The organism is Lactiplantibacillus sp. 3062, assembly GCF_055413545.1.
Genome location: NZ_JBVAYE010000001.1, coordinates 288,046 through 345,716, shown reverse-complemented (window position 1 = coordinate 345,716; position 57,671 = coordinate 288,046). Strand labels below are relative to the sequence as shown.

Annotated in this window: 45 protein-coding genes (2 of these 45 only partly in view); 29 read left to right on the top strand and 16 right to left on the bottom strand. The window is 45.3% G+C overall.

The genetic code is table 11. The annotated features are described in order from the left end of the window. The 6 genes from ACWQAU_RS01555 to ACWQAU_RS01530 form a co-directional block, all read left to right on the top strand. Window positions 1–89: the end of a hypothetical protein gene (locus ACWQAU_RS01555; protein WP_003641754.1), read on the top strand. Its footprint begins 403 nt before the window's first position; 89 of the gene's 492 nt are visible here — the last part of the coding sequence; the start codon falls outside the window, past its left edge; its stop codon occupies window positions 87–89. A gap of 168 nt (window positions 90–257) precedes the next feature. Continuing rightward, window positions 258–1,052, top strand: a complete 795-nt coding sequence (locus tag ACWQAU_RS01550) for an SDR family NAD(P)-dependent oxidoreductase (RefSeq protein ID WP_003643674.1) — start codon at window positions 258–260, stop codon at window positions 1,050–1,052. Between the two features lie 262 nt (window positions 1,053–1,314). Next, window positions 1,315–2,232 carry an ABC transporter ATP-binding protein gene (locus ACWQAU_RS01545; RefSeq protein ID WP_027821574.1) on the top strand — a complete coding sequence of 306 codons (918 nt, stop codon included), beginning with the start codon at window positions 1,315–1,317 and terminating at the stop codon, window positions 2,230–2,232. Window positions 2,233–2,237: 5 nt separating this feature from the next. Continuing rightward, complete coding sequence (locus ACWQAU_RS01540) at window positions 2,238–3,854, top strand: ABC transporter permease (RefSeq protein ID WP_015825038.1); 1,617 nt, start codon at window positions 2,238–2,240, stop codon at window positions 3,852–3,854. An 18-nt stretch (window positions 3,855–3,872) separates the two neighbouring features. Continuing rightward, complete coding sequence (locus ACWQAU_RS01535) at window positions 3,873–4,535, top strand: TetR/AcrR family transcriptional regulator (protein ID WP_003641758.1); 663 nt, start codon at window positions 3,873–3,875, stop codon at window positions 4,533–4,535. A gap of 167 nt (window positions 4,536–4,702) precedes the next feature. Beyond that, window positions 4,703–6,244 carry an FAD-binding protein gene (locus tag ACWQAU_RS01530; RefSeq protein WP_027821573.1) on the top strand — a complete coding sequence of 514 codons (1,542 nt, stop codon included), beginning with the start codon at window positions 4,703–4,705 and terminating at the stop codon, window positions 6,242–6,244. A 172-nt stretch (window positions 6,245–6,416) separates the two neighbouring features. Here the strand turns inward: ACWQAU_RS01530 and ACWQAU_RS01525 are convergent, their stop codons facing one another. Beyond that, window positions 6,417–6,929: a folate family ECF transporter S component gene (locus ACWQAU_RS01525; RefSeq protein WP_003641760.1), complete on the bottom strand. Its 513-nt coding sequence runs from the start codon at window positions 6,927–6,929 to the stop codon at window positions 6,417–6,419. A gap of 229 nt (window positions 6,930–7,158) precedes the next feature. On the opposite strand from ACWQAU_RS01525, the gene dhaS reads away from it, so the two are divergent. Beyond that, window positions 7,159–7,677, top strand: coding sequence for a dihydroxyacetone kinase transcriptional activator DhaS (dhaS, locus tag ACWQAU_RS01520; protein WP_003646343.1), 519 nt, complete (start codon window positions 7,159–7,161; stop codon window positions 7,675–7,677). Here dhaS and dhaQ read toward each other — a convergent pair. Further along, window positions 7,674–8,663 (bottom strand): DhaKLM operon coactivator DhaQ, encoded by a 990-nt coding sequence (gene dhaQ, locus ACWQAU_RS01515; protein WP_027821571.1) that lies wholly within the window; start codon window positions 8,661–8,663, stop codon window positions 7,674–7,676. The two genes, dhaS and dhaQ, sit on opposite strands and share 4 nt — an antisense overlap. 161 nt (window positions 8,664–8,824) lie before the next feature. Between dhaQ and dhaK the strand changes: the two genes are divergently transcribed. The 14 genes from dhaK (at window position 8,825) to ACWQAU_RS01445 (ending at window position 24,867) form a co-directional block, all read left to right on the top strand. Beyond that, window positions 8,825–9,823: a dihydroxyacetone kinase subunit DhaK gene (gene dhaK / locus ACWQAU_RS01510; protein WP_015379658.1), complete on the top strand. Its 999-nt coding sequence runs from the start codon at window positions 8,825–8,827 to the stop codon at window positions 9,821–9,823. Between the two features lie 13 nt (window positions 9,824–9,836). After that, the gene (gene dhaL, locus ACWQAU_RS01505) at window positions 9,837–10,418 is read left to right on the top strand and encodes a dihydroxyacetone kinase subunit DhaL (protein ID WP_027821570.1); all 582 of its coding nucleotides are present in this window, start codon (window positions 9,837–9,839) and stop codon (window positions 10,416–10,418) included. Continuing rightward, entirely contained in the window at window positions 10,415–10,783 is a 369-nt protein-coding gene (dhaM, locus tag ACWQAU_RS01500; RefSeq protein ID WP_003641765.1) for a dihydroxyacetone kinase phosphoryl donor subunit DhaM, read from the top strand. The genes dhaL and dhaM overlap by 4 nt, the downstream gene beginning before the upstream one ends. 14 nt (window positions 10,784–10,797) lie before the next feature. Continuing rightward, window positions 10,798–11,505: an MIP/aquaporin family protein gene (locus ACWQAU_RS01495; RefSeq protein ID WP_003641766.1), complete on the top strand. Its 708-nt coding sequence runs from the start codon at window positions 10,798–10,800 to the stop codon at window positions 11,503–11,505. Between the two features lie 150 nt (window positions 11,506–11,655). Next, the gene (locus tag ACWQAU_RS01490; protein ID WP_027821569.1) at window positions 11,656–12,675 is read left to right on the top strand and encodes a LacI family DNA-binding transcriptional regulator; all 1,020 of its coding nucleotides are present in this window, start codon (window positions 11,656–11,658) and stop codon (window positions 12,673–12,675) included. A 23-nt stretch (window positions 12,676–12,698) separates the two neighbouring features. Next, entirely contained in the window at window positions 12,699–13,661 is a 963-nt protein-coding gene (locus tag ACWQAU_RS01485; RefSeq protein ID WP_003641768.1) for a LacI family DNA-binding transcriptional regulator, read from the top strand. A gap of 16 nt (window positions 13,662–13,677) precedes the next feature. Beyond that, window positions 13,678–15,351, top strand: coding sequence for an alpha-glucosidase (locus ACWQAU_RS01480; RefSeq protein ID WP_027821568.1), 1,674 nt, complete (start codon window positions 13,678–13,680; stop codon window positions 15,349–15,351). Between the two features lie 255 nt (window positions 15,352–15,606). Then, window positions 15,607–16,860: an extracellular solute-binding protein gene (locus ACWQAU_RS01475; protein ID WP_003646348.1), complete on the top strand. Its 1,254-nt coding sequence runs from the start codon at window positions 15,607–15,609 to the stop codon at window positions 16,858–16,860. Window positions 16,861–16,969: 109 nt separating this feature from the next. Beyond that, window positions 16,970–18,259, top strand: a complete 1,290-nt coding sequence (locus ACWQAU_RS01470) for a carbohydrate ABC transporter permease (protein WP_003641771.1) — start codon at window positions 16,970–16,972, stop codon at window positions 18,257–18,259. A 4-nt stretch (window positions 18,260–18,263) separates the two neighbouring features. Continuing rightward, window positions 18,264–19,148 (top strand): sugar ABC transporter permease, encoded by an 885-nt coding sequence (locus ACWQAU_RS01465; RefSeq protein WP_003641772.1) that lies wholly within the window; start codon window positions 18,264–18,266, stop codon window positions 19,146–19,148. A 27-nt stretch (window positions 19,149–19,175) separates the two neighbouring features. After that, window positions 19,176–20,006 (top strand): DUF1189 domain-containing protein, encoded by an 831-nt coding sequence (locus ACWQAU_RS01460; protein ID WP_003643678.1) that lies wholly within the window; start codon window positions 19,176–19,178, stop codon window positions 20,004–20,006. A gap of 33 nt (window positions 20,007–20,039) precedes the next feature. Next, the gene (locus ACWQAU_RS01455; RefSeq protein WP_015825044.1) at window positions 20,040–21,362 is read left to right on the top strand and encodes an alpha-amylase family glycosyl hydrolase; all 1,323 of its coding nucleotides are present in this window, start codon (window positions 20,040–20,042) and stop codon (window positions 21,360–21,362) included. Between the two features lie 101 nt (window positions 21,363–21,463). Further along, window positions 21,464–22,570, top strand: coding sequence for an ABC transporter ATP-binding protein (locus ACWQAU_RS01450; RefSeq protein ID WP_003641775.1), 1,107 nt, complete (start codon window positions 21,464–21,466; stop codon window positions 22,568–22,570). Between the two features lie 26 nt (window positions 22,571–22,596). After that, window positions 22,597–24,867: a glycoside hydrolase family 65 protein gene (locus ACWQAU_RS01445; RefSeq protein ID WP_003641776.1), complete on the top strand. Its 2,271-nt coding sequence runs from the start codon at window positions 22,597–22,599 to the stop codon at window positions 24,865–24,867. 213 nt (window positions 24,868–25,080) lie between these two features. On the opposite strand, the gene ACWQAU_RS01440 is transcribed toward ACWQAU_RS01445, so the two are convergent. Further along, entirely contained in the window at window positions 25,081–27,927 is a 2,847-nt protein-coding gene (locus tag ACWQAU_RS01440; protein ID WP_027821567.1) for an endo-beta-N-acetylglucosaminidase, read from the bottom strand. A 586-nt stretch (window positions 27,928–28,513) separates the two neighbouring features. On the opposite strand from ACWQAU_RS01440, the gene ACWQAU_RS01435 reads away from it, so the two are divergent. Next, window positions 28,514–28,786: a SemiSWEET family transporter gene (locus ACWQAU_RS01435; protein WP_003641779.1), complete on the top strand. Its 273-nt coding sequence runs from the start codon at window positions 28,514–28,516 to the stop codon at window positions 28,784–28,786. 77 nt (window positions 28,787–28,863) lie between these two features. Here ACWQAU_RS01435 and ACWQAU_RS01430 read toward each other — a convergent pair whose 3' ends face one another. The 3 genes from ACWQAU_RS01430 to ACWQAU_RS01420 form a co-directional block, all read right to left on the bottom strand. Then, window positions 28,864–29,730, bottom strand: a complete 867-nt coding sequence (locus ACWQAU_RS01430; RefSeq protein ID WP_003641780.1) for a fructokinase — start codon at window positions 29,728–29,730, stop codon at window positions 28,864–28,866. 79 nt (window positions 29,731–29,809) lie between these two features. Continuing rightward, window positions 29,810–31,969, bottom strand: coding sequence for an alpha-galactosidase (locus ACWQAU_RS01425; RefSeq protein WP_027821565.1), 2,160 nt, complete (start codon window positions 31,967–31,969; stop codon window positions 29,810–29,812). Between the two features lie 19 nt (window positions 31,970–31,988). Next, window positions 31,989–33,944 carry a sucrose-specific PTS transporter subunit IIBC gene (locus tag ACWQAU_RS01420; protein WP_027821564.1) on the bottom strand — a complete coding sequence of 652 codons (1,956 nt, stop codon included), beginning with the start codon at window positions 33,942–33,944 and terminating at the stop codon, window positions 31,989–31,991. Between the two features lie 255 nt (window positions 33,945–34,199). On the opposite strand from ACWQAU_RS01420, the gene ACWQAU_RS01415 reads away from it, so the two are divergent. The 3 genes from ACWQAU_RS01415 to ACWQAU_RS01405 are packed head-to-tail and all read left to right on the top strand — an operon-like array spanning window position 34,200 to window position 38,363. Beyond that, window positions 34,200–35,705 (top strand): sucrose-6-phosphate hydrolase, encoded by a 1,506-nt coding sequence (locus ACWQAU_RS01415; RefSeq protein WP_003643684.1) that lies wholly within the window; start codon window positions 34,200–34,202, stop codon window positions 35,703–35,705. Further along, complete coding sequence (locus ACWQAU_RS01410) at window positions 35,686–36,666, top strand: LacI family DNA-binding transcriptional regulator (protein WP_003641783.1); 981 nt, start codon at window positions 35,686–35,688, stop codon at window positions 36,664–36,666. The genes ACWQAU_RS01415 and ACWQAU_RS01410 overlap by 20 nt, the downstream gene beginning before the upstream one ends. Before the next feature lie 20 nt (window positions 36,667–36,686). Next, a complete protein-coding gene (locus tag ACWQAU_RS01405) occupies window positions 36,687–38,363 on the top strand; it encodes a glycoside hydrolase family 13 protein (protein ID WP_027821563.1) in 1,677 nt (558 codons plus the stop codon). Window positions 38,364–38,519: 156 nt separating this feature from the next. Here the strand turns inward: ACWQAU_RS01405 and ACWQAU_RS01400 are convergent, their stop codons facing one another. Continuing rightward, the gene (locus ACWQAU_RS01400; protein WP_003643686.1) at window positions 38,520–39,434 is read right to left on the bottom strand and encodes an NADP-dependent oxidoreductase; all 915 of its coding nucleotides are present in this window, start codon (window positions 39,432–39,434) and stop codon (window positions 38,520–38,522) included. Between the two features lie 220 nt (window positions 39,435–39,654). Continuing rightward, entirely contained in the window at window positions 39,655–41,055 is a 1,401-nt protein-coding gene (gene nhaC, locus ACWQAU_RS01395) for a Na+/H+ antiporter NhaC (protein ID WP_003643687.1), read from the bottom strand. Between the two features lie 545 nt (window positions 41,056–41,600). Here nhaC and ACWQAU_RS01390 point away from each other — a divergent pair. Then, window positions 41,601–43,274, top strand: coding sequence for a glycoside hydrolase family 13 protein (locus ACWQAU_RS01390; protein ID WP_027821562.1), 1,674 nt, complete (start codon window positions 41,601–41,603; stop codon window positions 43,272–43,274). Window positions 43,275–43,694: 420 nt separating this feature from the next. On the opposite strand, the gene ACWQAU_RS01385 is transcribed toward ACWQAU_RS01390, so the two are convergent. Then, window positions 43,695–44,396 (bottom strand): LysR family transcriptional regulator, encoded by a 702-nt coding sequence (locus ACWQAU_RS01385; RefSeq protein WP_228402962.1) that lies wholly within the window; start codon window positions 44,394–44,396, stop codon window positions 43,695–43,697. 986 nt (window positions 44,397–45,382) lie between these two features. Between ACWQAU_RS01385 and ACWQAU_RS01380 the strand changes: the two genes are divergently transcribed. Further along, on the top strand, window positions 45,383–48,463 hold the full coding sequence (locus ACWQAU_RS01380) for a SpaA isopeptide-forming pilin-related protein (RefSeq protein ID WP_079111762.1): 3,081 nt from the start codon (window positions 45,383–45,385) through the stop codon (window positions 48,461–48,463). A gap of 66 nt (window positions 48,464–48,529) precedes the next feature. Here the strand turns inward: ACWQAU_RS01380 and ACWQAU_RS01375 are convergent, their stop codons facing one another. The 7 genes from ACWQAU_RS01375 to serC all read right to left on the bottom strand — a co-directional run bounded on the left by ACWQAU_RS01375 (window position 48,530) and on the right by serC (window position 56,172). Beyond that, the gene (locus tag ACWQAU_RS01375) at window positions 48,530–48,661 is read right to left on the bottom strand and encodes a hypothetical protein (RefSeq protein ID WP_003641790.1); all 132 of its coding nucleotides are present in this window, start codon (window positions 48,659–48,661) and stop codon (window positions 48,530–48,532) included. 92 nt (window positions 48,662–48,753) lie between these two features. Continuing rightward, window positions 48,754–49,596, bottom strand: coding sequence for a helix-turn-helix transcriptional regulator (locus tag ACWQAU_RS01370; RefSeq protein ID WP_003641791.1), 843 nt, complete (start codon window positions 49,594–49,596; stop codon window positions 48,754–48,756). 187 nt (window positions 49,597–49,783) lie between these two features. Next, window positions 49,784–51,445, bottom strand: a complete 1,662-nt coding sequence (locus ACWQAU_RS01365; RefSeq protein ID WP_027821560.1) for a peptide ABC transporter substrate-binding protein — start codon at window positions 51,443–51,445, stop codon at window positions 49,784–49,786. A gap of 205 nt (window positions 51,446–51,650) precedes the next feature. Next, window positions 51,651–53,312 carry a peptide ABC transporter substrate-binding protein gene (locus tag ACWQAU_RS01360; protein ID WP_011100915.1) on the bottom strand — a complete coding sequence of 554 codons (1,662 nt, stop codon included), beginning with the start codon at window positions 53,310–53,312 and terminating at the stop codon, window positions 51,651–51,653. Window positions 53,313–53,464: 152 nt separating this feature from the next. Then, complete coding sequence (locus ACWQAU_RS01355; protein ID WP_003641794.1) at window positions 53,465–53,908, bottom strand: GNAT family N-acetyltransferase; 444 nt, start codon at window positions 53,906–53,908, stop codon at window positions 53,465–53,467. Continuing rightward, complete coding sequence (locus ACWQAU_RS01350) at window positions 53,905–55,083, bottom strand: phosphoglycerate dehydrogenase (RefSeq protein ID WP_027821559.1); 1,179 nt, start codon at window positions 55,081–55,083, stop codon at window positions 53,905–53,907. The genes ACWQAU_RS01355 and ACWQAU_RS01350 overlap by 4 nt, the downstream gene beginning before the upstream one ends. A gap of 15 nt (window positions 55,084–55,098) precedes the next feature. Further along, on the bottom strand, window positions 55,099–56,172 hold the full coding sequence (serC, locus tag ACWQAU_RS01345) for a 3-phosphoserine/phosphohydroxythreonine transaminase (protein ID WP_003641796.1): 1,074 nt from the start codon (window positions 56,170–56,172) through the stop codon (window positions 55,099–55,101). 383 nt (window positions 56,173–56,555) lie between these two features. On the opposite strand from serC, the gene ACWQAU_RS01340 reads away from it, so the two are divergent. Both ACWQAU_RS01340 and ACWQAU_RS01335 read left to right on the top strand, forming a co-directional pair. Continuing rightward, window positions 56,556–57,179: a histidine phosphatase family protein gene (locus tag ACWQAU_RS01340; RefSeq protein WP_003646364.1), complete on the top strand. Its 624-nt coding sequence runs from the start codon at window positions 56,556–56,558 to the stop codon at window positions 57,177–57,179. A gap of 260 nt (window positions 57,180–57,439) precedes the next feature. Then, window positions 57,440–57,671: the 5' portion of an aldo/keto reductase gene (locus ACWQAU_RS01335; RefSeq protein ID WP_003643690.1), read on the top strand. The gene runs 758 nt beyond the window's last position; the window shows 232 of its 990 coding nt (coding positions 1–232); its start codon is at window positions 57,440–57,442; its stop codon lies off the right edge, out of view.

Here is a 57,671-nt window from a genome sequence, read left to right as displayed (position 1 = left end):
TGGATGATGCCATCATGGCACGTAAGCAAGCAGAGCAACGCTACGTTATGCCAGTGTTAGAAGAATATGCGAAATCAAGCGCGGATTAAGATGCGTACATAATTAGCATGCCAGGAGACTGGTGTGCTTTTTTTGCGATTATTACCCGGGAAATAAACGAGTTAGATTAATACCCGTGAGGACCGATTATTTGTGTTTATTGATCAAACTAGTTAGACTTAACGAGCAATTTAAATTAGAACGGAGGAACTTTGAGCATGGAAATGGGATTAGCAGGGAAACGGGTCTTGGTCACTGGTTCGACTAAGGGAATCGGACGGGCAATTGCGGTAGCATTTGCCAAGGAAGGCGCGGATGTGGTCATTAATGGTCGCCGCACAGATACGGTGGCAGCGGTTGTGGATGAACTCGCAGCGGCATACCCAACAACTCATCCAGTGGCGGCACCGTATGATATTAGTGATCCGCAGCAAGCTGACAAAATGTTTCAACAAATTCCAACGGTTGACGTATTGGTCAACAATATGGGAATCTTTGGGCCAATGGCTTACGATGAGATTGACGATGCAACTTGGGAACGCTTCTTTAAAGTGAACGTGTTGTCTGGCAATCGGTTGGCAAAACATTATTTACCTGCAATGTTAGCCCAAGATTTTGGACGCATTATCTTTATTGCGAGTGAAGAAGCAGTTATGCCTTCGGGGGAAATGCCCCAATATTCGATGACTAAATCGATGAACCTTTCTTTAGCGAAGAGTCTGTCGAAGTTAACAGTTGGTAGCCACGTAACGGTTAACACGGTTATGCCCGGCTCGACATTAACAGAAGGTGTTCAGAAAATGTTAGATGATATGTATGCTGATTCAGATTTGCCAAAGGATCAGTGGGAGCATGACTTTATGATTAATCATCGACCACTATCACAAATTCAGCGTTTGATTCGGCCGGAAGAAATTGGTCGGTTAGCAGTGTTTGTCGCTAGTCCGTTTGCTAGCAGTTTTTCGGGTGAAGCATTGCGGGCGGATGGTGGGTTAGTCCCAACTATCTTCTAGTGGCTAATGAAGACGATATATCTTTCTGGTTCTGCCATCGAAATTCAGATGTCACAAAACTGTTTTAGCGAGTAAAGTTTATCGCCAAAACAGTTTTTTTGTTGACTTGACTAGCCTAAGAAGCCAGTTTCAAGCGGAGTAGATGTTTAAAATGAAATTTTTAACTGATTGACTGGCTAGTCATTGACTTATTAGTCAACGGCGCCTATGATTGCAGCATCAACAATAAGATGCTCGAATTTGAAGGATGGGAGTGAGTCATATGGATAAAGAACCGTTATTAAGGATTAGTCACTTGCAAGAGCATTTCGGGAAGTTTCAGGCTCTCAAGGATATTAATTTTGAAATCAACGCGGGGGAAGTTTTTGGCTTTATCGGTCCGAATGGTGCTGGTAAATCAACCACTATTCGGGTACTACTTGGAATTTTAAAAGCTAGTGGTGGGCAGGCGACGATTTTTGGTCGCGATGTCTGGCAGGATAGTGTGGCGATTCATAAGCGAATTGCTTATGTGCCAGGCGATGTTTATTTATGGCCTAATCTAAGTGGTGGGGAAATTATTGACTTGTTTCTTAAACTAAACGGTGGTCAGCATACGGCTAAGACGGACGCGCTAATTAAACAATTCGAACTGGATCCGCGTAAAAAAGCGCGCACTTATTCTAAAGGTAATCGGCAAAAGGTGGCCTTGATTGCGGCACTCTCAACGGATGCTGATCTATATATTTTTGACGAACCAACGTCCGGACTGGATCCGCTAAATGAGCAGACGTTTCAAAATGAAGTATTGGCTTTAAAACGGCGAGAGAAGAGCGTCCTGTTATCTAGCCATATTCTGTCAGAAGTGGAAAAAATGTGTGATCGCATCGGTATTATCCGTGAGGGACAGATTGTTGAAACGGGGTCGTTAGCTGAGATGCGGCACTTAACCCGAACCACGGTCGATGTGCAAACACGACTGCCTTTGACTGACTTGACCACCCTAGCTGGTGTTCACGGGGTCACAGCGCGCCACGGAGATAACCACGTCAGTCTAGCCGTCGATGCTGACCAGTTGACGCCGGTAGTGCAGTACTTGGTGAGTCGGAAACTGATCAGCTTAACAACGACCCCACCAACGTTAGAAGATTTATTCATGCGCTATTACACGACCGAACAACAACCGGTGAAGGGGGAGTGATGCTGATGGCAACACAACTATTTGCTCGTACCGGATTACTGATACGGTTCAACTTACGACGAGATTGGAAAAAGTTGCTCATTTGGGTCGTCGTGTTGACGGGGCTATTCACGGCCATCGCCGCGAAGTTTGATGGTATTTATGGCACTCAGATGGCACTGAATGAAATTGTCAAAACGCTTAAAACGCCCGCGATGATTTCCTTATTTGGTGCGTTTTCGGCCAAATCGCCATATACGACGGCCAAGGTGTTTGCAACTGAAATGGTGGTTTTTATGGCCATCGTCATGATTGTGATGAATATCATGGTGGCCGTGGTTACGACGCGCGGGGATGAAGATGATGGCCTGCTAGAGCTAGTGCGTGCCCACGCGGTCGGTCGGTTAGCACCACTATTCGCCGGGGCAGCTGAGTTAACGGCGCTAAATGGTTTGATTGGTTTTCTTTTTGCCCTCGGGCTGACCGTCGCCAAGCTTCCGGGAGCGACGACGCCAGGTAATTGGTTAATTGGTCTGGGCTTAGGGGGCTTAGGCTGGGCTTTTGGAATGTTGACGCTGTTACTTGCACAGGTAATGACTAGTGCGAGTGGTACGACGATGCTGAGCTATTTGCTACTGGGCGTCATGTACGTTGCACGAATGGGCACGGATGTTAACCGTCCAGACCTGACTTGGTGGATCCCCTTTGGTTGGATTGAAAAATTAGATGCGTATCAAACCAATGATTGGTTACCAATCGGTCTGTATGTATTACTGGGTCTTGGTTGTTTAAGTTTGGCTGCAGCTCTTAATGCTTATCGGGACTTGGGCGCGGGCTTAGTCGAACCACGGCGCGGTCGGCGACAGGCTAGCGGTTTATTGCGGGGTCCCGTGACCCTATTATGGCGGCAGGCACATGGTCTGATTATTGCATGGCTACTAGGGAACTTTATCTTAGGTGCCGCGTATGCGTCCGTCTTTAATACGATTGGCGATCTGGCAAAGAGCAATCCAATGATCAAACAACTGCTAGGTGCGTCAGCTTTAGCAGCAGCGAATCGCTTGATCGTCAAAAATTTCATTGCTGTGTTGGCTATCGTCATGGTGATCGTTGCACTGGTTCCAGCAGTACAGTTAATGCTCAAACTGGTCAATGATGAACAAAAAGGCTATCTACATCAAGTTTATGCGACGGCCACATCACGGTGGCACGTGTGGGCAAGCTATACCGGCTGGGCAATCGTAACGGGACTGCTCGTTTTACTTGCCGGTCTAAGTGGTATGTATTTGATGGGCCTGACGAGTATGGTCAAGCCCATCAGTTGGGTGACCTATTGGCACGTGTTTGCGGCCTATGCACCGGCGATGTTAGTGATGGTAGCGGTGACGAGTGCCTTAGCGGGCTGGCGACCTAAATGGCGGTATGCTGCGTGGATCTGGGTATTTTACGCCTTCTTCTCATTGTATCTTGGTAATTTGATTGATTTGCCAAAATGGGCACGCCGTTTAACGCCCCTTGGCTTTGTTAACAAGGTACCAATCAAGCCCTTAGATGGAACGACAAGTAGCTGGTGCCTATTATTAACTGTGCTAATATTAGTAGTAGCAGCACTAAGTTATCGGCGGCGTGATCTAGCTCAGTAAACGAAAGGAGTGCGTGACATGGCAGTAAAACAACCTGTTCCTAAAGACCCGGCGAAGGTCGAGCGTATTATGCACGCGGCCATGCACACCTTTGCCGTCAGTGGCTATCGAGATGCTAAAACGGATGTGATTGCGTCCGCGGCAACGGTGTCTAAGGGCCTATTATTTCATTATTACGGTAGCAAACAGCGCTTGTATTTGGCCACTGTTCAGCTTGCTACTGACACGATTATTGCCACCATTAATCAACAAGTTTTTGATGTTCCAGATGACCTAGTCACGTTGATGGTGCGGAGTGCGCGTTACAAGGCGGCGTTTGGTAAAGACCACCCGGATGAAATGAAGGTCTTGATTGACGCCTATGGCGCGCTGGAGCGCTTGCCGGTAAAGATACAGGCACAAATGAAGATCCTGTATACTAAGTCGATGACTATTTCCCGGGAAATGATCAGTCAGGTGCTGGATAAAATGACGCTGCGTGCGGATGTTGATCGTGATGCAACGATTGCTTTGATTATGGGTGTTTACAATCAGATTTTTATGGAATTTCAGACCTATATGCGTGAGAATCATCAAGTTGAATCGATGGCCGATATCGAATGGGTGGTCAGTCGCGCAAAAACCTACATGGGGATTTTAGAACATGGGTTTATGGCGGCGGATTTAGATGACCAGCAGTAATAATACGTATCTTAGACAGTCGACGGATGTTTAATCCGGACGACTGTTTTTCGACCGGTGGATTCGGCAGCGTTTAATAGTGATAATGTTTATTCGCTTTTTTCGTTAGCAGGCTAAAAATGTGGTAAGTTAGACTTAATAGATGACGGATGAAGTGAGGGATCGGAATGGAATTACATTTAACGGCACGACAGACGGGATTGTGGCAACGGTTGATGGCACTGGCACGTGAGCAATTGATGGGACTCGCCATGCAGATGGAGTCGACTGGGAAAGTCGATCGACCGACACTGACAACGCTTGCCCAGCAATTGGCTTTGGACGATCCACTACCAGATGACCGCCTGAGCCAACGGGTTTTGAGTACATTAGCGCTGGCGCAAAGTTCAGCTGGGCTCGCTATGAGTTTTGCCAGTAGTTGGCAAGTTGAGGATGCAATATTAACGTTTGGAACCCCGCAACAACGCCAACGGTATTGTGCACAATCAGGTGTTTTTGGACTCGCGGCATTACCGGAACAAGTCATGGCTAGTAGTACCGTCAAAGCAACGCCGGTAACAGCTGGCTGGCAACTGTCCGGTGCGGTTAAAACGGTATTGAATGTTACACAGGCAACTGAGTATTTAGTTCTCGCACAGACACCACCGAATGCTACAGGGGCCTTTGTTATTAGTGCTGATCAGCCAGGCGTCACGGTCAGCCAACCAATAACCCCTTTAGGGTTACACGGATTGACCATCGCGGATGTTCAACTCACCGATGTCCCGGTTACGGCCGCTGATCAAATCGGTCAATTGGGACAAGGACAACGAGTGATGCAACGGGCGCAAAGCTTGGGGCAATTATTTGCCGGGGCGATTACAGCGGGAATATGGCAACATGCCACAGACCAGGCACGACAGTTAGCGCTGACAGAACAGCCGCCGTTAACTGCCTTGGCGCCAGCAATGGCGATTACGGCCGCCTTACAGACTAGTGTCTACAATGCGGCCCAACAGGCCGATGATGAGCGCCCATTTACAGACGCAGCGCAATTGGCGGCAATGTTTGCCAGCCAAAATGCCTTGGCGCCGTTTAAAATTTTGATGCCATTGATCGGTGATCTAGCCTATACGCAACACTCGCCGTTAAGTGCCTTGCAAAATGACGTGGCGACACTACCGTTGATTGTTGGCACGGATACGCAATTGGCGTTGACTTTTGCCACGACGAGCCTGAATGACGAAGTGGCCGATGTCCCGACAACGGGACCCCACACAGCTCCTGAGCACCTAGTCGTGGCCGACCTACATCGGGTCGTAAAACGCTTGAATTTGACTAGGGATGTGCCAGTCAATGTCGGCAGTATTGCTACGGCGAAACGCGTCGTGGCATTAGGTCGAGGCGCGATGGAACCGGCAGTATTGCTTCAAGCCCAACAATTGGCCAAGTGGATTGGTGCAGCATTGGCTGTTACCCAGCCGCTAACGGCTATGGAACAATTTAGCATTGAGCAACAAATTGGTGCCTCAGCAGTGACGGTTGCACCAGAAGTCTTGATCAACATTGGCGTCGCTGGTGATGATGATTACTTGGCTGGCATGGCTGGTGCGCAACACGTTCTTTCTGTGAATACGGATGAACAAGCGCCAATCTTCAAGCATTCACAACAAATTTTCGTGGGCGATGCCGCTGAATTTTTGGCCGGAATGGTGGCAGCATTAAATTAATACGAAGTCGAGTTCGGCACTGTTGGTAGGTCTGACGGGGTCGTATGACAATCAATTGTTTGCACAAAAACTAAGGGTCACAGCAATGTACTGTGGCCCTTGGTTTTTTACTTAGCTTTAAATTAAGTACCACCAGTCATTACTTAATTAACGAAATAATTAATGACCACCGTCACTTAAAGCGTGCGGTGAGCTGGTTCAGAATCGGAATCTTAAATAGGGCGATCAAGATAACTGAGTAGCAGACGTAGGTTATGACTTCTTGTATCATGCGCGTTGTTAGCAAAACGGACCATGGTGTTAAGTACATGAGATGAAGCCAGAGGCTGTTTAGAAACAAATTGAGAATAAAGACGACGATAAAGTTAGCGACGAGAACGCGTGTCAGTGAAGTTTGATGTTGAAAGGCGTATCCAAAGACTAACCCGGTCAGAAAAGCGGTTAGGATAAAACCAGGAAAAAAGGTGAACTTTGGGAAGAGCAGCATTCCGAGTAGGGAGGAAATCGCGCTACTGCCGGCTGTAACTAGTGGTGAAAATAAACGGGCCGTTAAACCAATAATAATAAACGCGAAGGATATCTTGGTTAGCAATAGTTGAATTGACAGTAAACTTCCTAAGATAAGTTGCATGGCAATTAAAGCACCGAGTAACGGGATACGCCGAACCGTGAGTGATGATGTCATAATAATTGAAGCCCCCCTAAGTGTGTGAATGTATTTTAGGGGAATTTGTTGAGAATTACTAGACCTGAAATTATTGGTTATAAGTAATATAAAAATATCACTAGGAGAAACGCTATGACGTTATGTAGCGTTTCTCCTAGTGGTCAATTAATCCGGAATATGGCTTCCGTTGGACATGGGTTGCAGTTATCGCTACAATGTTGATAAAAGGCAGTATGGAGGCGTTTGAATGGCATACATTACAAAAAAGAAAATTGCACAAGCCTTTCATGACGTCGTCCTAGTGAGGGGCTTTAGCCGAACTTCCGTGACGGCAATTATGAGCACCGCCGATTTTAGACGGCAAACATTTTATGATTATTTTCAAGATAAATATGAATTATTAACCTGGTTTATTGATGACACCCTGACTGAAACGGTTGAACATAATCTGAATTATTTGCCTTGGATCGACATTATTAAACTAGTTTGTTACGAGTTAGATGCGAATCGTCAATTTTATGCAGAATGTATTAACACGCAGCATGAAATTGACGTGACGGCACTTGTCGGTAACCACTTAGCCACGTTATTGACTGAACTAACGCACGCCAATACAACAGAAACGTCGGCCCTAATTTGGTTGCTGTGCTTGGGAATCGCACAATCGTTAACGCATAATATCGTTGCGAATCATCCTGAAGATTATGAGGTGCTTTCTCAGCACGCTATTGCGGCCATCGAAATGACACTCGAAATTTTGAACTAGTTAGGCCAAGCAGCAGTTTTGACGGGTCGGTTTAGAGCAGTTAACCAGTCAGGGTCGGCTAGGCTGAGTAAGGTTAATGACAACCCATGCATCCCGTTAGCAGTTAAAAAAGTTCCCACTTTGTTGAAGTCGATTGTTAGTGCGGCTAAGGTGAGTAATTCGTGAACATCATTATTGAACACCATGAGTTCCATGGGCGTTGTCCCACCGAGGGAGTTAACGAAAACGGCGTAATGGTCGTCAGCATGCCACTTAAAGTTGAGACGTAATTTACTAATTAATTCCTGTGCGAGTCGTTCTGACGATTGAAAAGGTTCACGCCGATAACCGGGTTCCCCGTGAATACCGATACCGTAATAAATTTCACCAGGATTCAAGTTAAACGATGCCGTTGACTGTCCTGGAATGCGGGCACCGCTAGCAGCAACCCCAATCGTGTGAATGTTTGGCACTAGGGCGGCAGCGATGTGGGTCAATTCAGCGATAGAGGCCCCCTGAGCTGCAGCGGCACCAAGAATTTTATGCACTAAAATCGTGCCAGCAACTCCTCGTCGGCGCTGTTTTAAAGATTCATGATCCACGGAAATATCGTCTGCCACAATACATAGACCAGTTTGCCAATGTTCCTTTTGCAGTTGTTGTTGAGCAGCCGTAAACGCACTAACATCTGCTGGAAAATTTTTAACAATGAAAAAAACGCGACGCTGGCATGTCACCTGTTTTGTGACTTTAACGATTTCTTGAGATGTAGGGGGTTGAAAAACCGTTCCCATGATTGCGGCAGTTAACATACCAGGCCCAACATAACCCCAGTGTGCCGGATCGTGACCGCTGCCCCCACCAGCAATTAACGGAATCTGATCATCTTGAAAGTTGCTGTCGTAACATCCGAATGTATTTGGTACCCATGTTAAATTTGGATAGGCCCATTGAATGCCCTGAGTTGCTTGACTCAGGGCATTTTGAGGTTCATTAATGATTTGCATGGGAACACCTTCTTATATTGTTAGTTTGATTTTATTATAACGCATTCGAATGACTATGCTTGTCGGAAGCTGGCGGACAAAATAACAAAACTGTCCATTATTTTTGAAAGCGGATTCATTTACAATTAACTTGTTAATTCGAGAAAGGAAGGACAACAAAAATGAAAAAAATAATTAATGATCCCAAGAATGTCGTCGACGAAATGGTTGATGGGTTAGTACGTGCCTATCCTCAATATTTAACTAAATTACCGGATACCGAAGCAATGGTTCGTAGTGATCAAGATTCAATGCGGGGAAAAGTTGGAATTGTTAGTGGTGGCGGGAGTGGTCATGAGCCCGCCCACGCCGGCTTTGTTGGTCCTGGCATGCTCAGCGCTGCCGTGGCAGGACAGGTTTTCACCTCACCGACGCCAGACCAAATTTATGCGGCAATTAAGGCTGTCGATCAAGGTAAGGGCGTTTTCTTAGTCGTGAAGAATTATTCTGGTGATGTCATGAATTTCGATATGGCGAAAGATATGGCTGAATTAGATGATATTCAAGTTAAATCGATTGTCGTTGATGATGACATTGCTGTTAAGGATAGTTTATATACTCAGGGTCGTCGCGGGGTTGCCGGCACTATCTTTATGCATAAGATACTTGGGGCGGCCGCGGATCAAGGCGCTGATTTGGATGATTTAGAAAGTTTAGCAACGCATGTTTTACCACGGATTAAAACGATTGCGGTCGCATTATCCGCAGCGACGGTGCCGGAAGTCGGCAAACCTGGCTTTGAATTGGCAGATGATGAAATCGAGTTTGGCGTCGGAATCCATAGCGAACCAGGTTATCGGCGCGAAAAAATCAAGCCATCCAAACAACTTGTTCAGGAATTGCTAGGTAAATTAGATGATGAATTACACCTACAGTCAGATCATCAGTATGCGTTCTTGGTTAATGGTATGGGAGCGACGCCATTGATGGATCAGTATGTCTTTTGCCATGACTTGTTGGATGAACTGGCAACACGGCACATTCAACCGGCCTTTATGAAGGTTGGTAATTATATGACTTCGATTGATATGGCCGGTATTTCACTGACGATATTCGATGTTGCTGAATCTCAATGGCTAGATTACTTACAGTACCCGGTCAAAACAATCGCGTGGTCATAAGGAGGAATTGAGAATGTTAACAATTGAGAACACAACAGTATGGCTGAATAAGTTTGCTGACCAGATTGAACAACACCAAAGTTACCTAAGTGAATTAGATACGCCGATTGGCGATGGTGACCATGGGGGTAATATGGCTCGGGGCCTAGCAGCAGTTAAGGCAGCACTTGCCACGCAACCAGCAGACATAACTAAACTATTTCAAGCAACGGCGATGGCATTGATTAGCAAAGTCGGTGGTGCTTCTGGACCATTGTACGGAACAGCTTTCTTAGAAATGGCAAAGCAAAGTAAGATTGATAGCGATTTAGGTGGATTGTTGGCCGCTGCATTAGCTGGGATTGAAAAGCGGGGTGGCGCGACAACCGGCGATAAGACGCTGATTGATGTGTGGGCGCCGGTTGTTCAGGCGGTCCAAGCGGGCGAATTGACGCAGGATGTTATCGATGATGCAGTTGCTAGCACCGAACCGATGGTGGCTAAAAAAGGGCGAGCATCCTATCTAGGTGAACGTTCAGTGGGACACCTTGATCCAGGTGCTGTCTCGAGTGGTTATTTATTTACAACGTTACTGGATACGGAGGGAATCTTATGAGTTTAGGAATTGTAGTTGTTTCACACGTCCCAGAAATTGCCGCAGGTATTCAGCGTTTGTTAGGGCAAGTTGCCCAGGACGTTTCGATTACGATTGCTGGTGGTACGGATGACAATCAAGTCGGAACCAGCCTGACCAAAATTACACAAGCGTTTGATGCAAATCATGCGGATGAACTCTTGGCCTTTTATGATCTTGGTAGTGCCAAAATGAATCTGGAAATGGCCATTGAAATGAGTGATAAAACGGTCCATTTATATGATACGGCACTCATTGAGAGTGCCTACACGGCCGCATCGCTATTACAGGCGGCTGTGCCACTTGCGGATGTCGAAGCTCAATTAGCGCCATTAAAAATCAAGTAGGATGGTGACGAAACATGCACGGTTTTTTAGGTGAATTTTTAGGTACCATGGTGTTAATTGTATTTGGGGTTGGTAGTGGTGCCGCCATGAATTTAAAGGGTAATTATGCACGCCATCAGAATTGGACGTTTATTTGCTTGGCGTGGGGCCTAGCCGTTACGTTTGGGGTCTATGTTGCCGGACAATTTGGTTCGGATGGTCATCTAAATCCAGCGGTGACAGTTGGTTTTGCGTTATTCGGTTATTTGCCAATGGCTAACGTTTGGCCGTACTTATTAGGCCAGTTCTTAGGGGCCTTTATCGGCGCGGTAATCGTTATTATTCAGTACTACCCACACTTTCAAGCTGCCAAAACGGCGGCAGATGGCAATCAAGTTGGCATTTTTGCAACTGGTCCAGCCATCAGTAACCCGGTATTTAATTTTCTAAGCGAAACGATTGCGACCTTCTTCTTTATCTTCGTGTTGTTGAATCTCGGTAACTTTACCCAGGGATTAAAGCCATTGATGGTGGGGCTGCTCATTGTTGTCGTTGGTCAGACCTTGGGTGGAACCACAGGCTTTGCGATTAATCCGGCGCGTGATTGGGCACCACGATTAGCCTACACGATTCTCCCGGTTCCTAATAAAGGGTTGGCTAATTGGGGTTATGCCTGGGTTCCAATGTTTGGTCCATTGCTTGGTGGTATTTTGGCAGCTGGTCTGGAAACAATTATTAGTTAAATACTCACAACTGTGCCGATTTTGTTGGGCACAGTTTTTTGTTATAAAGTATAATTAAATAAATAATGCAAGTTTATGCAATCGCTTGCAATAACGATGAAAACGTTTTATATTTAATGAGATGGATTCAAATAGATCGGGGGGATCATGATGGCAACGATCAAAGATGTTGCCCAGCGCGCAGGTGTTTCGCCTTCAACAGCGTCACGTGCAATGCATGGTAGCAAGATTATCAGTAAGCCAACACGTGACAAGGTCATTAAAGCGGCGCGGGAGTTAAATTACGCGCCGGATTTTAATGCGCAGAATTTAGCAACTAAGGCTAGTAATACAATCGGGGTGGTACTACCAGTAGATCATCACGAAATCTTTTCTAACCCATTTTTCTTAGAGATGATTCGGGGTATCAATGAAGTTTGTAGTAAGAATGGCGCAATGACAACGCTAGCAACGGGGATTTCAAGTGATGAACTGGTGCATGATATTGATGTCATGATTGCACAAGGCCATATCAAAACTTTTATTTTACTGTATTCTGAAAAAAATGACCCAGTTGTTGAGCGCTTGAAGCAATTTGATGTCCAATACGTTGTGATTGGTAAACCTTACCAAGACGTCAATAAAACATCGTATGTTGATAATGATAATATCCAAGCCGGAACGGATGCAGCCCAATATCTAATTGATCATGGACACCGGCGCATTGGGTTTTTGTATTCGGATTTATCACGGATGGTGCAAAGTGATCGGATGCTTGGCTATCAACGTGTAATGATGCAAAATCAGTTACCAAATATTATGTTGGAAGAACGGTTTGAGACTCATGCGGCGGGTGTTAAAACACTACATAAGTTTTTTGAACAGTATCCAGATGTTACCGGGTTTGTGGCCGTAGATGATATGTTGGCGTTGAAATTACAACAGGTTCTCCATAATGATCCGAACTGGAAAGTTAAACAATTCTCACTGATTGGTTTTAATAACTCCATTTTTTCTGATTTAGCGCACCCGATGCTGACATCGATTGCGGTCTTTCCACAGCGTTTAGGTGAAGAAGCGGCCAAGATTGCGATGGCTGACCATCCTGCTGATGAATTATCAACGGCAGTAATTGTGCCTCATCAAATTGTTAAACGCCATTCCGTCCACCAAATCAAGTCCTTACAGTAGTAAGTTAGGGGGGTATTTTGATTATGATAACGCTAAACGATGTCGCGAAAAAAGCTAATGTCTCAAAAATGACAGTTTCACGAGTCATTAATCATCCGGAACAGGTTCGTCCTGAGCTTCGAGAGATGATTTTAAATGTGATGACACAGCTAGACTATCATCCGAATGCGGCAGCGCGAGCGCTAGTAGGGCGGAGAACCCGGGTTGTAAAATTAACGATTTTTGAAGACATGGACACGACGGAACCCTATTACATGATGTTGCTCGCGGGGATTGCGAATGAATTGAATCAACATCAATACGCCTTGCAGATTGCGACGCGCAATAGCTATGAGGTTGGCGAATGTGATGGCTATATTTTGACTGGTATTCGGCAAGCCGATTACGCATGGGTCGAACGTCTTAATCAGCCAGTCGTCTTTGTTGGTAGCAATCGTCAGGGATACGACTACGTTGATACTAATAATTATCAGGCGGTCTGGGAAAGTACACGTTATGCCGCGGAACAGGGCTATACGCATCTTGTCTTTATTGGTATCGCTATTGCCGAACCGTTTGAGCTAGATCGTGAACGAGGTTTTCGAGAGTACGTCACGACACATCATATTAGCGCTCAGATTATTCGATTAGCCAATCATTCACACGTTGCAACTGCGTATGTGAAGAGCCATTGGTCTGGTTTTCCACGTAATACGGCGTTTATTTGTGCAAGTGATCGGTTGGCGATCGGCGTTGAAACGGCAATTATTAATCAAGGTGGTCGCGTTCCCATAGAATATGGCATTATCGGTTTTGATGGCGTGTTATTAAATCAGATTGCAGCCAAACGGTTGACAACGATGAAGCAACCGCTTGAAGCAATGGGACGAGCTGCTGCACGGCTATTATTGGCTAATATCAACCATACTGATCGTTCTCGCGGGCGGCATGATCAAGAAAAAATCATCATTAATTCACGGTTGTCGGTGGCTGAATCGACCCGTTAAAGAGGAGTCTGGATAGATGAGCAAGCATTGGTATGATCAACAAACGATTTATCAAATATATCCTAAGAGTTTTAACGATAGTAATCACGATGGCATTGGTGATATTCCGGGAATTACCGCGAAGATTCCCTATTTGAAGCAACTTGGGATTACCACGATATGGTTAAACCCAATTTATCAGTCACCCCAGGTTGATAATGGCTACGATGTTTCGGATTACTACCAAGTTGATTCGAGCTTAGGGACCATGATGGACGTTGAGACGCTCATTAAAACAGTTCATGAGCACGGCATGTATCTTATCTTTGACTTTGTCTTGAATCATACTTCAGATCAGCATCCATGGTTCAAGCAAGCTCTCGCTGATCCACAGAGTAAGTATCGGGACTACTACTTATGGCAAGATCCCGCAGCCGATGGTGGGCGCCCAAACAACTGGGGTTCGTTTTTCGGTGGCAGTGTTTGGGCGAAGGATCCGGCAGGCGGCTCACAGTATTATTTCCACTTGTTTGATAAACGGATGCCGGACCTCAATTGGAAGAATCCGGCAGTGCAACAGGCGATGCGTGATGTTGCTGAGTTTTGGGTTGAAAAGGGGATTGATGGTCTCCGGTTAGATGCGTTTATTCATCTGGCTAAAGCAGATTTTCGCCAAACTTATCCAAATCGGACTGGTGATTCGACACCCATCATTAGCGATATGTTTTATGCCCACTTACCGAAAGTGCATCAGTACTTACACGACTTTGTCGCCGCAATCAAAGCTAAGCACCCGGATACGTACGTCGTCGGTGAAGCGTCATCCGCTGACCCCCATTTGATGGTCGACTATACGACACCAGGTACGGATGAGTGTAATCAAGTGATTACGTTCAGAACTTTTGCGGACGACAATACCCAGGATGATCCGAGCTTCTCCGACACATTTCAGCCCCGACCGATGGATGTGACGGCCTATAAGCAAAATACGGTCGGTATTCAAGCGGCTTTAGCAGACACCAGTCTACCAACACTTTACTGGAATAATCATGATATGGCTCGGGTCGCCACGCGTTACGGTGATCCTGATTATCCGCAAGCAAGTGCCAAGGCGTTAGCGACGGCCCTGTATTTGCAGCGTGGCATTCCCATTATTTATTATGGGGAAGAATTAGGATTAACAAATATCCGTTATCATGATATTGCGGACTTTGAAGACCAGACGGTACCCACCTTTGTTGCGAGCGCTCAAGCCGCTGGTAAGTCTAAGGTGGAAATCATGCGGATGTTGAATCAAACTCATAAAATGGCGGGGCGCGGCCCCATGCAATGGGACAATACGGTTTATCATGGTTTCTCTGACCACTTACCATGGAAACATGGTGATACTGATGACATGAATGCGCAAGCAGAAATCGCTGACCCCGACAGTATTTATCACTATTATCAACAGTTGCTGCAGCTAAAGCAGTGCGCACCCTTTACTAATGGTCAGTTCATTATGCTCGGAAGTGCTGAACAACTCTTTACCTACCTCATTGATGATGGTCAAAAACAAGCAGCGATAGTTTGTAATTTAAGTGCGCAAGCGCAAACGTATCTGTTGCCGTTTGTTGGTGGTAAAGTGTTGCTTGTACAGGGTGGTGCAACATATAGGGGACGCCAAGTGACGTTACCAGCTTGGAGTAGCTTAGTCGTTAAATCGGCATAAGCAATGTGAGTGCATGATTATCCTAAAATTGGTATATATAAATCATGTGATGTATTTTAATTAACTTATCAATCTTTATATAAATTGGTATAAAGGTTGATGGACCAATAAATCCTAACGTTTTTAAGCGTTAGGATTTATTTTTGGTATGATTCTGTTAACGTTAACATTACGAAAACGCTTGCGAAAGCGTTTGCACAGTTGCATAATAAATTATGGTAAATGAATTAAGATACTTCGCAAGGAGGAAGCACTATGAGTACTTGGAAAAAGTTGGGGATGGGTGTCCTAGCCACTGGTTTAGCACTCACGCTCGTAGGTTGTGGTAATAGTAAATCTTCATCTAGTAGTTCAAAGATGGACAAGACGTTAAAGGTTTCAGCGGATCCTTCATATAAGTCATACATGAAATCGGTGATTCCAAAGTTTGAAAAGAAGTACAACGTTAAGGTTAAGGTTTCATACAAGGCCATGCTTGATGAAGACGATGCTTTGAAGCTGGATGGTCCTTCCGGCAAGGGTCCTGATGTTTTAATGGCACCATACGACCGGGTTGGTCAAATGGCGTCACAAGGTCAACTATCAACAGTCAAGTTGACCAGTGGTCGTTACAACGCAACGGGGAAGAAATCTGTTACTTATAAGAATAAGGTTTATGCAGCGCCTGTAACGATCGAATCTGACGTTCTGTACTACAACAAGAAGCTAATCAAGACTGCACCTAAGAACTTCAAGGAACTTGAAAAGTTAGCTTCTGACAAGAAGTATGCTTACGCTAATGATAAGACTAAGTCAGTTGCCTTCTTGACTCAATGGACAAACTTCTACAATGCCTTTGGTGTCATCAAAGGTTATGGTGGTTACGTCTTTGCTGATGGCAATACGAACGCCAAGAAGATGGGCTTGAACAATTCTGGCGCCGTTGAAGGTTTAACTTACATGACGAAGTGGTTTACGAAGTACTGGCCAAGTGGGATGCAAAATGTCACTTCTAACGAAAACTTTGTGACCTCACAATTTACGTCTAATAAGACTGCTGCTGTTATTGATGGCCCTTGGATGGCTGCAACTTACAAGAAGTCTAATATCGATTATGGTGTTGCTGTTTTACCTAAGTTGAATAACGGCAAAGATTATCAAGCGTTTGCCGGTGGTAAAGCTTGGGCAATCTCAAACTACTCTAAGCATAAGACTGCTGCACAAGCTTGGTTAGACTTCATCTCTAACAAGACTAACCAAAACAAGCTTTACAAGTCTGCTAGTGAAATTCCAGCAAACACAGCTGCTCGTAAGGAAGCTGTAAGTACTGGCGATGACATGGCTACGGCCGTTTCAAAGCAATACGACAAGGATGTTCCTTTGATCAACTTACCACAAATGTCAGAAGTTTGGACACCAGCACAAACGATGGTTACCAATGCTGCTAGCGGCAAGATGACACCAAAGCAAGCTGCTAATAAAGCGCAAAAGACGATCTTAACTAATATCTCACAAAAGTATGATAAGTAATTAAAATTGTAATTTAAGGGGGCTGAAACAAAATTCGTTTTGTCTCAGCCTTTTTAAAAGGAAAAATGCACGATATTTAGAATTTATTTAGGAAAGGGGTGCGGGCGACATGCAAGTCAAGGATGTAAAGAAAGCGCAACGCCTGTCAATTATTCCCGGGCTCGGTCAGCTGTATAACGGTCAGACCATAAAAGGTGTTGGCTTCATTATTATTCTATTGGCATTTATTGCTGAGTTCATCTTCGGGGGCTTTAGCGCATTTGCCAATTTAGTCACATTGGGTTCAGTCTCAATGGAAGACAACTCTTTGTTCATGATGATCTATGGGACGTTGCAGATTCTATTGACAATTGTGTTTATCGTATTTTATATTGCAAACCTTTACGATGCGAAACACGTTGCACAGTTAATTAATAATGGTAAAAAGGTCTCCCATACGTTTAAAGAGTTAGGTGCGAGTTTAGTAGATGGTGGCTTTGCTTATTTATTAACCACACCGGCCTATATTTTAATGGTTTTTACGATTGTGTTCCCAGTATTGGTTACACTACTGATGGCTTTTACGAACTATGATTTTGCGCATATTCCACCAGCTATGTTATTGGATTGGATTGGGTTCAAAAACTTCACATCAATGTTCTTCTTGAGTAGTTACCGGGCAACCTTCAACGCTGTTTTTGGTTGGACCGTTATTTGGACCGTATGTGCAACCACGTTACAAATTATTATTGGGATTGCCACCGCAGTAATTGCTAATCAAAACTTCATCAAAGGTAAGCGCTTCTTCGGAGTGATTTTCTTGCTTCCTTGGGCGATTCCAGCGTTTGTATCAATTATGAGTTTTTCAAACATTTTTAATGATTCAGCTGGTGCGATCAATGTGCAGGTCATCGGCTTATGGAATACGTTAGTTCCATTTGCTCACATTGCGCCGATCCACTGGATGACGGATACGTTCTGGACTAAAGTTGCTATTATTATGATTCAAGGTTGGTTAGGATTCCCGTACATTTACGTTATGATTACTGGTATACTGCAAGCGATTCCAGAAGATCTCTACGAAGCCGCAACGCTAGATGGTGCGACAGTAATGCAAAAGTTCAACAAGATTACGTTGCCAACGATTTTTGCTATTGCAGCGCCAATCTTTGTGACGCAGTATACGTTTAACTTCAATAACTTCTCGATGATCTATCTGTTTAACCAAGGTGGCCCTGGTGATGTCGGTGCTAACGCCGGTGGGACGGATATCCTGATCTCATGGATCTACAAGTTAACAACGGGGACGTCACCACAGTATTCATTGGCCGCGGCCGTTACGTTGATTATTTCCGTCTTAGTTATCGGGATCTCATTGATTGTCTTCAAGAAGACCCACGCGTTTGAAATGGGGGACTAGTGTTATGGATAATGCACAAGCAGTGGCACCTAAGAATGCCAATTCAAAGCAAAATAGCGCGCGTCGGCACCGTTTCTGGAAAGAATTCTTTACGTATCTGTATATGGTCATTCTCGGAATTATTATTATTTATCCCGTTTTGATCACATTCATCACGGCGTTTAAGGATGCTAACGTGCAAGCCTTCGTCCTTGATTTTGGTGGTAAGTGGACGTTGGTTAACTTTAAGAACTTATTTACGCAAACCCTGTATGGTAGCTGGTATTTGAATACCATGATTATTTCAGTCTCATGTATGGTCATTCAAGTCATCGTTGTGACGTTAGCCGGCTATGTTTATAGTCGTTACCGTTTTGCTGGTAAAAAGTTCAGTCTAACGTTTTTCATCGTAATTCAAATGGTACCAACCATGGCCGCTTTGACTGCTTACTACGTCTTAGCTAACATGTTGAACGCTTTGGACCATTACTGGTTCTTGACCGCAATTTACATTGGTGGTGGGATCCCACAGAACACTTGGCTGATGAAAGGTTACTTTGACAATGTTCCGTATGATTTGGATGAATCAGCTAAGTTGGATGGTGCTGGTAATTTCAAGATTTTCTGGTCAATTGTCTTACCATTAGTTAAACCAATGATTGCGGTTCAAGCGTTATGGGCCTTCATGTCACCAGTTCAAGATTACCTGATGGCGAAGTTCTTATTGACGTCTGAATCACATTATACGGTTGCCGTAGGGCTCCAGACATTCATTAATAACGCTCAAAATCAACAAGTTGTGCTCTTCTCAGCGGGGGCAATCTTAGTCGCGTTACCAATTGCTGCCTTGTTCTTCTACTTACAGCGGTTCTTCGTTTCAGGATTGCTCGCTGGTGGCAGCAAGGGTTAACTCAAATATTAGTAGGGGTGAAATTAGATGCAGAGTACGAAAAACAAAACAACCGCCTTTCCGGTCCGGTTTTTTGGCAGCCTTTTCTCACCTCGAAGAATGTTTGCCAACCGTGATCAGTTTAATTGGTTACAGATTATTGTTTTATTTATCTTTTTGACCGCGGTAATGGTCATGCCGATTCCGTTTTACTATAATCACCAAACGAATTTTAATCTGTCACCATTTTTACCACACATTGATAAAATGATGGCCAGTGATCAGATGCAAACGGCAATGAAAACTGCGAACTACCGTGATCAGCGGTTCAAGGATGTCAAACATCAAATCATTATTAAAACTAAGGATAATGTTGCAGGCTTCGATCTCACGAACGATGATATGGCAGGACGCAAGAATGTCATTAATTTACATGCTAGTACGTTTCAAGTGAAATCGGTCGGTAGTGAATTTAAAGCCAAGTATGTGCCAGGCCATAACTTAAAGACAAACGCTCATGCGTTTCTGGTTAATTCTTGGTATCAAAGCAATAAAGTGATGATTGGTCTATTTATGCTCATGGCACTTGGATTAATTATTGTGGGGGTCAACCTGATCCTCGTAAATGGGGCGGCGTTCTTCTTATTCTTGTCACGACATAATAAGATCACGCATATTCGGAATTTCCGCGAAGGCGTTAACTTAACGTTGATGATGATGGGGATTGGGAGTCTGTTAGCGATGGTGATTGGCTTAATTCATTTTGATGTCACTATCGAATTGACCGTGCAGTCCCTCAGCTTGGCCTTCGTTGTGTTGTGGGTATATCTGAAAACAAAATTCAAAGATCCGGAAGTTGACCAAACCATGTTGCTTTAGGTCAATTAGTAAGCATAGAAATGAGGAAGATTAATGGCACGCGATACGCAAACGCAATTACGCAATGAGATGATTTACTCAGTCTTTGTTAGAAACTACTCAGAAGCTGGTAATTTTGCTGGCGTAACTGCTGACTTACAACGAATTAAGGATTTAGGAACCGATATTTTGTGGCTACTGCCAATCAATCCGATCGGTGAGGTCAACCGTAAGGGGACACTTGGTTCGCCATATGCAATCAAGGACTACCGTGGGATCAATCCGGAATACGGGACTTTAGCTGACTTTAAAGCACTCACGGATAGGGCGCATGAATTAGGAATGAAAGTGATGTTAGACATTGTCTATAATCACACTTCGCCTGATTCAGTCTTAGCAACCGAACATCCAGAGTGGTTTTATCACGACGCGGATGGTCAGTTGACGAATAAGGTCGGCGACTGGAGTGACGTTAAAGACTTAGACTATGGTCACCATGAGTTGTGGCAGTATCAAATCGACACACTCTTGTATTGGAGCCAGTTTGTGGACGGTTACCGTTGTGATGTTGCGCCATTAGTGCCACTTGATTTCTGGCTTGAAGCGCGGAAACAGGTTAATGCGAAGTACCCGGAAACGTTATGGTTAGCGGAGTCAGCCGGCAGTGGTTTTATTGAGGAACTGCGGTCACAAGGCTACACGGGTCTGTCTGACAGTGAACTTTATCAAGCTTTTGATATGACATACGATTACGACGTCTTCGGTGATTTTAAAGATTACTGGCAAGGACGCAGTACGGTCGAACGGTATGTTGACTTGTTACAACGCCAAGATGCCACTTTCCCTAGTAATTATGTCAAGATGCGCTTCTTGGAAAATCATGATAATGCACGCATGATGAGCTTGATGCACAGCAAAGCTGAAGCCGTTAATAACTTGACCTGGATCTTCATGCAACGTGGTATTCCGTTAATCTATAACGGGCAAGAATTTTTGGCCGAACACCAACCATCATTGTTCGATCGGGACACCATGGTTGCAGATCGTCATGGGGACGTGACATCACTGATTCAAAAGCTAGTGACTATTAAGCAACTACCATTACTGCGTGCTGCGGACTACCAATTGGCAGTCGTAGAAGAAGGTATCGTTAAGATTACTTACCGTGCGGCTGGCGAAGCGTTAACAGCCTGGATTCCGTTAAAAGGTCAGGTCACAGCAGTTGCGACTAAGCTAGCAGCTGGTAGCTATCAAAATCTGTTAACAGATGGTCCTACTGAAGTTGTGGATGGCAAGCTGACAGTTGATGGTCAACCAGTATTAATTAAATATGCCACTAATACGGCGGTAACTAAAGTTGCTGACCAGTCCAATTAGCTGATTAATAGCTTTGAGTAATCGATCAAAAAGCAACCGTTTGCGGGCGATTGCACGTGTAATAGTAGTTTAGAAGTGAGAAAACAAGGGAGTGGATTTCGATGGTTGAAATGAATCTCGATCACATTTACAAAAAATATGAGGGTAACGATAAATATTCAGTTACCGATATGAATCTTGATATTAAAGATGGGGAGTTCATCTTCTTCATTGGCCCATCTGGCTGTGGTAAGTCAACGACATTACGGATGATTGCTGGCTTGGAAGACATCACTAAGGGTGACTTCAAGATGAACGGTCAAGTCATGAATGACGTGGAACCAAAAAATCGTGATATCGCGATGGTTTTCCAAACTTATGCACTATACCCGAACATGTCAGTCTTTGACAATATGGCCTTTGGATTGAAGATTCGGAAAACTTACAGTAATACTGAAATCAAAAAGCGAGTGGATAACGCTGCTGAGCAATTGGGCTTAACCGATTATCTACAACGGAAACCAGCCAATTTATCTGGTGGTCAACGGCAACGGGTTGCTTTAGGACGGGCCATCGTCCGGGACGCGGGGACGTTCCTATTGGACGAACCGTTATCTAACTTGGATGCTAAGCTACGGGTCGATATGCGGACTACGATTGCTCAAATGCATCAACGCTTGAAGACCAACATGATCTATGTCACCCATGATCAAATTGAAGCGATGACGATGGCTGATCGGATCGTCATTATGAATGACGGTAAGATCATGCAAGTTGGGACACCGCACGAATTGTATAACGAACCGGTTAATCAATTTGTGGCTGGCTTCATGGGATCACCTTCAATGAACTTCTTCAATGCCACCTTACATGATGGTCGGGTAACTGATGGTGAGGGACTCGACGTAGCTGTCCCGGAAGGTCAATTGAAAGTTTTAAAGGCTCAAGGCTATGACCAGAAAAAGATGATTGTGGGTATCCGACCAGAGGACATTCATGCTGAGCAAATTGCGCTTGAAGCGATGTCAGATTCAATTGTTAAGACGAAGGTCGTCGTTTCTGAATTCTTAGGTGCCGAAAGCATGTTATATTGTACAGCTGGCAAATCTAAATTTACTGCCCAAGTGGATGCACGTGATTATCATAACCCGGGTGAGAATGTGGAAGTTGCTTTTGAAATGTCGAAGGCCCACTTCTTTGATTCTGAAACTAAAGATGTTATTCGGTAATTTCGAACGACGGAGGAGCAACAACAATGAAACGTATTTTTGAAGTAGATCCGTGGCACGTCATTAGTCATGAACTCGTACCGACGGATAAGCGATTGCAGGAAAGCATGACCAGTATTGGTAACGGCTACATGGGTATGCGGGGAATGTTTGAAGAGCACTATTCTAACGATACCCTCAAAGGGATTTATATCGGTGGGGTCTGGTATCCCGATAAAACCCGGGTCGGCTGGTGGAAGAACGGTTATCCCGATTATTTCGGTAAGGTGATCAATTCGGTCAATTTCATCAAAGTCAATATCACGATTGATGGTGATCAAGTTGATTTGGCGAAGGACACAGTCAGTGACTTTACGTTGGATCTTGATATGCATACGGGAATTTTACGGCGTTCATTTATTATTACCAAGGGTGAAAAGCGCGTCCAATTCATGATTGATCGGTTCGTCAGCGTTGCACAAAAAGAGTTATTTGATGTGCACTATAGTGTTCACAATTTGGGTGCGGAACCGGTCCAAATTGGATTTATTTCGCAAATTGATGCGGACGTCTTCAATGAAGATGCGAACTATGATGAGCAGTTCTGGCAAGTGCTAGACAAGAGTCATGCGATTACTGGTGGCAGCATGTTTGCAGAAACGAAGCCGAATAACTTCGGAACACCGCGCTTTACGCTCGGCATGCAGATGCTTCATGAAACGGCTTTTCGAGGTATTAACGCCCCAGAAACCGAAAAGGCAGTTACAAATATCTTCCGGGGAACGTTAGCACCGGATGAAACCAAGAATTTTGAAAAACGAGTCCTCGTGGTGACTTCACGGGATTACGCGGATATGGCGGCGATGCGGACTGGCTTAGCCGAATTAAGTGAAACGGTCAGCACACAGTCATATGAGGACTTACGGCAGGCCCATGTTGATGGTTGGGCTAAACGCTGGCAGTTATCTGACGTGTTGATTGACGGTGACGATGCGGCACAACAAGGCATTCGCTTCAACTTATTCCAGTTATTCTCGACCTACTATGGCGAAGATAAGCGCCTGAACCTGGGGCCAAAAGGCTTTACTGGTGAAAAGTATGGTGGTGCGACGTATTGGGATACCGAAGCGTTCGGAGTACCGTTCTACCTTTCATTGGCGAAACCAGAAGTAACGGAGAACTTACTGGAATACCGGTATAATCAGCTTGCTGGAGCTTTCCATAATGCTAAAATGCAGGGCTTGGCTGGTGCCTTGTACCCGATGGTGACCTTCAACGGAATTGAGTGCCATAACGAATGGGAGATTACGTTCGAAGAGATTCATCGAAATGGGTCTATTGCGTATGCCATCTTCAATTACACACGTTATACCGGTGATGAGATCTACTTGAAGACTAAAGGAATCGACGTTTTGACGGGGATTTCACGTTTTTGGGCTGATCGGGTCCACTTCTCAGAACGGAAACAACAGTATATGATTCACGGTGTCACTGGTCCTAATGAGTATGAAAACAACGTGAATAACAATTGGTATACGAACTTTATGGCGCGCTGGACGTTAGAATACACGTTAGCGAGTTTGAAGAAAGTGGATGCCGCTAAGCGTGCAGCACTTCAAATCACGGATGCTGAGCTTGCAAAGTGGCAAGATATTGTTGACCGGATGTACTTCCCGTATGATGAAAAATTGGGAATCTTCGTTCAACAAGATGGCTTCCTTGATAAGGACGTCAAGCCAGTTTCAAGTATTCCTGCTGATCAACGGCCAATCAATCAACACTGGTCATGGGATCATATTCTACGGTCACCGTATATCAAGCAGGCGGATGTCTTGCAAGGAATCTATTACTTCATGGATAAATTCACGGCGGAACAGAAGAAACGTAACTTTGATTTCTATGAACCGTTGACCGTCCATGAATCCAGTCTTTCACCAGCCGTCCATGCCATTCTAGCAGCGGACTTGCATTATGAGGATAAGGCCGTGGAAATGTATGAACGGACAGCCCGTCTTGATCTTGATAATTATAATAATGATACGGTCGACGGCTTGCATATTACGTCGATGACCGGTTCATGGCTCGCAATCGTTCAAGGCTTTGCTGGTATGCGAGTTAAGGATGATACCTTAGCCTTTGCACCGTTTGTGCCTAAAGCGTGGACCCATTATCAATTCCACGTTAACTTCCGCGGTCGCTTGATTAAAGTGGATGTCGATCAACAGGGTACGACCGTTGAACTGGTTAGTGGGGAACCACTGACTATCGAACTTAATGGGCAAGCTATCGAGGTCGCTAGCACCGTAACAACTAAGTAAATATGAACGCTTGATTGTGGTCTGACCGTACCTGGCCACAATCAAGTTTCCAACCTAAGAATGAGCTCAATTCATTCCAACCTAACTTCTAAATCGGTCCGTATCAGCTGATACGGGCCTTTTTAGTGTCTGGACATAAAAGAGTCCCTCACTTGGAAATATCGATTTCCAAGTGAGGGGCTCGGCTGTTCTATTCAAATAGCATCGGTAGGGTTATTTGAGTGTTTGCGTCAATCCTAGCACGTCCATTTCGTAAATCCGAACGGCGGTGTCAGCAACTTGGGTTGGTTTATCGACGACTAACCGGACGTAGCGCGCCGAAGTAGCCGCGAAAGTATTGAGACTAGTGGCTTGCGTGTTATTGTAGGTCCGGGCAACGTCCGTGTAGCGTTTGCCATCAGTGCTGACCTGAATGGTCCAAGCGCGGGTGTTCATATCAGCACCTTCGCCACCAGCTTTGGCATGCGCTAATTTAACCGCACTCACAGTCGTTTGACGGCCTAAATCCAGCGTCAAGGTATGCGGTGCCTTACCGGTTGCACACCATTTAGTATCGAGTTTCCCATCCACCGCCATTTTAGGTGCTTCACTACTATTCGTGTATCCGGAGGCACTGGTCTTGGCGTTCTTGGATAGTAAGGTTAAAGCGCCTTGAGCTTTCGGTGTAATCGTAATGAGCTTTTTCATTGTAACGTGCCGTTGGCCATCCTTATTTTTAGCGGTTAATGTGACGTTATAAGTGCCAGCCTTACGGTAAGTGACCGTGGGGTTTTTGGCGGTGCTGGTCGTCTTTGTGGCACCGTCAAATTCCCATTTATAGCTGGTTGCGTTTTTGGATGAGGCATTTGTAAACTTGATCGTGTTACCGGGAGCTGCCAGGGTGCGGTTAACCGTAAATGCCGCTTTAGGTTTACGATTATCCGGCCATTTTAAGGTAACTTGGTCAGAAGCATCGCCACGTTGGTTCCAAATATCAACTGGAACGACCATCAGATTGGTCTCGTTGTGCTGCCCATTCCGTTTCAACGCGTTTAAATAGAAATTAGTCGTGTTAGTAGCCCCCAGAAATGAGCGAGAACCGTCATTGTTAACCTGATAAATTTCGTAATGATCCAGCTTATTTTTAGTGGTGGCTTGCCAACTCAGGTTGACACCGGCGTACTTGCCTTCTTCGTCGAAGGTCCGATTATCAATGGTGACCTGGTTGACCTTTTTCGGCGCGGCCTGCTGCTTGCCGATAATTGCGAGGCGACCTAATTGAACGCTGTAGCTAGCATCAGTCTCGACGGCACTGATTTTGAGGCTAAGGCCTTTGATTGTTTTTTTTGTTAACTGACTAACGTCATAGCTAACGGTCGTCCAGTGCTTGCTGAGTGTCCGGTCACCCGCGATGGTCTTAGTGCGGCCGTCCTTTAAGGTCACCACTAGTTTAGCTGTAGATTTACCAGATGCCTTAGCGGTTAAACTAACCTGGGTATCGGCAGTGACGTCTAGGTCCGTGGTGTAGAGTTTGATTGTGCTAGCGGTGTCCTTACGCATTTTGCCGGCTAACTTGATATCATTGCCACCTTCGTAGGCGTCAGTGTAGTCAAAGCTGGCCTTTAACGCATTACCATTGCCATTATTGATTAACCAGCGGTAAGTCGGATTGACTGCTTGCAGTGAGCGATTGTTCCAATCACGTAGCGAAACATTTTTCCCCTTAATGAAGTAGTTATAGCCATTGCCTAAGCTGAAATTAGTGACAAAGGGCTGTTTCGTAATGGCACTTTGTTCAACCGCGTATGTTGAAACACCCGGCCAATGTGTTGAAGTAGTTGACGGAATGCTACGGGACGGATCATTTTGATCATTGACCCACAGAGCACCTTCTTTGGCTTGAAATTCGTCAACCGTATCGGAAGAAGCGTGTGTCCAGTCCGGTGCGTACAATCCTAGCGACGTGTATGGCACATGTTGTTTATTAGCGAATAGATTCCAACGAACGGGGGTAGCGGTTCCGTCAGCTTGAACATCGATTCCTGCAAAGAGGTTGTAAGGACTAATCCCAAGCTTTTCGGCGCGTTCGTGTGACTTTTTGAGTAATTCTTGACTGGCGAGACGCTTCTTCGTCCACCAGAAGTTAAGAAACATCGAGTCAGCAACTGGTTTCATATTGGCATCGACTAGATAAGATTGGTTTTCTTTGGTCAATGCGTTTTGCCAATCCATTTTACCATCCTTCGTCATCGAGTCATACCACATCAGGTCTAGCTTGGAGCCGGCCTTTTGTTTGTATTCTTTGATTAACTGTTGCATTAGTTGGGCGTGCTTTTTGCTCAGCCCATTACTAGTTGAGCTGGTTGCGGTCTTTCCGGTGGAAGCCGAATCAAAACTTTTAACTTCGGGGTCGGTCTCTTGGTTGATGAACCAGCCGTCAAACCCGTAAGCTTTCGCAACCGCGACTAGTTTATCAGCCATCGGAAAATGTCCGTCAGCATCTTGTTTTAAGAAGTCATTGAGCCACTTTAACTTCCCACCACTAACCACTTGTGGAAAGAAAACGGTTCCAAGAACGGGCACGCCGTTTTTATGAGCAGAATCGATGACATCTGCGGTCGGTGGCACAATCAAACCTTCGCCTGCCGAACCGCCCCAGTAGACGAGTTGGTCAATATACTGCCAGTTGGAGAAGACATTCGCATCGAACGTATTAATCCCGCGAGGCGCGTTGCCACTAGTTGAACTATTCATAATGGATAACGCGACGACCTTCATCTTTGGGTCCTGGGTCTTGTTAACCGTCGGCAGTTGCCATTTATCGATCCGTTTGGCTAGTGGAACCGAGGCGGTGTTGTACTTGGCTGCTTTATCCTTGCTCAACTGCCATTTCAGCAGTTGTTTTGGAAACCAGTACGGTGCTTCGGGTTGATTATCCATCCCCTTATCAAGGGTGGCCTCAGCCGTTTGACGGTAACTGATCTGCTGATTAGCTGACTGTTTCGAACAAGCTACTAAACCTACAGCAGTCGTTATCAAAGCTAGTGTGCCAACAATGTAGCGATATTGTCCATGTCTCATAGCGATATCCTCCTGTGAACTAAGCAAAATTGACATATCCGCGTTATGTGAGCGCTGATTGCATGAATCGTAATTAAAACGTGGCCTCGACTTAGATTTTTGACCACCGCGCTCTGGCAATTGGCAGAAATGCCTGGAGGTCGGTGTAGGGTGAACTAAGCATATTTACGCTAACCTGAACTCTTTCCAGCGAGCCTAAGCCGACTGCTTTTGACGTTAATTATTTTGCCTACTTTAATCATGACTCATGACAAATTAGCTAGCACAACGCGTGAAATACAAATCTCTATATATTGCTGGTATGTATGATATCGGTTTCGGTGACAGATGAGTATAGCTAAATTAAGGGAATTCTTCCACAAATTAAACTAATTGATAGGGTCAATCAATTTTGATGTAAGGAGAATGCTGGGTTTCAACTTGCGCGCAACGTGCGAATAATTGAGGATTGTTGCGGTGCCGATACAATTTAATGAACGCGAATTTTTGCGTGATGAATGGTATGTAGTATAATAACTAGCTAGGAAGGTGATTATTTATTAAGTATAAAGTTGATAATGGTGAATATCCCAGTGGTAAGGACGCTGTGGATCCCAAGCGAGTTAAATATCTGAAATTGATTAGTAAGTTAGCGACATTTACGTGTATTGCGATGTACGTGTCATATATTCCGCAAATCATTTCGAATTTCTCAGGTGACCCAGTATCGCCGCTACAACCACTCGTGGCAATGATTAATGGGATACTATGGACTGGTTACGGCTGGTTCAAGACTTATAAGGATTGGCCCGTTATTATTTCAAATGTTCCCGGGGTGATTTTTGGATTTATCACTGTTTTAACCGTATATATTCATTAACCGAATGACAAATTGACTGTAAACTAAAAGTCCGCTGATACGTTTAAACGCGTATCGGCGGACTTTTTTGCAAGGTGTTAAGCGTTCTTTAAAGCAGCCTGAGCTAACAATAGGCCACCGGCAATGCCAGAATTGTTACCCAGTCCAGCGGGAACGATATAGTCATCCAGTGGTGGGACTTCTTCGTAGCCATTTAGATAGGCGGCAAACTTTTCACGAATCATGGGAAAGAGCTGCCGTTGATTCATAACACCACCATTAAGAATAATTTTATCAGGTGCGAAGGCGACGGTGAGGTTGACACATGCCTGTGCGATGTAGTCAGCGATGATTGGCCAGACCGGATCGTCGACGGGAATATCTTTCCCAGCTTTCCCCGTTCGTTTTCCCACTGCTGGCCCAGCAGCTAAACCTTCTAAACAGATGTCATGGTAGGGGCAGTTGGACTTGAAATCGTCCCCAGGTAACCGGTTGAGTCGCATGTGACCAAGTTCAGTATGAGTGCGACCATTAAAAATGTGGTTCTGACTAATGACGCCAGCGCCAACACCGGTACCAATCGTCATGTAGATGCTGTTAGGGACGTCCTTAGCGATTCCAATCATTGATTCGCCATAAGCGGCTTCGTTAACATCAGTGGTCCAGTAGAGTGGGATGTTGAAGCGACTTTTAAGATGGCCTAAAAAATCGAAGTCACCCCAGCCGGGTTTGGGAGTCGTGGTAATGTAACCATATTTCGGATCATCGGGATTAACGCCGATGGGGCCAAATGAACCGATACCAATCGCGTCAACGGGATGAGTCGTAAAATAGTCGTCTACCGCAGTCATGGTTTCAGCGGGGGTTGTCGTGGGGATCGAAATTCGGTCGCTAACTTGCCCGTTTTCAGCGCCCGTGGCACAAACAAATTTTGTACCACCAGCTTCAATTGCACCTAAAAGCATAGTGTGCCTCCTGTAGTTAAAAATGTAGTCTTATTTATTAATAGTATACTCTTAATCAGAAATTTTGTTAACGATTACATTAACTTTGACGTAAATAAATTAGCTGACTAGTGAAATCAGCGTTGGTGGGTTTAAGTGGAATTCCCATCGTGTTTAACTGATGCCCCGTATAGCTATTACCTGATGAATCGCTATAAGTTAATTCAGCATCGAGATAGTGTAATGGTAATGGGTGCTGAGTTTTGACAGCAGAATTAAGCCCATTTAAGTAACAGCAAATTGCCTGCTTTTTATCTGCCGTTACTAACAACCACGCAACAACGTGTCTTGTTGTCGGTAGACGATAAAAGTGGGCCTTGATAAAAGTAGATTTCAGTTGCTGATATTTAATCAAGGCTCCTCGAAGAAGTTGCTGTTCACTAGGAGCAAGTTGTTTAGGATTAAGTTCCAATCCTAGTTGCCCGATGCAGGCTAATTGTAATCGAGTTTCAAATGGTGTTATTCGGCCATTTTGCGCATTGGGTGATGCGGTTATATGGTTGCTGAATATCCGTGGTGGAAATAGATAACTAAATCCGTTCTCGATGGTTGCTCGGTCGACTGGATCAGTCAAATCGCTTATCCACGTCTGATTGGTGTATGGTAGCATACCAAAATCAAACCGGCCACCACCAGCTGAACAATTTTCGATAATCAGCTTGGGGCAGGCGCGCTTCAAGCGTGTGAGAATATCATAAAGTCCACAGACGTAGCGATAATACAGTTCCCCCTGTTGTGCAGCCGGTAAGCGTGTGCTGCCAACCTGTGTAAGATGGCGATTCATATCCCATTTAAAATAATCGAGTTGGTTATTTTGAACCAAGTTCGTCAGAGTAGTGACTAAGTGGTCACGGACAGCAGCCTGCGAAAGATCTAAGACTAGCTGGTGGCGAGCTGTGATGGGTGTCCGATCAACATATTGTAATACCCAGTCAGGATGTTGTTGGTAAAGCTGGCTGTTAGTGGTGATCATTTCTGGTTCCACCCAGAGACCGAATTTCATTCGATGATGATGGGCTTGTTGGGCAAGGGGTTTCAGACCATTAGGAAACTTAATGGGGTCAACATACCAGTCACCTAATTGCCCATTTTCACCGTTACGGTTGACAAACCAGCCGTCGTCTAAGACAAGCATTTGTAAGCCTAACTGGTGGGCGTGTTCGATTAAGTGTTGAACTTTAGACTCTGAAACGGCAAATGTCAGTGTTTCCCAAGTGTTAAGCACACTTGGAATGTTAGTCTGGGAGGGCATCAGCTGATGGCTAAAGTCGTGAAATACTTGTGACATGCCGTTAAAACCAGTATTTGTCCAAGTTAGCACGGCTTCAGGAGTCTGAAAACTGCTATTTGGTTTGAGCTGCCATTCGAATGTATCTGGTTCAAGACCGATTGTTAGGCGGCTATGTTGATATTGGTCAACTTCGACAGTACTGTCGAAGTTACCACTCCATGCTAGTGCACAACCAATAACAGTCCCAGCTAATTCTGTCGTGTTAGGTTCTGCTAGAGCCATGAACGGTTGGTGTTGTGGTCCACTAGTGCCGCGCAGACTGCGAACCGTTTGTAACCCTGGGTGTAAACGGTTAAACGATGGATTAGCTTCATGTGCATGGGTACCGCTTAATGTCAGCGCAGTATATTGGTCAGTTGGTAGATCTAGTTGAGCGCTGGATAGGGCTGTTACTTGCAAATTAGTAGTGCCGTGATGGCGCAGAGTTGTGCTTCGCAAGATAAGCGGCTGATTTTCAAAAATAGTGTAGTTAAGATCCATCTGTAACTTGGTCACTGAATCGGCCAAATGAATGACTAGGGTTGTTACAGGCGTGTGTTTGTTAACGGTGGGTGGCAATTGGCGCGAGTTGATTGGCTGATCATTCACAGAAAAACCGGTATATTCTAAAATTGGCAGTAATTGATTGTTAGCATCCTTAATAACGTAAGCTGGCTGGCGATAGTCACCACTGCCAATAGTGGAATATTCGAGTGGCAGTGAAGTCACGGAATATGGAAAGCGTTCTGTTGGGTCATTAGCAAAAGCATGGCTACCGGATGGCATCGGCTCAAAGTACGGTTGTTTTGAAAAGTAACGTCCAAAATATCGATGCACTGGGTAACGATGGGCTAAAATTTGAATAACATAGCTAATTTGGTCATTATGAAGATTGATTAAGCCGGTTTTGGGGTCATATTCAACAGGCATGACGTCCTCCTAATAAAGTTTAGACAGTTGTAGCAGCAACTGAGCTAGCTGCCGGTTCAGTCAACGCAACGAGCTGTTCACCAGCTTGGACATTCGTGACTTTGAGTCGTTCAACATTAGCGTAATTGGCCGTATTTGTGACGACTAGCATGACGGTTGGATCATAGTTAGCGGCTTTTAAGGCAGCGACGTCAAACGTTCCGAGTAGATCACCTTGATGAACGGTATCGCCCTTCTGAACGTTAGTAGTGAAGTGTTCACCATTTAAATTGACCGTATCTAATCCTAAGTGAATCAGAATTTCGGCACCAGCAGTTGTTTTGATGCCATAAGCATGATGGCTATCATAAGTGACAGTGATGACCCCGTCAGCTGGTGCGACGACCTGATCAGCGCTTGGCACGATTGCGGCGCCTTTACCCATGATTTCGGCTGAGAAAACTTGGTCGTTAACTTGTTTGAGACTTTCGCTAGTCCCCGTTACTGGTGCACTGATAATCTCATCATTAACATTGATGACGGTACTCGTTGGTGCTGGTGATTTTACTTGATCACGATCGTCACCGAGTGTTCGTTTGGCATAGATAAAAGTTGGAATAAATGCGACGACGAACGAGATGACAGCACTGAGCATGAATGCTGGAATCGACTTTGAAGCAATCGAAATGAACCCGATGACTGATGCGGGACCCATCGCCACGGACAGAACGTGGAATAGTCCTAAGAAAGCTGAAGCAATTCCTGAGGCAATCGCTGCAAAGACAAATGGAAATTTCATCTTGAGGTTGACCCCGAAAATAGCAGGTTCCGTAATTCCGAGTAACGCTGAGACCCCGGCTGAAGAAGTCAGGGCTTTTTGCTTTTGGCTCTTAGTGGCAAAGAAAATAGCTAAAGTGGCGGCACCTTGCCCAATGTTGGCCATCGAGGCGACTGGGAAGATAAAAGAACCTCCCGTTTTGGCGACGTTAGCCAATAACTGGGTTTCAATAGCCGGGAAGGTTTGGTGGAGCCCAGTAATGACAATGGCCGAGTAGAGAAGGCCAAAGATGCCCATGCCAATCCAACCAGTCGTGTTATATAAGCCTACTAAACCGTTAGTTAATGCGTCGCTCACCGTTCGTAAGACAGGACCGACGATTGTGAAAGTTAGAAAGCCAGTGATGACAATTGCAAACATTGGCGTGAACGTAAAGTCAAATGCACCCTTGATATGTTTGTGGAAGAACTTCTCCAAAGTAGCCAAAATATAAGCAACGGCCAAAACAGGGAGCACTTGGCCTTGATAGCCTGCTTGTGCAACGTGTAAACCAAAGACGTTCCAGTAAACCATCTTGCCGGCGGCCATGGTCGTTGCAACGCTATAGCCGTTAACAAGTGATGGTAAGACCATGATCATGCCCATCGTAGCACCCAGATAGGGGTTGCCGCCGAAGCGCTTCGTTGCTGAAAATCCTAAGAGAATTGGCAAGAAAGTGAACGGGGCACTAGCCATCGCGTTAATCATTTCGGCGATACCTTTGAGACCGGGGTAAACTTCAACAACTGACTTCGCCATAAAAAGATGCTCGGCAGTCAAAACGTTGTTTAGTGCCATTAATAGACCCCCAGCAACTAGTGCAGGGACGATTGGAATAAAAATATCAGATAAGACTTTGAGGAAGTCCATTAATGGATTTTTCTTTTGACCCGCAGCGGCAACTGCCTTGATGTCATCGGGGGTCGCTTCTTTAAGACCTGTTTTGGCGATTAAGGCGTCATAGACTTTATCGACATCGCCAGGGCCAATAATGATTTGGTATTGGCCGTTAGTTTCGAAGGTCCCCTTAACGTCCACGTCGTCATCTAAGGCTTGTTGATCAATCTTGGATTCATCCTTGATGACCAAACGGAGGCGTGTCGCACAGTGGGCGGCGGCTTGAATGTTGTTTTTACCAATTGCATTAAGTACGCGGTCGGCAACTTCTTGATGATTCATAATAATTCACTCCCTGAGTCTAAAATTATTTTTAATTTAATAATGCAAGCGCTTTACAGACCCAATAATAACAAGTTTGGAAAATATGTCAAGCGTTTGATACAAAATTGGATTGCTTGATAATCTTGTTAAAAAGCCGAATTTGAAACGCTAACATGAAAATATAATATAAAAATGTCAAACGATTGACATATCAGTGTAAGCGGTTTTATAATAGTGACAATTAAGTCGAACGTTAAAAAGGAGCTTATCGTCATGATATGGAATCGTAAAACCCGTTATACCCCTTATGAACAGTGGCCAGCAACTAAGCTACCACAGCTCGTTGCCCAGGCACGCCAGTCTAAGTGGCGGATGCAACATCATATTCAGCCTACATCAGGTTTGTTAAATGACCCCAATGGCTTTTCATACTTTGATGGTCAGTGGCACCTGTTCTACCAAGTCTTTCCGTTCGGTCCGGTACACGGACTGAAGTCATGGCAACACGTGACCTCTAAGAACTTGGTGGATTGGCATGATGAGGGCTTAGCGATTCGACCAGATACGCCGTACGACTCACACGGCGCGTACACGGGTACAGCACTACCAATTGATGATCAGTTATTTATTATGTATACGGGTAATGTCCGTACTGCCGACTGGCAACGTGAATCGTATCAATTAGGTGCCTGGATGGACACGGATAATCACATTAAAAAGCTGTCCCGGCCACTAATTGCGCATGCTCCGGCTGGGTACACGAGTTCGTTTCGTGATCCGGACTTGATCCGGACTGACCACGGCTACTACGCGCTAATCGGTGCGCAGACGACTACTGAGATCGGTGCTATCTTGGTTTATTTCTCAAAGGATCTGACCACCTGGACGTGTCAAGGCGAGTTGAACGTTCCCGCAAATGCGCGGGGTTATATGATTGAGTGTCCAAATCTGGTCTGGATCGATCAACAGCCCGTCTTATTGTTCTGTCCCCAAGGGTTATCACAAACAACGACCCCGTATCAGAATATTTATCCGAACATGTACCTAGTTGCCGATCAATTGGATCTGGCTCAGGCACAATTCACTGAACCCCACGCCCTGACGCAATTGGATGACGGCTTTGACGTGTATGCCACGCAGGCAATCAATGCGCCGGATGGCCGCGCGTTAGCCGTCAGCTGGATTGGGTTACCTGAAATTTCCTATCCAACTGATCGTGAAAATTGGGCCCATTGTTTGAGCTTAGTTAAGGAACTAACGCTTAAAGATGGGCACCTCTATCAAAATCCAGTGGCAGCGGTGGATGATTTGCGGACGACGGCGCATGACCTAGTCTTTGAGCAACAACGGGCGACGGTGGCCGCTTTGAATGGCAGCTTTGAACTCTTACTGACGGTTCCCGCTGATAAAACGGTCACGGTTAACATTGCTGATCAGCAGGAAAGTGGCCAGCTGCAGGTGACTGTTGATGCCAACCATGGTCAGGTTATGATTGATCGGCGGCATACGGGGAATTCGTTTGCTGAAGATTATGGTCAGACTCGTCAAGTTGAGTTAACGGCCCATAAGACGATAAAAATCCGGCTAATCATAGATGTGTCAGTCTTTGAATGCTATATTGATAATGGCTATTCCGTGATGACCGGCCGTTTCTTCTTAAACGCTACCCCGAGTCGCCTTAACGTTCAAGGTGACACTACGGCAGTTACCGGTAAAGTCTGGGAATGGCGCCAATCAGAGCATACTGGAGTCGATAACAATGAAACCAAAATTAAATGATGTTGCGAAGCTAGCGGGGGTCTCAGCGACAACCGTTTCTCGGGTTATTAATAACCATGGCTACCTGAGTAGTCAGACTAAAGAAAAAGTTTTCGCGGCGATGCGAGAACTGCATTATCAGCCGAATAATATGGCACGCTCACTGCAAGGAAAGAATACGCGCTTAATTGGCGTCATCTTTTCAGATATTAGTAATCCGTTCTTTGGTGAACTGGTGTCCCGGATTGAAAAAATCTTATTTGCTAAAAATTATAAGGTGATTTTATGTAATAGTGCGGATGATCCGCAAAAAGAACGCGACTACCTACAAATGTTGATGGCTAATCAGGTCGATGGGATTATTGCTGGTGCCCACAATTTAGGTATTGAAGAATATCAACAATACGGCCTTCCGATTATTTCATTTGACCGGTACTTATCCGACAATATTCCCATCGTTAGTTCGGATAATTACCAGGGGGGCTGGCTAGCAACCCAGACATTGCATCAGGCGGGGGCGACTAACGTGGCTATTTTTACTGGTAAGTCACACGCTGGTTCGCCAACGAATGGTCGCCGTGAAGGATATGAAGCCTACTTGACTGCCCAACAGCTAACACCCCATGTCCACGAATTACCGTTTGAATTGACCCCCGCGCTGAAGATGATGGAAATTAAGACGATTATGACACAACATCAGTATGATGGTATTTTTTGTAGTGATGATTTGACCGCTTTACTAGTGCTCAACGTCGCGCGACAACTGTCATTAACGGTTCCTGAGCAATTACGCGTTGTTGGTTATGATGGCACGGCGCTCATACGTGATTATCATTCTGAATTAACAACAGTAGAACAACCGTTAGCGGATATTAGCACGTTACTGGTTTCTCTACTATTGCAGCGGATTGAGGATGCGAATTGTACACTGGAATCAAAATATACGTTACCAGTTAAGCTCATCAAGGGCCTTACCGCGTAACTAAGGAGTTAATCGTAATTATGGCAGCAACAATCAAGTGGTGGCAACAAGCCGTTGTCTATCAGGTCTATCCACGGAGTTTTCAAGATACCAATCATGATGGTATTGGTGGCTTAAAGGGGATCACGGCCCACCTAGACTACTTAAAGCAATTAGGAATCGACGTCATTTGGCTCAATCCCATTTATCGTTCACCCAACGATGATAATGGTTATGATATTAGTGATTATCAACAAATTGCGGCCGACTTTGGCACTATGGCTGATTTTGATGAATTATTGCAAGCCGCCCATGACCGGGGCTTAAAGCTCATCATGGACTTGGTTGTTAACCATACCTCTGATGAGCATCCATGGTTCAAACGCAGTCGCCAGGACCGCACCAATCAATATCGTGATTTCTACTTTTGGCGCTCAGGTAACGGCAAAAAGGCGCCCAATAATTGGGATGCGGCTTTTGGTGGTTCAGCATGGCAATATGATGAGCAGACCCAGCAGTATTATTTACACACGTTTTCAACAAAACAACCTGATTTAAACTGGGAGAATCCGACCTTACGAGAGTCAGTTTATACGATGATGACCTGGTGGCTGAACAAGGGTGTTGACGGTTTTCGAATGGACGTCATTAACCAAATCTCTAAGTTACCCGGGTTACCAAATGGTCCACTGAAACCGCACAGTCAGTTTGGCGATGCTCGAGTAACGAACGGACCGCGAGTTCATGAATTCTTGCAAGAAATGAACCAAGAAGTGTTGTCACAGTTTGATATCATGACGGTTGGTGAGACCCACGGGGTGACACCAGCGGATGCGCTGAAGTATGCGGGCGCTGATCGGCACGAATTAGATATGGTCTTTGAATTTCAACATCTGCGACTTGATAATAGTCAGCATGGTCTTGGTAAGTGGAGTACGCGTAAGACACCGTTAGTGGCGCTAAAGAAAGTCATTAGTGACTGGCAAGTCGGACTTGAAGGGCGGGCTTGGAACAGCCTGTTTTGGAACAATCATGATACGCCACGAGCGGTCTCACGTTTTGGTGATGACCGACCAGCATATCGGGTACGTTCGGCTAAAATGCTCGCAACGTGTTTACACATCTTGCAGGGAACCCCGTATATTTATCAAGGTGAAGAACTGGGGATGACTGACGCTCATTTTACTGAATTAACCAGTTACCGGGATATTGAATCGCTCAATGCCTATCGTGATTTAGTGACTGAGCGCCAACTACTATCACCGGCAGATATGATGGCCCGATTAGCGGCGCGTTCTCGGGACAACTCGCGAACGCCGATGCAATGGGACACGGAGGTTAACGCGGGTTTTAGTGACGCGGCGCCATGGCTCACGGTCAATCCCAACTATCGTCAAATCAATGCTGCCGCAGCTTTGGCTGATCCGGATTCAGTGTGGTACTATTACCAGCACTTGATTCAATTACGACATCAATACCCCTTAGTGACGTTAGGTTCGTTTGAGCTCTTGTGGGCTGATGATCCGCAGGTATTCTTATATGCACGGCAATGGGAAGGGCGAACCTGGCTAGTTTGTTGCAATTTCACAGCCGAGACACTGTCCCGACCACTGGATCAATATCTGACGCCCACGGCCAAATGCTTGATTAGTAATTATGGCGAGCAGCAGCCAAATAAATTACGGCCTTATGAGGCTTGGGTCTACCAACTCGCATAGGTATCCAGGACTTGGCTAATTGAGGCGGTCTTTGAAATATACCCAATCGTTACGATTAGTGTGAATTGGGTTGCTTAAAATTCTGCGATGGTCTTAATAAGCGACCACCTGACTAAAAAACTGCTTTCAAAAGGATAACTTTTGAAAGCAGTTTTTTTAGCGCGCGACGACCACTTGACCCACGTGAGGCTCATCTAGTCGTTGGTGACCTTGAATGAAGCCCGTGAGGTTAAACGGTAGTTGTTCATTGATCGTCGTGGTCAATTGACCAGTATCTAGCAACTTGAATAGCAATTGTAAGGCGGCCTGATCAGAAATCACTTCGGTCGGTTGGATTGCTTGGAAACGAATTGATTTACTGGTGGCTGGCAAGTGACGGGCAAACGAAGCGATGGTCGCATCAAATTTGGCCATTGCTAAGTCATCTTTGCCACCAACGCCATCGATAGCGACATTGATTACGACGTCACCGCGGTCGGCTAACACGTGAACTGGATTTTGATGCTGATAGTCGACGAATTGGTCGACTCCCAGTGTCGCAATCAAGTTAGCATAACGGTCACTAGCAATCGCGATAACGTGGGCACCTAATCGTTTGGCTAACTGAATAATTAACAAGCCGACTGGGCTGCCAGCGCCTTTGACAATCACCGTTTGGTCGGCTTGGATGTCCGCAAAGTAGCGCACCGTTTTGTAAGCGACAATCCCTGGAGTGACTAAGCTGACGGCGGTGACCGGATCAAGATTAGTTGGCATGGTCACCGCTAGATCGCTATCTAAACAAACCTGGTCCGCGTAAGTATGGTTCGTGCGGGCAGCCACCACTGTCCCAACGTCCAAGTCAGTGACAGCGGCGCCAACTTGAATGATTTTCCCAATGACATCATGCCCAGGAATATGCGGTAGTGCGACGCTTTGGATAGTACCTAGCCGTTCTAAGCGGTCTTCCTCGGTTAGGTTAACGGCTAAAGTTTTGATTAATAATTGATTATCTGTTGGAATCAGCTGTGATTGTGGTAGTTCTTCAAATACGGTAGGTCCCCCAAATTTTTGATACCCGTATGCAAGCATTGTAATCCCCCTCCTCATATCTAAGTTCGTTAGTTGACGTGGTGCCGGGATGTGACTTATTAGTAAATAAATCATGCAGTATCAATTGACGAATTGTTAGATTGATCCAAAACATGCTCTTGTCTAATTGTAGCCAGCAGTGGGGGCGAATCACAAGCAGTAACAATTATATTCCGGGATTGGTTCGGTCACCGATTAAATTAAACAACCTAGTTTTAAATTAACCGGCTTCGTTGGCTGGCTGATGCTTCAGGCCCCAGCCAGTGAAACCACTGATAATTGAGAATACCGGTGATAGTAAGCTGAAGAAACAAAATGGCAGGTAAGCTAAGGTTGATACCCCGAGCGTGTTAGCGGCAAAGGCCCCGGCAACGCCCCACGGAATCAGGTAATTGATGACAGTTCCACCGTCTTCAAGGACTCGACTGAGGGCTAAGTTAGCCAATCCTCGCTGATTGAAGGTCGTTTTGAACGCTTTACCAGGCAAGATAACGGAAAGGTACTGTTCACCTACAAAGATGTTGACACCGATTCCCGCTAAAATCGCAGCCGTAACAGTTGCCCCGGCACCTTTCAATCGCTTGGTTAGCGGCACCATTGCTGTCTGAATGAGGTTGAATTTCATTAGTAAACCGCCTAACGACAGGGTTAATAGGATTAAGGAGACCGTGCTCATCATGGCACTGATACCGCCACGTGAGAGTAAGGCGTCCACCCCGGCGTTGCCAGTTTTGGCTACAAAGCCGGTTTCGATCATCGTGGCGATCTTAGTTAAGGCAATATGAGGTTGCTCGATAAAAATCATGACGATGGCAAGACCGATATTCATCAACAAGGTTGCAATGGCTGGAATTTTAAGTAGGGCACAGGCAAACATGACGACGAGTGGCAAGGCCGCCCACCAGCTGATGGTAAAGTTATTATTGAGGACGGTCAACGTCGTTTGAATCTTGCCCAAATGGCTTTGTGTTGCGGCTCCGGCACCTAAAACGGCGTAGAGTACTAGTGATACGACAAAAGCAGGAATCGTAGACCACATCAGATTACGAATGTGGTCGAATAAATCTGCTTCGGCAATGGCTGCGGCCAGGTTGGTCGAATCTGACAACGGTGAAGTCTTATCTCCAAAAATGGCTCCTGAGATGATAGCTCCGGCAATCAAAGCTGGGTTGATGCCCATCGTTGTCCCGATTCCAAAGAGGGCAATCCCAATCGTTGAGATAATCGTGAAGGCACTCCCGATGGAAGTTCCAATAATTGCACAAACGAGAAAAACGGATGGAACGAACCACTGCGCAGAGATCAGATGAAACCCAAAGACCATCATTGAAGGAATGATGCCAGCTGCAATCCAAACGCTGATGAGTGCCCCGATGAGTAGAAAAATAAAAATTGGGATAATCCCAGTTTTAATACCATCGATGATGCCACCGTGAATGTCATCCCAGTGGGCACCGCGAATTCGGGCCCATAAAATGATGAGGGCGATAACGAGAATAACGGGGGTCTGTGGTGACAGGCCGAACTTAATAACGCCAAGTCCCATAATTGCAAGCATAATGAGTAAAACGAGTAGGGCTTCTGGTAACTGAACTGAACGCCATTTCTTTGAATTAGGCATAATAATTAACTCCTTTGAGGTCGTTAAACCAGCAGTGAATAGCCCGACACGGACTGCTTCAACAGCGGTTGTACGCCGATAATAGTGGGTGAATATAAAAAATCGTCCCTGTTGCATAATAATGCAACAGGGACGATTGATTAGACCGTGGTACCACCCAGCTTGAGCCACAATATGACTCCACTCACTAGCAGTTAACGGCTCTAGTTGTTATCCGCCGGGCGTACCCGGACCTCTCCTACCGTATTTCATCGAGATTAACCTGATCGGTTCGCAGCACCCACCGACTTCCTGACGCACAGTTAATTCGCTACTTGAAAGTAAGATTATCGTTCGTTATTTGAATATAAGCGATAATAGCATGGCGTTTTTGATTCGTCAACTAAGATATGGCTAGAAACGTGTTAGGCTAACAAATAAATAGCGATTAGTGGGTACGCTCAAATGACCGACAATGGTAGAATGGTTAGTGTTGTAAGCGGTACCTTTTATGGTTGACCGTGACAAGTTTTTTAAAGCAAACTTTTTTAGGGGGATAATCATATATGGCTAATCAATGGTGGCAATCAGCGGTTGTTTATCAGGTTTATCCACGGTCGTTTCAGGATTCAAATGGTGATGGAATCGGTGATTTGCCAGGAATTACACAACGGTTAGATTATATTAAACAGCTCGGCGCGGATGTGATTTGGCTCAACCCAATTTACCGTTCACCCGGTGTCGATAATGGCTATGATATTAGTGATTATTACGATATTAATCCAGAATTCGGGACGATGGCTGATTTTGATCAATTATTAACAACGGCCCATGCGAAAGGGTTAAAAATCATGATGGACATTGTTGTCAACCATTCATCTGATCAAAATAAGTGGTTTACTACGAGTGCGCAAAGTAAGGATAATCCGTACGCGGACTATTATATTTGGCGTGATCCTGTTGATGGGCATGAACCTAACAACTGGGGTGGCTTTTTCGGTGGCTCTGCTTGGAAATATGTTGCCAGCCGTGATCAGTATTACTTACATTCATTTGCGGTTGAACAGCCAGATTTGAACTGGGATAATCCGCAACTACGGCAAGCAGTCTATGACATGATGAATTTCTGGGTCAATAAGGGCGTGGACGGTTTCCGCTTGGATGTCATTAACTTGATTTCCAAGCCTGATAGCTTTGCAGACGGGCAGCCAGAAGCTGGGGAACCATACGCGGCAATCGGTGGAATTATTGCCAATGGTCCGCATCTCCATGAATACTTACAAGAAATGAATCAGCAAGTGTTTGCAGGCCATCAACTGATGACGGTCGGCGAAACGCCTGGGGCTACGGTTGCTGATGCTAAGCAACTGGCAAGCAGCCAAGGTCAGGAATTAAACATGGTGTTTGAATTTGAACACATGGGCCTGGATGGTAATCCAGATCCGGCGCTAGGTAAGTGGAATGACCAGCCCGTCCGACTGGTTGACCTAAAGCAGAGCTTGTCTAAGTGGCAAATAGGCTTACAAGGGACAGCCTGGAATAGTCTCTATTGGAATAATCATGACCAACCGCGAATTGTGTCACGATTCGGGGATGAACGGCCAGCTTATCGGGAACGTTCAGCCAAAATGCTAGCGACCCTATTGCACTTTCTTCAAGGGACACCCTACATCTACGAAGGTGAGGAGCTAGGCATGACGAATGCCCATTTTACCAAGTTAACCGACTATCAAGACTTGGAATCACTGAATGCGTATCATCACTTTGTTGATGACGAACAGGTCGTTCAACCTGAACAGATGTTAGGTTATCTCGCCCATATGTCGCGGGATAATGCGCGTACACCGATGCAGTGGGATGATAGTCAGAATGCTGGGTTTTCAACGGCAACACCGTGGCTAGCGGTTAATGCCAATTATCCGCGGATCAACGCGCAACTCGCGCAACGAACGCCCGGTTCAGTTCTGAGCTATTATCAGCGGCTGATTAAGCTCCGGCACCATTTACCAGTCATAACGACGGGAACTTATCACCTATTATCACCTGATGATGCGGCCGTTTATGCCTATATGCGGCATATGGGGTCGCAGCACCTGCTAGTAATTTGTAACTTTACTGCGGCAACCCAGACGCGACACTTTGCAGAATTACCCGCTGATGCGCATCTGTTGATCAGTAACTACGATGAAGATCATCAAGACGTATTACGAGCGTACGAAGCGAAAGTTTACCAGTTTTAGGTCACAATTAGCTTCGCTGCTGGAGTCGTGAATGTGATTTTTAACGGCGGTTGTGTGATTACGAGCACGAGTTGGTCGTGTAAATTTAATCGTGATGACTTAACCAAAAATGCGCCCCAATAAGAACGCCCAACCTATCATTCTAGATAAGTTGGGTATTTTTATTGGAGCGCATGTATGATTATGATCAAGTTTGTGGTTAAGATTTTTGTTCGGCATTGTCAGCCGCAAATGTTTTTTCAATAATGTCGATAACTTGTTTGACCAAGCCAATTGGAAATTGGTGGGCCCGACGAATCAAGTTGATATGCACGCTAGGAACCTGAACGTCGTCGAACGGAATCTCAACGAGACCATCGTCTTCACCATCGTTGGGGGTCGTGATGTCGGAAATGAAGCCTAGTGCCAGGTTCTCTTTAACTAATCCCTTAATCCCTTGATCAAGGTGCTGCTATCAGATTCGAAGAGAACTTGGGGTTCAATCGAAAGTTGTTCAGCAAGTTGCCGGAAGACTAGTTTATTTAAGTAAGTTGCATTAAGCAGTACAAAAGGCGATTTTAGCGCTTCTGCAAAAGTCGGATGCTCAGCCTTTGCTAAGGGGTGCGCAACATTAGCGAGAATGCGAAATTTAAAAGGCCGTAATGGCGTTACTGCTAGCCGTTCATCCAATGTTTGATCCAAGTTACCACTGATGGCTAAGTCGAGTTGGCCGGCTAAAACCTGTTTGACGAGTTGATTAGCCCCCATTTCAACCGTGTGGACGCTACTAAGCAAATCTTGCTCGATGATTGGTTTTGTTAATGCCGGTAAATAATGTTCACTGACGGATGGTTCGATACCAAACCGCAGTGTATGTTGACGCAAATGACTGATTGATTCATTGACATGCTGCCAGTTGTTGATAATGTCGTTGGCTGCGAGCAATAGTTGCTGGCCACTAGGTGTTAACACCAGCGCCTTGGTCTTTGCTTGGCGAAAGAACAGTGTCACTTGGAAATGACGTTCTAGTCGTTTAATTGCTTGGGAGATTGTGGGTTGGCTAACGTGAAAATCAGCAGCCGTTTGCGTATAACTCTGAGTGCTGATTAAGCGTTGGAAGTAATACAAGTCTTTAATGTTCATGAAAAATGTAGCCTCCATAAAATATTAATGTTGGTTGCGCAATTAATAGTCGCAGGTAAGCAGGCTCCGACTGATTGATTAAAGCTGGTTATTATACGTCATGTTAATCATACCATTGTTATAACGAATAGTGTCAGGATAATTAGTGAAAATTAATTTACAAAATAGTTAACGCACTTAAACTATAATGATTATTAATAAGAATGTTAGTGCTGATTGGTACAGATGTAGTGTTGTTGGTAAATTAAGTTTTGAGTCATTATATAATTTTATCAGTTAAAGGGCTGCCGCATCGTTTTGATTATCATGACGTGTCGGTTAGTCTGATTAATCACCGGAAAAAAAGTTGCATTGCTTAAGTGGGAGTCGTTAGAAATAAAGGTTAAAGTGTTAAAGCGATAAGTAAACATTATGCAGATTAAGAAGCATACAAGTTAATGGCAAACTATTAGTAATAAAGCTATAAAAAATACTTATCAGTTAAGGTGCTGTTATATATCGCTCGATAAATCAATAATTGGTCTACGTGCCATCGGTAGCGCCAGTCTGCCCCGTTTTTCGACGTAATTAGTTGACAAGCAACTAAAGCAGTTAATGGGTTTAAATTATAAATGAAACGAATGACATCATTTTTACTGATTGCAATTAGTTAAATCTATATTAATCAGCATAAATTATTTTAATTAGCTAACAACTGTCACGAACTCGTCAAAATTGATGGCATACAACTTTTGTATAAAATATTATAATACTAATTATGATTAATGTCTTTAAAATGTTGATATATCGGTAAATTAATTAAGTGTACATAAATAAAAATTATATAGACGTAATGAGCCTTTTGAACAAATATTGCTGGTATGTAACTGCTATCTGTGAGCGACGAATTTTGACAAAAAGTGTCTTCAAATTTGCGGAATGTGGTTTATAATTAAGGCGTGTAATCGGTTTAAAAGTTTTAACTTATATAAGAAAGGGGGGATATCATGCGATTAATCGATTTCAAAACTTGGATAATGGGAACGGCCGCCATGTTGACATTGATTGTGACAAATCAAACAGTGAGTGCGGCGGACACGGCTACCACTGCCACTGAAACGACGCAGACTTCTGGCTCGAGTACACTTGCTAATCAAGTGGTGTTGCGACAAACTACGAGCAGTAGCAGTAGCAGTAGCAGTAGCAGTAGCAGTAGCAGTAGCAGTAGCAGTAGCAGTAGCACGAAAGCATCGGCAACTGGTGCTGCGACCGAAACGGCGACTAGCAAAGCGGTCACCGCGTCTGAGTCATCAAACCAATCATCTAGCACAACGGCTACTAGCCAAACGACTTCAGGTGTGACAGCCGCTCAAGCAACAACGGACAGTACTGATACGACAGCGACGTCCCGGGCGACGGCTAATGCCAAGGCGGATCAACGAGCGGCTAGTGCGAAGGCGAACAACGAGCAAGCAACGACCCAGAATCAGCAACAAACGACTAATATGTACAGTGGTGTCGTTACCAGTCAAAAAGACTCGGCGAGAACGGCAACTACGACGGATCAAGCAACTGCATCTGTCGCGACACTGTCCAGAATGAGCCGGGCCAGTCTTCGCAGTTTAGCACAACGGGCAACGGTTGCGGTTCAGGGGCTCGATGCTACTGACGCAACGGTGACTGACGATGATGGTGTCACGTATAGCGCTACGGATGTATTGAGTCTGTATGCGAACTATATCGCGAAGTATCATTGGTCAATAGCTGATGATGTTAGCGTAGCTGCTGGCAGTACAGCAACGGTGACCTTACCCGAGAATGTTGTCTTTACCAATGGTACGCAGCATATTGATGTCCAAAAATCAGATGGAACGGTCGTCGGGACTTTTACGGCCGAGACCGGTAGTCAAACCGGAACACTAACTTTTAATGATTATTATGCGACTAGTGATCGTTATAATCGTCAAGGAGACTTAACGTTTTATGTTACTGGGACTAGCGCAACCACTGGCAGTAGTACGACTGGGATTAATAAGGTTGGCTGGGCCGACAGTAATAGTTTAGATGCTGATGGTAATCCCACCAAAATGATCTGGCAAGTTGTCGCAAACATTAATAGTGAAAAGTGGCAGCAAGTTGCGATTGTTGATCAGCTAGGCCTTTATCAAACGCACGAAGGTACCATGACGTTGGAAACTGGTCATTATACTGACGGTGCCTTTGTTAAAGACGCGGCACTGGGCACTTATGATTTTGCAACGCAGCAGTTTACCTACGCTGATGGGGTATCAACACCACAAGTAACCGTGACGGTTGTGGGTCAGCAGATGACAATTAATATTGACCAATTAGATGTAGCGGTCAATATATTTTATGAAGTTGGTCTGACAGTAGGACATACGTACACCAATAATGCGGGTGTAACGTATGCACCTGTCATTGGAGATGTGACTGATCCAAATGAGGGCAGTTCGACAGGCGAACCAAAGAGTGAACAATCGAACGTGGCCGTTAGATTTGGTGGTTCCGGAACCGCTAGTGATGACATTCAGAGTTACAGTTTGTTCATTAATAAAACTGATGGTGACGGCCAGTCAGTTGCTGGTGCCACTTATCAGTTAGAGGATAGTACGGGTACGGTACTTCGGACCGATTTGGTGACTGATTCAGTTGGACAGTTACGCATCGGTAACTTGTCGGCTGGGACGTACATGCTGGTTGAGACGGCGGCTCCGAGTGGCTACCAAATCGACACGGCCAAGCACGTCTTCACGGTATCCGCAGCGCAAGCAACGGCTAACGTGGTCACAGGTAGTGTGGTTGACAAACGAATTGCTAAGACGGCGCTGACTGTTAACAAAGTTTGGGCTGACGTGCCAGCTGGAGTGCAAACGCCGACCGTTGAAGTGACGTTGCAACGCAATGGTCAAGCTTATCAGACCTTGCAATTAACGTCAGCAAATGGCTATACGGGCACTTTCAGTGATTTGGATGTGACGGATGTTTATGGCAATGCGTACACTTATACGGTGATTGAAACGGCCATTGCTGGCTATATCAGTAGTCAAACAACTAGTGGTGAGACGGTGACATTAACGAATACGTATCAAACCGGGAAATTGACGGTGATTAAGACGGATTCGAGTGGCGCCAATCGCTTGGCCGGGGCGGTTTTTGCCGTGAAAAATGCTGCCGGAACGCTGGTTGCTCAGTTGACAACTGATGCGACTGGTCAAGCACAGCTTACAGGTCTAACGCAAGGCGCTTATACGGTTAGCGAAATTCAAGCACCGGACGGTTACTTGATCAATACACAGGCGCAAGTGCTTGTGTTGAATGAGCAAAGCGCTTATCAAGGCCAATTAGTTTTTGCCGATGAGGTCGAACCAAGTGAACCGAGCGAACCAAGCGAGCCGAGCGAACCAAGCGAACCAAGCGAACCGAGTGAACCAAGTGAACCAAGTGAACCGAGCGAACCGAGCGAACCAAGTGAACCAAGTGAACCGAGTGAACCAAGTGAACCAAGCGAACCAAGTGAACCAAGCGAACCAAGTGAACCAAGTGAACCGAGTGAACCAAGTGAACCAAGCGAACCAAGTGAACCAAGCGAACCGAGCGAACCAAGTGAACCAAGTGGACCGAGTGAGCCGAGTGAACCAAGTGAACCAAGTGAACCGAGTGAGCCAAGTGAACCGAGCGAACCAAGTGAACCAAGTGATCCGAGTGAACCAAGCGAACCGAGCGAACCAAGCGAACCAAGTGAACCGAGTGAACCAAGTGAACCGGTGCTACCAGGACACGCTGACGAGGATAGTGATTCAGATCAGGTTGTCACAACGAAGACTGAGACAGCTAAGTTAGTCAAGCAAACTAATTTAGTAACCACGACTCGGCCAACGAAATTGTTAGGACAGCCAATAAAATTAGTAGCAACTTCTAAACCAGTTGTTAAAGTTACAAAAGCAACTAATCGCAAGTCGGCGCAACAATTGCCACAGACTAGTGAACAATCAATGGATTGGCTAATGATTTTGGGCTGGTTCTTGCTAGGGCTAACAGTTGTTAGTCGTCAACGGCGATTTAATTAAACAAAAAGGCTACTGGAATTTCGCTTCCAGTAGCCTTTATTTATATCATAGATAAGTGTCGCCACATTATCGACGATTTTGAGATGTGCGTTGGTCATGCTTAATTCTGACTGGTTGGGCAGCGGGAACACGGGCGCCAGCCACGACGCCGGCAACGGCAGCTAGTCCGGCTGCGGCCAATAAACCTGCTAATAACATGGGCAAGACCTCCTCAATAGTTGTAAAAACTCGTCTTTTAATACTTGCAGTTTAGGCGACTTATTAACAAAAATCAATTATTTAACCGTAAATTAGTGAGAATCTGAATAACTTGAAATATTCTTAAGTAATTGCCGGTTATTGTTCATTCTGGCAAGGGCGGCCGCATCATTTAAATATTCATGAATTTGATCCGGTTCATCGGATAATTGAGCCTGTAAGAATTTGATCCGCGCTGCGTAATAGGTAACGTGGAATCGCGCACAAATCTCAATCCCGTAGTTTAATAACTGCAAACTCCGCGGTGTATCATTAATGTTAGCGTAAAAAGCCCCCGTGTAATAAGCTAAGTTAATCACGCGCCAAACACTAGCGGTCGTTTCTAGCGGTAGGTTCGGTAGGGCGTGGCGTACTTTTTCAAAATAGTACTGGGCTTTATCGTTATCCTGGTTCTGCTGATAAGCAATCCCGATACCACAGTAGGCCAGCTGTGTATAGATTGTGATGTGAGCCTCGTCCAAATCGGTGATGATTTGGTCAAAATTAAAGATGACATCACTGATCGGGTGGTGGTTAAGGGCAGCAACATAGCCTTTTAGATAACAATATTGTAATTTGGTTTCGCGGTCATGTCGCGGCATATCCGCAGCCTTTTCAAGTTGTACTTCGGCATCTTGATATTCAGTTGTAATGAGGTCGAACTCGACCTGTTCCAAAATCTTCAAAACAGCGGCATCAGCGACGCGTTCGGTTGGAAAGACATCTTCCAATTGTAGGTTGAGTCGCTGACAAAGTTGGGCAACGATTCGTATGGCAGGTGCTTTGCCATTGTTCTCGAACTTACTTAGTGTCGCCTGAGTACAAATACCATCTGCTAGGGCCTTTTGTGAAAGTCCTAGGGCTTTGCGGCGGGCGATGAAAAGCTCAATGTTCATACCATCAACGCTTCCTTTACATATTTAAGTCATAATTGAAACAGCTTTCATTTACCCTAATTAAAAACTTTTTATATAATTTTGTCAATATTTAAACATAATCTTGCATATTCTAAAAATATATCTTGACTATATAAAAAACGCTCGCTAGTCTTTGCTAGTGAGCGTCTGTGAGTTATCTGATGGTTTATTTTGCCATATAGGCGTCTTTGAAGTTATAGTTGGTACCAGAAGTGTTATAAATCAGGCCCTTTAACTTAGGGTTGACCATCTGTGCCAGCGTTGTTTGAGTTAATGGTGCAACGCCTTCATCCGTCCCAATAATTTTTTCAGCTTTGCCTAGAGCAGTCCAGCGTACTGTCGGATCAGTTGATTGCTCGGCCTGCTTGACAGCAGCGTCATAATCAGCATTTTTCCACTTACCAAAGTTGTAATCATTCGTGGAAGTGAGAATGCCTAGGTCAGAGATGGGGTCGGCGAAGTCAGCTTGCCAGCCAGAAATAGCGAGTTGGAAATTACCCGATGTTTCACGTGCAAGTCGGTTTTTGAATGGCAAGGTAATATCGGTAATCTTCAAACCGGGTAGTTCCTTTTCTAGCTGTCCCTGAACATATTCGGCCGTCTCTTTGGTTTGGTCAATATTATCGTGCGTAAGCGTTAAGGTTAATGACTTTTTGCCGGTTTCTTTTAATCCTTCTGCCCACAGTTTCTTGGCCTTAGCGGTGTCTTGAGTTATCGCCGCACTAACTGCATTTTCAGTAGCGAAATCTTCACCAGTCGTTGGATCGGTTGCGAGCCCGGTGGTGACAAAGCCCTTTGGAACTGCTGAGCCATCCGCTAGTACGTCCGTGACAAGTTGGTGCCGGTCAATAGTTAAGGACATCGCTTGCCGGAGCTTGGCATTAGCTAGCGCGGGCACCTTTTTCTGATTAAACTCGAGGTAGTTCAGACGGGATGTCTTACGGAGCACTAACTTGGGATTATTCTTTTCGTTTTTGACTTGTTCGCCGCTCAGGGTGGCCATGTCGAGTTTGTTGCTCTGGAATAAGTTGAATCCGGTCGTGGTTGACTTAACGACTTGGTCATTGATCTTTTCTAAGTAAACGTGTTTTTTATCCCAATATTTAGGATTGCGGTTCAGGGACCATGTCGTATTAGTGCCTTTCCAGCCCTTCATGGTAAACGGCCCATCGTAGACCATCTTGGTGGCCGTTGTCCCATAGTCCTTGCCGTATTTCTGTACGGCGTGTTGGTTCTGCGGGAAGAAGATGGCAAAGCCCATTAGGAGTTTAAAATAAGCCATGGGTTTATCAAGTGTCACGGTTAGCTTGTATTTACCGTCAGCTTTAATTCCTAAACTATTGGCTTTAGCTTTACCATTGGTGATTTGGTCGGCATTCTTGATACCAGAATAAAGATAAGCATATTGCGAAGCGGTCTTGGGATCGATGGTTCGCCGCCAACTATAAACGAAATCTTGAGCGGTTACGGGATCGCCGTTGCTCCACTTGGCGTCTTTGCGCAATGTGAACGTATAAGTTTTTTTATCTTTGGAAATGACAGTATGGGTCGCAATGCCCGGTGTGATTTTATTATTATTGCCAATACGGTAGAGGCCCTCCATCGTGTTATTGATCATATTGGCACTGATCGAATCGGTGACTAGCGAAGTATCCAAAGTCGTTAGTTCGGAGCCATTTTCTGACCAGTTCAAGACTTGCTTTTGTGCCATTCCCGCGCGTAAGTTCCCCGCATTATCTGACTTGGACTGACCTTGACTACAGGCAGCTAACAAAAGGCCGGTCGATGCGGCCGCAGTAGCAGTTGTCAACATTACTTTCCATTTCATAGTAAAACTTCCCCCCAACTTGAATGGTCACGAGAATACATTAAAGCAAGATCAAAATCAATGTTTTGATTCTAATAATTAAAGTAATTAACAGCCGCAAAATGTGTCAAGGAACACAAAAAAAGTACCGTAGTTTGTTGCTACGATACCTTTTATTGTGCGATTTAAGGGTAGTTTGACGTGAGGCGATGCTAGTTAGGTCACCTTATTTGGCCATATAGGCACTCTTGAAGTTATAGTTAATGCCCGCCGTGTTGTAGACTAGGCCTTTCAGCTTAGGGTTGACCATTTGTGCGATGACGTTTTGTGAGAGCGGTGCGACCCCTTGATCCGTCGCCATCGTCTTTTCAGCGGTTGCGAGAGCTTGCCAACGCTTCGTTGTACTGGTTGTACTATTTGCTGTGTTGATAGCACTATCGAAAGTCTTGTTGGTCCACTTACCAAAGTTGTAATCGTTAGTTGATGTCATGATACCGAGGTCTGAAACTGGATCAGCAAAGTCGGCTTGCCATGCGGAGATGACCAGCTGGAAATTACCCGCAATTTCTCGGGAAATTCTCGTCTTATAAGGAACGGTGACACTTTGCACTTTAAGTCCCGGTAACTCCTTTTCCAATTGTCCCTGAACGTATTCAGCGAGGGCCTTCATCTGATCTGTATCGTCATGAGTTAACGTTAAGGTAACCGACTTCTTGCCGGTTTCTTTTAGTCCTTGTTTCCAGAGCTTTTTAGCTTTGGTGGTGTCCTGAGTAACAGCTGATTTAACCGTATTTTCGGTGGCAAAGTCCTTACCAGTCGTTGGATCAGTAGCAAGTCCGGTCGTAACAAAGCCCTTTGGAGTGACGGAACCATCGCCGAGGACATCGTTGACCAACTGCTTACGATTCAAAGTCAGTGACATTGCTTGACGAATCTTCTTATTGGCGAGTAACTTCACCTTCTTTTGATTGAATTCCAAGTAATTTAGACGTGAAGACTTACGGATGACCAGTTTGTTATTATTCTTTTCGTTCTTGACTTGTTGTCCAGATAACGTTGCCATGTCGAGCTTATTACTCTGGAAGAGGTTAAAGGCTGTCGTCGTCGACTTCACGACTTGGTCTTTGATCTTAGTTAAGTAAACGTGTTTTTTATCCCAGTAATTAGGATTGCGCTTAAGTGTCCAGGTTGAGTTGGTCCCTTTCCAACCAGTCATCTTGAATGGCCCGTTGTAAACCATCTTGCTGGAACTGGTCCCGTAGTCCTTTCCGTATTTTTCCACCGCGTGCTGGTTTTGCGGGAAGAAGACCACGAAACCCATCAATAATTTGAAATACTGCATGGGCTTTTCAAGTTTGACGGTCAGCTTATACTTACCATCGGCCTTGATGCCCAAGGTACTAGTCTTGGCTTTGCCGCTGACGATTTTGTCAGCATTTTTGATACCGGAATATAAGTAGGCGTATTGGGAAGCCGTCTTCGGATTAACTGTACGACGCCAGCCATACACAAAGTCTTGTGCGGTCACTTGATCGCCATTACTCCATTTGGCATTTTTACGCAGGGTAAAAGTATAAGTCTTTTTATCTTTGGACACGGTCGTTTTAGTGGCAATACCTGGTGTGACCTTACTGTTTTTACCTAATCGATACAAACCTTCTTGCGAATTACTGATCATCGTCCCGCTGATAACATCAGTGGCTAAGGACGGGTCAAGGGTGGTCAAATCCTGGCCGTTTTCCGACCAATTGAGGACTTGAGTCTTGGCCATTTTGGCCGTTGTGTTGCCGGCATTGCTTGAACTGGATGAGGACTGACCACAGCCGACGAGTAAAACGCCGGTCGTTGCCGTTAACGTGGCAACTGTGGCAAATAATTTCCATTGCATATATGTACCCCCTGCTTCAAATGATTATGATATGTAGATGAGAATACATTAAAATTAGATTAAATACAATATTATTTTTTTAATCATTAATATTATTAAGCAAATAAAGCCAGTACGACTCGTTAAGAATCGTACTGGCTTAATTAAGAAAACTAACGTTGCCATTGCATCGTATATTCTGGTTGCTGGGTTGCTTGGTCACTAGCCTGATCAATGACACGGAAACCGTGATAGTGATAAAAGGCAATGGCTGGGCGATTAGCAACATAGACGTTTAATTGTAATTGATGATGGTCAGCTTGGGCAGTCGCCAATAGCGCCGTCCCCAGACCTTGATGTTGAGCATCATTGCAAATGAAAATTCCGGCAATGTAATCGTTTTGTAAGCCTATAAAGCCCAGAATATAAGCTTCAGGTCCGTCGGTCAGTCCGACGATGAGTTCGGCTGATTGTAATGCTTCACGTACTAAGGGGGCTTGTTGACGCCAGTAGTCGGCACTGACAAAGTCATGGGCCGTTAAATTACCACTTAACCAGATTGTCATTAACTGATCGAGTTGGTGAGTTGTCGGGTGTTGTAAGTGTTCAATCTTCATTCGACGCTACCCCGTTTTAATAGTCGAACGCGACTCACTGCCGGAATTTTAGACAGTTCAGCTATTAGGTCGGCTTGTTGTGGCTGCTGTAGGTCGTCGACGTCAATGATGGTGTAAGCAATCTGGTGCTTAGCGGCGTTAGCCATGGTAGTGATGTTGAGGTTGGCCGCTGCTAGTTTGGCCGTGATTTGACTCACCATGTTAGGCACATTTTCGTGAATGACTGTAAAGCGGTAAGCCGCGTTGAACGGGACGTTTAAGTCTGGCAGATTGCTGGCCGCATGAACGTTACCGGTTTCCAAATAAGTCATGATAGTGCGCGCAGCTTGTGTGGCACCGTTGATTTCAGCCTCGATAGTCGAGCCGCCGATATGGGGTGTCACGGTAACCGCGGATTGGTTGGCAAGCTGGGGTTCGCCAAAATCGGTGTAGTAGTGGGCAACTTGTCCCGTGGCTAACGCATTCATGACGGCAGTATTGTCAACGATGCCCAGCCGTGAATAATTAAATAATTGAACGCCTGTTGGCATGGCGGCTAACGCATCTTTATTAATCAGATGAAGTGTGTCGGCATTTTTAGGAACGTGGACGGTGACAAAATCAGCTTGTTTGACTGCATCTGGCAGCGTGGCCGCTCGCTGGACTTGTTTGGCAATGTTCCAAGCGGCATCTGCAGATAGATAGGGGTCGTAACCAATTACATTCATGCCTAGACTCAATGCTGCATTGGCAACGAGAGCGCCAACATGGCCGAGTCCGATGACGGCCAAGGTCTTACCCGTTAATTCAATACCATTAAATTGCGTCTTGTCGTGTTCTGTGCGTTGAGAAATATCAGCTTCTGTATGCTGGGCCGAATAGGTCGTTGCAGCTATTAGATTACGGGATGCCATAATGAGCAGGCCGATGATGAGTTCCTTAACGGCATTAGCGTTACTTCCCGGGGTGTTGAAAACTGCAGTCCCGTTGGCGGTTGCCTGATCGATAGGAATGTTGTTAACGCCGGCACCAGCGCGCACAATGACTTTCAACGATGACGGTAATGTCTCGGTATGTAGGTTGACCGAGCGAATTAAGTAAGCATCCGGATGCTCAGATTGATTGAGCGTGTAATCAGCAGTAAACGTGTTGAGGCCGGCTGGGGCGATGGCGTTATAGGTTTTAACTTGATACATAAATATCCTCCTTGATTAACGATGGTGTGCTTCAAAAGCGGCTAGATAGTCAACTAATGCCTGAACACCGGCTAACGGCATGGCGTTATAGAGGCTGGCACGCATACCGCCAACTAAGCGGTGACCCTTTAGGTTTAATAACCCGTGCTCACGGGCGCCTTGAATGACTGCGGCATCGAGGTCGGCCTGACCTGTGACGAATGGAACGTTCATGGTCGAACGGTCGCTGGTCTTGACTGGATTAGTAAATAGTTGTGACTGGTCTAAGAAATCATAGAGTAAGGCGGCTTTAGCGTGATTGCGAGCAGTCATTGTGCTGAGCCCGCCTTGGGCCTTTAGCCACTTGAGTACGAGACCCGCGGCGTAAATAGCAAAAACAGGCGGCGTGTTGAACATCGAATCTTTAGCCGCGAATAGCTGGTAATCCAGCATGCTTGGCAGGTTGGCGACTTGACCAATTAAATCATCACGGACAATGACGATTGTCAAACCAGCGGGACCCAGATTCTTCTGAGCACCAGCAAAGATGAGCCCAAAATCGCTGACTTGGTAAGGTTCACCTAAAAAGTTTGATGACATGTCGGCTACCAGTGGTACTTGACCCGTAACTGGCAGGCGCGTCATCATGGTTCCTTCAATAGTATTATTAGTTGTAAGATGAATATAATCGAGGGATTGATCGATGGGCTGGACGACCGTTGGCAGTTGGTTAAAATGGTTGGCAGCGCTACTCCCCAGTATCGTGACTTTAGTACCGACCCGTTTAGCTTCATCGGCGGCGCGTTGTGCCCAGTGACCGCTGTCAAGCAACCCGATACGATGATGAGGCGCCAGATTTAGTGGCGCAGCTGTGAACTGTAGCGTGCCCCCGCCTTGAAAGAAGAGCACGTGATAGTTGTCAGGAATGGCCATTAAATCGCGAAGATCTTGTTCGGCATCTTGAAGGACTTGCGCAAATAAATCGGAGCGATGCGAGATCTCTAAAATGCTCATGCCGGAGTCTCGAAATGATGGTAGCTCCGCTTGAATTTGAGTGATGACTGGTTGTGGTAGAACGGCTGGCCCAGCAGAAAAATTATAAATTGGCATGAAAAATCCTCGCTTTCAGTAGTTTAATCAAGGTAATAAAAAAGTCCTCGCAGTCGGTTTCGACTACCAGGACGGATAATAACGAGATTAAGCAATTCCACCTGGTAGCGAATGTCTTAGCATCCGTGCTCAGGCTGATTTGCGTACGCAAAATTAGGCCGACACAGATGGGTGTGTAGACCAGGAGGAACTGATATGATGATTGATAGGATTAGTTAGAACCATCAGTTGGACACTCCTTCGTTAAACTGGTGTTGGCACCAGTCAGTTAATTGCGTTGGTATTAATTTAGCAAGCACGTAACTATTTGTCAAGCTAGATAATGAGAAAAGACTGTGGCACAATTAGTATTATTAATAATAATTTAATCTTGGAGGCGCACGATGACAACCTTTTACGTGGTACGACATGGACAAACAGTGGCCAACGCCCAAAATTTAAAACAAGGCACGATTAATACAGCCGTCACGCATTTGAATTCGGTTGGCAAGCAGCAAGCGCAAACGTTGCACGATACGTTTGACATTAGCTTCGCGGATCGGTTGATTTGTAGCCCGCTTGACCGGACCCAGGCCACGGCGGCGATTTTGAATCAAGGCCGGCAACTACCTGTTAGCCAGGACGAGCGGTTATTGGAAATTTCATACGGCCAGTGGGATGGACAGGATAATGATCAGTTGCTAGCGGCCTATCCGCAGTACTTTGATCCACTTTTACAGGACGTTTTGCCAAGCTACGTGGAGGTTGCGACGGATGGCGAGACTTTTGAGCACGTGCAACAACGGGTAGCAGCATTTTTGAAGACAACAGCACAAGCCCATCCAGACGAGCAGATCATTGTCGTGACCCATGGCTTTACCGTCAAAGCCATGGCCTTAGCGATACTAAAGCCGACCGATCCGATGAGCTTACCGGAACCAGCTAATACGAGCGTCACTAAAGTAATGGTGGATGCTGTCCATGGTCGCCAATATTTAGCATATTATAACCGCCTACCTCAATTCTGACGCGCAATGACTTAACGAACGGGCGATTCCGGGCTACAATAGATGGTGGTTTGAAATAGCCACGCACTGTTGAACCTTATTTCAAATCAAAGTCTAATTAGGCAGCAACAGCAGACATCACATATAAACTCCTAAGTGAGGTGGTCCTAGCATTTGGCGAGGATCGCCTTTTTGTATCCGCTTAAGCGTTTGATCAGTACCAATATTACAGGCGCGGTATAATATAAATAGTATTCAAAAATTAGATGAGGTGAGTAATGATGACATATTCAGCAGCATCAACGCGCTATGACGAATTACCGATTCGACGCGTGGGTAAGACGGGGCTACAGTTACCCGTTGTCTCGTTAGGGCTATGGCGAAATTTTGGGGATGAAGCGCCGTTTGCCAATTCACGAAAAGTGGTTCTAGATGCCTTTGATCATGGCGTTTTTAGCTTTGATTTAGCAAATAATTATGGACCATCGAAGGGATCGGCAGAGCGGACGTTCG

Bases quoted from the DNA above. Each gene is read 5' to 3' on its own strand.
- ACWQAU_RS01550 (WP_003643674.1), top strand. From the start codon at position 258: ATGGAAATGGGATTAGCAGGGAAACGGGTCTTGGTCACTGGTTCGACT.
- ACWQAU_RS01545 (WP_027821574.1), top strand. From the start codon at position 1,315: ATGGATAAAGAACCGTTATTAAGGATTAGTCACTTGCAAGAGCATTTC.
- ACWQAU_RS01540 (WP_015825038.1), top strand. From the start codon at position 2,238: ATGGCAACACAACTATTTGCTCGTACCGGATTACTGATACGGTTCAAC.
- ACWQAU_RS01535 (WP_003641758.1), top strand. From the start codon at position 3,873: ATGGCAGTAAAACAACCTGTTCCTAAAGACCCGGCGAAGGTCGAGCGT.
- ACWQAU_RS01530 (WP_027821573.1), top strand. From the start codon at position 4,703: ATGGAATTACATTTAACGGCACGACAGACGGGATTGTGGCAACGGTTG.
- ACWQAU_RS01525 (WP_003641760.1), bottom strand. From the start codon at position 6,929: ATGACATCATCACTCACGGTTCGGCGTATCCCGTTACTCGGTGCTTTA.
- dhaS (WP_003646343.1), top strand. From the start codon at position 7,159: ATGGCATACATTACAAAAAAGAAAATTGCACAAGCCTTTCATGACGTC.
- dhaQ (WP_027821571.1), bottom strand. From the start codon at position 8,663: ATGCAAATCATTAATGAACCTCAAAATGCCCTGAGTCAAGCAACTCAG.
- dhaK (WP_015379658.1), top strand. From the start codon at position 8,825: ATGAAAAAAATAATTAATGATCCCAAGAATGTCGTCGACGAAATGGTT.
- dhaL (WP_027821570.1), top strand. From the start codon at position 9,837: ATGTTAACAATTGAGAACACAACAGTATGGCTGAATAAGTTTGCTGAC.
- dhaM (WP_003641765.1), top strand. From the start codon at position 10,415: ATGAGTTTAGGAATTGTAGTTGTTTCACACGTCCCAGAAATTGCCGCA.
- ACWQAU_RS01495 (WP_003641766.1), top strand. From the start codon at position 10,798: ATGCACGGTTTTTTAGGTGAATTTTTAGGTACCATGGTGTTAATTGTA.
- ACWQAU_RS01490 (WP_027821569.1), top strand. From the start codon at position 11,656: ATGGCAACGATCAAAGATGTTGCCCAGCGCGCAGGTGTTTCGCCTTCA.
- ACWQAU_RS01485 (WP_003641768.1), top strand. From the start codon at position 12,699: ATGATAACGCTAAACGATGTCGCGAAAAAAGCTAATGTCTCAAAAATG.
- ACWQAU_RS01480 (WP_027821568.1), top strand. From the start codon at position 13,678: ATGAGCAAGCATTGGTATGATCAACAAACGATTTATCAAATATATCCT.
- ACWQAU_RS01475 (WP_003646348.1), top strand. From the start codon at position 15,607: ATGAGTACTTGGAAAAAGTTGGGGATGGGTGTCCTAGCCACTGGTTTA.
- ACWQAU_RS01470 (WP_003641771.1), top strand. From the start codon at position 16,970: ATGCAAGTCAAGGATGTAAAGAAAGCGCAACGCCTGTCAATTATTCCC.
- ACWQAU_RS01465 (WP_003641772.1), top strand. From the start codon at position 18,264: ATGGATAATGCACAAGCAGTGGCACCTAAGAATGCCAATTCAAAGCAA.
- ACWQAU_RS01460 (WP_003643678.1), top strand. From the start codon at position 19,176: ATGCAGAGTACGAAAAACAAAACAACCGCCTTTCCGGTCCGGTTTTTT.
- ACWQAU_RS01455 (WP_015825044.1), top strand. From the start codon at position 20,040: ATGGCACGCGATACGCAAACGCAATTACGCAATGAGATGATTTACTCA.
- ACWQAU_RS01450 (WP_003641775.1), top strand. From the start codon at position 21,464: ATGGTTGAAATGAATCTCGATCACATTTACAAAAAATATGAGGGTAAC.
- ACWQAU_RS01445 (WP_003641776.1), top strand. From the start codon at position 22,597: ATGAAACGTATTTTTGAAGTAGATCCGTGGCACGTCATTAGTCATGAA.
- ACWQAU_RS01440 (WP_027821567.1), bottom strand. From the start codon at position 27,927: ATGAGACATGGACAATATCGCTACATTGTTGGCACACTAGCTTTGATA.
- ACWQAU_RS01430 (WP_003641780.1), bottom strand. From the start codon at position 29,730: ATGCTTTTAGGTGCAATTGAAGCTGGTGGTACAAAATTTGTTTGTGCC.
- ACWQAU_RS01425 (WP_027821565.1), bottom strand. From the start codon at position 31,969: ATGCCTGTTGAATATGACCCCAAAACCGGCTTAATCAATCTTCATAAT.
- ACWQAU_RS01420 (WP_027821564.1), bottom strand. From the start codon at position 33,944: ATGAATCATCAAGAAGTTGCCGACCGCGTACTTAATGCAATTGGTAAA.
- ACWQAU_RS01415 (WP_003643684.1), top strand. From the start codon at position 34,200: ATGATATGGAATCGTAAAACCCGTTATACCCCTTATGAACAGTGGCCA.
- ACWQAU_RS01410 (WP_003641783.1), top strand. From the start codon at position 35,686: ATGAAACCAAAATTAAATGATGTTGCGAAGCTAGCGGGGGTCTCAGCG.
- ACWQAU_RS01405 (WP_027821563.1), top strand. From the start codon at position 36,687: ATGGCAGCAACAATCAAGTGGTGGCAACAAGCCGTTGTCTATCAGGTC.
- ACWQAU_RS01400 (WP_003643686.1), bottom strand. From the start codon at position 39,434: ATGCTTGCATACGGGTATCAAAAATTTGGGGGACCTACCGTATTTGAA.
- nhaC (WP_003643687.1), bottom strand. From the start codon at position 41,055: ATGCCTAATTCAAAGAAATGGCGTTCAGTTCAGTTACCAGAAGCCCTA.
- ACWQAU_RS01390 (WP_027821562.1), top strand. From the start codon at position 41,601: ATGGCTAATCAATGGTGGCAATCAGCGGTTGTTTATCAGGTTTATCCA.
- ACWQAU_RS01385 (WP_228402962.1), bottom strand. From the start codon at position 44,396: ATGAACATTAAAGACTTGTATTACTTCCAACGCTTAATCAGCACTCAG.
- ACWQAU_RS01380 (WP_079111762.1), top strand. From the start codon at position 45,383: ATGCGATTAATCGATTTCAAAACTTGGATAATGGGAACGGCCGCCATG.
- ACWQAU_RS01375 (WP_003641790.1), bottom strand. From the start codon at position 48,661: ATGTTATTAGCAGGTTTATTGGCCGCAGCCGGACTAGCTGCCGTTGCC.
- ACWQAU_RS01370 (WP_003641791.1), bottom strand. From the start codon at position 49,596: ATGAACATTGAGCTTTTCATCGCCCGCCGCAAAGCCCTAGGACTTTCA.
- ACWQAU_RS01365 (WP_027821560.1), bottom strand. From the start codon at position 51,445: ATGAAATGGAAAGTAATGTTGACAACTGCTACTGCGGCCGCATCGACC.
- ACWQAU_RS01360 (WP_011100915.1), bottom strand. From the start codon at position 53,312: ATGCAATGGAAATTATTTGCCACAGTTGCCACGTTAACGGCAACGACC.
- ACWQAU_RS01355 (WP_003641794.1), bottom strand. From the start codon at position 53,908: ATGAAGATTGAACACTTACAACACCCGACAACTCACCAACTCGATCAG.
- ACWQAU_RS01350 (WP_027821559.1), bottom strand. From the start codon at position 55,083: ATGTATCAAGTTAAAACCTATAACGCCATCGCCCCAGCCGGCCTCAAC.
- serC (WP_003641796.1), bottom strand. From the start codon at position 56,172: ATGCCAATTTATAATTTTTCTGCTGGGCCAGCCGTTCTACCACAACCA.
- ACWQAU_RS01340 (WP_003646364.1), top strand. From the start codon at position 56,556: ATGACAACCTTTTACGTGGTACGACATGGACAAACAGTGGCCAACGCC.